We start from the raw sequence: 57,671 nt of genomic DNA, 5'->3' as shown, positions 1-57,671 counted from the left end.
TATTGAAAATGCAGATGAAATCACGGTTACAATAGGTGATGATACAACTGAGTTTAATGGTAAATTAATTGGTCGAGATGCAGATAGTGATATGGCTGTTATTAAAATTGAAACAGAAAAAACATTAACTCCAATTAAAATAGGAGATTCAAATACTTTAAAAGTAGGAGATCTTATTTTTGCTATTGGAAATCCTTTTGGTATTGGAAGTACAGTTACTCAAGGTATTATTTCAGCACTTAATAAAAATAAAGTTGGAATAAATAGATATGAAAACTATATTCAAACTGATGCTTCTATAAATCCTGGAAATTCAGGTGGTGCTTTAGTTGATAGTCGTGGTGCTTTGATTGGTATTAATACTGCTATCATCTCTAAATCTGGAGGAAACAATGGTATTGGATTTGCAATTCCAATTGCTATGGTACAAGATGTTGTTACAAAATTAGTTGCCGATGGTAAAGTTACAAGAGGTTACTTAGGTGTTGTTATTGGTGATGTTGATAATGAGCTTGCAAAAGTTTATAAAAGAAAAGAAGGTGCCTTGATTTTAGATATATCAGCAGATACTCCAGCTTCTAAATATGGCTTAAAAAGAGGTGACTTAATTTATGCAATAAATGGTAAAAATGTAAAAGATAGAACGTCTTTACAAAATACAATTGCTTCATTTAAACCTGAAGAAAAAATTGTACTTCAAGTTGAAAGAGATAAAAAAGATATTGATATAAATATTGTATTAGGTGATAGAACTTCTAGTTTAGCAGAAGTTCAAACAGATAGTTCAATACCTGTTCTTGGTGGATTAAAACTTAGTGTTATAGATGCTGAAAATCAAAAGAAATTTAGATTGCCAAGTGAAATAAGTGGAATTCTAATTTCAGATGTTGAGCCTAAATCACAAGCTGAAAAATCAGGTTTTCAATCAGGAGATGTTATTATTCAAATTGAAGATATTGAAATTAAGACTTTTGCAAATATTGATGCAGCATTAAAAAAATATAACAACAAATATAAAAGAGTTTATGTTAATAGATATGGTCAAACTATTCTATTCGTAACGCAATAAAGGATACCCCATTACAAAAGTACTTATGATAGAAGATGATTTAGAATTAGCTCAAATCATCTCAGATTATTTAAAATCATTTGATATAGAAGTTACAAACACAGATAGTCCATACAATGGATTATCCATGTTGAATGTACATAAAGACTATCAACTTATTATCTTAGATTTGACTCTTCCTGAAATAGATGGATTAGAATTAATTCCTAAAATTAGAGAAAAATCAAATATACCTATTATTATCAGTTCTGCTAGGGATGATATTCTTGACAAAGTTATGGGCTTAGAAAGAGGTGCGGATGATTACCTTCCAAAACCTTATAATCCAAGAGAACTTCAAGCTAGAATTAAAACAATTCTAAAACGAGTTGAGACAAAAAATGAAGTAAAAAAAGTTGAAATAAACTCAATGTTTCAGATAAAAGAAAGTGATATGCAAATATTATTTAAAGATGTTCCATTAACTCTAACTCTTGCAGAATATGATATTTTGAAATTACTTATTCAAAGAAATCATGGAGTAGTCGCACGTGAAGATTTTATTTATGCAAGTGATAATATTGAAGATGATTCATCTTTAAAAAATATCGATGTTATTATTTCAAGAATTAGAACAAAATTAGCAAAAATAGATGAAAACAATACACATATTAAATCAGTAAGAGGTATTGGATATCAGTTAATATGATTAGAAACGTTTCTATATCGACTTTTATAAATATCATTTTTTCACTTGCCCTTGTATGTATTTTTATAACTTTTGCTATGTTTATCAGCCATGATAAACAAAAGCATGAGATTAGTTTACAAAATAGATATGAGTTAATCGCAGAAAATTTTTTAAGTTCATTTCAAAATCAACCAACTGTTGAGTCTTTACTAGCTTTATATAAAAAATTTAAAGTAATGCCTATTGAAGATAGAGATAGAAAACTAAAGATTATTAAAAATGCTCAAGAATTAACAATAACTCAAAATTATCTAGGAACATATCGAGTATATAAATATTCTGATAAATACTATATTTATGTACAACAGTATGGTTATAATTTAATGCTAAAAGATACAGATGACAATAATTATAGTATGGCCTTTATTATTTTTGGATTTATTATATCTTTACTTACATTTTTATTCTTATATGAAGTTCTGAAAAGAAAACTAAAACCTTTAAAAATATTAAATAAACAAATTATTGAGTTTTCAAATGGAAATAAAGACATAAAATTGAATTATACAAGTACAGATGAAATAGGTACTATTGCAAAAAGTTTTAATGAAGCCATAACTATCATAAACAATCAATCTAAATCAAAAGATTTATTTATGAGAAATATGATGCATGAGCTTAAAACTCCTATTACGAAAGCTATGTTTATCGCAGAAACTCTAAATGATGATAATAAGAGAGAAACTCTACAACGTGCATTTAAAAGAATGGATGATATTATTAAAGAGTTAGCAACAGTAGAAAAACTAACTTCTAAAAATACCATGATTTATAAAGAAGAAACATCTTTTTTCAAAATCTATACAAGAACTTTAGAAATTATGATGATAAATCCTGAAAATATAGATACCAAAATAAGAGATTTCAAATTTGAAGTTGATGTCTCTATGATGTCAATTGCATTAAAAAATTTAATTGATAATGCCATTAAGTTTTCTCCAAATAAAAAAGCAATTATAAATGCGAATAAAGAAAAAATAGAAATAATTTCTTTAGGTGAACCTCTAAATAATGAATTAGCATACTATACAGAAGCTTTTTCACAAGAAGAAAAAAGAAGTGATGGATTTGGGCTTGGACTTTATATTGTAAAAACTATTGTATGTTTACATGGATATAAACTTGAATATAAATATGAGGGAGGAAGAAACTTTTTCATCATAAATATGATGAAATAGATTCTTCTTTTTTATTTTTTCTACAATTAAGGCTTTGGCCTTACATCTTTCATTACTTCAAACCAATTTCTATTAAAATGTTTTTTAATATATTTAGCTCTATGAGGCACTATACAGCCTGAACAATTCTGATGAATATAATCCTCTCCTATATACTGAGAACCATCCCTAGACTTAATATTACAAACTGAGAAAAGAGTTTTTCCATCATCTGTTTGTTCAAAACCTTCCATTTTATATCTAAAATTTGGACAAGCACATAAATAGCAATTTAAATCTTCCATATCATGACACTTTTTATTGTCTTTATAAAGTGGACAGAAGTCTGGTTCATTTTTAACCATATTTTCAAATTTGAAATACTCTATTACCTCATCAACTGATTTATCTGTTAATTTTTTCATTACATTAGCGTGTAGATTACCCTGTTGAATAAACCACTCTTCATATGTCATCATAAAACTCCTAAAATTAATACAATTATTATAAATATATCCAAACGATTTCTAAGCTTTAAAGCGTGTAAAACATCACTATCTTCAATATTTATTTTTCCATCTCCAAAATAGGGTTTATTTTTTATTTTCCCAAAATATGAAGTTGGACCTCCAAGTCTAACATTAATAGCTAGTGCTAAAGCTGATATAGGTAATCCTGCATTTAAACTTTCATGTTTTTTTCCATATTTTCGAAAGTTAAATAATGCCTTTTTACTAAAAAATAATAAGGCAATTAAAATAGCTGTTATTCGTGAGGGTATAAAATTTACAACATCATCCAAACGTGCGGAAAACTTACCAAATTTTTCATACCTTTCATTTCTATATCCAACCATAGAATCAAGAGTATTAATAGCCTTATACATAAAAGCCCCAACTATTCCAAAACATAAAAGATAAAAAAGTGGAGCAATAACTCCATCACTTAAATTTTCACTATAGGTTTCAATGGCGGCTTTATTTACTCCGGTATTACTTAGATTTGACGTATCTCGGCTTACTAACATAGAGATTTTTTTTCTTTTTATTTTTATATCATCATTTGAAATTACATCTTTTATCGCATCATAAAGCATTCTAGATGAAAGAGCAAATGAAGCTAAAAATCCTTGTACAAAAATATTATCAAATAAAGAAAAGAAAAAAGATATTATGAAAACAATACTCAATAATGACAATGTTAAAAACATACCTCTAAAAATAGAATTTTTATAAAATTTTTTCTCAAACCAAGAGATATAATCTCCTATAAAAATAATAGGATGTTTTAAAAACTTCAATTCATGGAATTCACCAAAAAGTCTATCTATAATATATGCGATTAAAGCTACTTCATAATACATTGAACCTACAAATTCCCTATTTCTAAATTTTTAATTAGTGATATAATTAATTTTATGGAATATTAGCATTAGTTTAGTAAAAGGAGTCCATATTATGAAGATTTTATTAACTGGCTCAACTGGATATATAGGAAGAAGATTAAAACAAAAACTATTAGAAGATAAAGATATAGAATTAAAACTTCTAGTTAGAAATAAAAAAAGTGTATGTGAATTATCAAAAAAAGTAGAAATAATTGAAGGTGATACATTTAATAAAGATGCTCTAAAAATTGCGCTTCAAGATGTAGATACTGCATATTATCTAATACACTCTTTAAGTAACGAAAACTATAAAGATCTAGATAAAATCTCAGCTCAAAACTTTTTAGATGTAGCAGTTGAATGTGGTGTAAAAAGAATAATCTACTTAGGCGGGCTTGGAGTTAAAAATGATAATACAAGTGAACACTTGCTTTCTCGTATTGAAACAGGCGAAATACTAAGCTCAAATAAAAATATACAAACTATATGGTTTAGAGCAGGAATAATAATAGGTTCAGGAAGTGCTAGTTTTGAGATTATTAGAAATCTAACTGAAAAACTTCCAATAATGACCACACCAAAATGGGTGGATACAATGGCTCAACCTATTTGTATAAAAGATGTTTTATCATATTTACAAGAAGCTATCAAACTAGAATATAAAGAAAATCTAATAGTAGATATCGGAAGTAAGGCACTTAGCTACAAAGAGATGATGATAAAAACAGCCACTGCATTAGGACTAAAAAGAGTTATTATTCCTCTTCCTTTTATGAGTATTAATATCTCATCATATTGGCTAAACCTTTTTACTCCCGTTCCTTTTAGTGTGGCAAAAGCTTTAATTGAAGGGCTTAAATCAGAAGTAACCATACAAAATGACAATGCAAAAAAATACTTTGCAAATATAATCCCTATTTCCTATGAAGATTCAGTAAAAAATGCAATTAAAGAGATAGAGCAAAACCAAGTAATAAGTAGATGGAATGACACAACAGACGGTGTTTGGGAAAAAAATAGTTCAAACGAAATCTCACAAGCTTTATATATTGATAGAAAAGAAGAGAATATCTCAAATTTAGAAGCTAAAAAAGTATATGAATCTTTTACTTCAATTGGAGGAGAGAATGGTTGGTTTGCTTTTGATTTCCTTTGGGAAATAAGAGGGTTTATTGATAAAATGATTGGTGGAGTTGGTCTTAAACGTGGACGAAGAAGTCAATGTGATTTAAGAATTAGCGATTGTTTGGACTTTTGGAAAGTTGTTGATTTAAAAGAAAACGAAAGACTTTTATTATATGCACAAATGAAACTTCCAGGAGAAGCATGGCTTGAGTTTAAAATCAAAGATAATAAACTAATCCAATCAGCCTACTTCTATCCAAAAGGTGTTTTTGGAAGACTTTATTGGTATAGTTTAGTTCCCTTGCACTATTTCATATTTAAAAATATGATAAAAAGTATTATCAAAAAAGCATCAACTCTTTAGCTGATGTTTTTTAGTATATACTCTACATCTAGTTTTGCTTTTAGAGTAGAGATAAAATTATCTATAGTTTGTTTTTTATACTCTTGAAAATCAAAACCATGATAATCAGATTTTATAGATTTGAAGTATTTTGTTCTGAATTCATTATTATCAAAAATTCCATGAACAAAAGTACCTTTGAAATTTTCCTTTTCAAAAGATAGTGGATACTTTTCACACATACCATGGTGTATTTCAAAACCATCAATTTTTTCTCCAAATAAATCATAAGTTTTTTTCTCTAAAACCTTCTCTTTTTCAAAAACTATAATATCATCAATAAGACCAAAGCCCTGCTCTTTAGAGGGATTTTCATTTTCAAGTGCATACTTATCATCAAGAAAATTAAACATCATTTCATAACCACCACAAATTGTACAAATATCTTTTTTGTAGTTTTGTATTTGCTCAAAAAGTCCAGTTTCTTTTAACCATTTTAAGTCTTTGATTACAAGTTTGCTTCCTGGAAGTATCACTAAATCAAACTTTTCTAGTGAAATATTTGAACACACAAACTCTACAAAAACTTCTTCGTCTGCGATTAGTGGTTCAAAGTCATTGTAATTACTCATGTGTGCATAAGATATAACTGCAATATCAAGTTTTTTATTTCTTGGATGTTGTACAAAGTTTTTCAAAGATGCACTATCTTCAAATCCTAAATTAAAAGGAAGATATGGCAATACTCCCAAAACTGGAATTTTAAAATCCTCTTGTATAATTCTAATTCCCTCATCAAAAAGTGATAAGTCACCTCTAAATTTATTTACAATAACACCTATTACATTTTTTCGTAAGTTTTCTGGAAGTAAATTATAAACTCCCCAAATAGAAGCAAAAACTCCACCTTTTTCTATATCTGCTACTAAAATGATTTTAGTATTATATTCAGTTGCTATAAAGATATTTGATAAATCCTTATCCATAAGATTTAATTCTACTGGGCTTCCAGCACCCTCACAAACAACACAATCGTACTTGGCATCCAAATAATCAAAACATCTCTTTAGTGCAGGTTTAAGCAAGTCTAAATCACGGTAATACTCTAATACATCTTTATTACTCACAACCTTCCCCTCAACAATAAGAGAAGCCGAACTTCCACGACCTGATTTTAATAAAATAGGATTTAGATGATAAGAAGTTTCAACTCCCAAAACCTCAGATTGAAAATACTGAGCAATTGCTATCTCACTTCCATCATCACAAACATGAGAGTTATTTGATACATTTTGTGCTTTAAAGGGAGCAACACTGTAGCCTAAATCTTGAAGTATTTTTGCTATTACAAAAGTTATTGTTGATTTTCCAGCATCACTACTTGTGCCGAAAATTGATATGTTATTCATTTATTTACTATCCTTATAATCTGATATACCATTATTTGCAATGCTCTCAATAATTAATTTATCAAAAGGTTTTTTTAAAATCTCTATAGAAAAATTATTCAACTTATTTTCTGAGAATTCTACTATTCTTAATAATTCATCCGAATAATAAACTTCATCTAAATCTTCAAACCAAAGAATAAAATGAGCAAAAATTCTTAATTCCATTTCTTCAATAAATGATTTTTCTGTAGGACAAATTTCTTCTATTAAATATTCCACTATATAATATAAATATAGAAGAATATAAGGTATCCTACTATATAGATATGCCCATTGGGTTAGTTTTGAATTATAATCTGAGAAAATAAAATTTATATTCAACTTATCAGTTTTTATTGCATCATGTTCTGTAAATAAGTGCATTGCATGATTGCAAATTCCATCAAAATTATCTTCACTTCTTTTGTTATATCTTAAATTTGCAAGATATGAAGCAGAAAATAAACTAGATAATCCAAGTTTATCAAGAACAATATTTATTCTTTTTGTATGTCCTTCAATTCCACCTGCATTACTTGGTCTTAATTTCAAAGGATTTTCAGACATACTTTTCTCAAACTCAGTTTCATCAATAATCATAGACTCTAATAAATATAAACTTTCTTGAATTGGTTTTCTTATTAACATATATGAAATATTTAATTTGCCTTTTTTTGATGAAATAAGTGCTTCATAAATACAATGTAAACTATCAGATAAAACTGCAGGTAAAATAATTGTTTTTAATACTTTATTTCTATGTTCATATAATTTATTTTCTTGAAGAAACAAAAAGATATCTTCATCATTTTCAAGATTATTAGCAGTTATTTCTTCTAAACTAAACTCATAATTAAATATTTCTTGATTTTCTCCACTTACTAAAGTATTAGCTAATAGGTCATGTATAAAAAAACATAATTCATGCCCTGTAATAAACTCTTTTGGTAAAAAACTATTCTTCATTTGATTTTCTCATTATAAATTTCTATACATAAATCATCTTCTTAGTCATTCCACCATCTATTACAAAATCACTTCCTGTTATAAAACCTCTATTTTTTAATAAAAACTTCACAGTATCAACTATATCATTAGGAATTCCCACTCTTCCACTTGGATGTTGAGCCATATCTATTTTTGTTGGAAGATACTCTTCATTTGTATTTATCCATCCAGGGCTTATTGAGTTTACTTTTACATCGGGACTCAAAGTTATAGCTAAGGCATGAGTTAAAGAGCTGATTCCTCCTTTTGAGGCACTATAAGCTTCAGTTCTACTTTCACTCATTGAAGCTCTTGTTGAAGAGATATTTATAATATGACCTTTTGATTGTTTTAACATAAGTGCAAACTCTTTTGACAGAATATTCTGATAAATCACACTTATAGAAATCTACTTTATCCATCTTATTTTCAATTATATCAATATTTATAATATGATATTTTTTACTAAGTTTTTTTGCTATTGCTCTACCAATACCATTTGATGCACCTGTTATTATGATATTTTGCATTTTTACTCCCAAGGTTTATTTATATTCTAAATTTTTAACAATTAATTTTTTATTTACAAAAGGATCTACGATTGCAGATATTTCATCAAATTTATATTTTAAATTAAATCCTATTTTAGAGCCTGTGGCTGTACTTTCTAGGATATAAAAAGCTTTATCATTTACATATAAAGCTCTTTTGTTTACTAATTCTTTTTCCATATTTACTATTACAAAAATATGTTTTGGCACCAAGACAAAATATGCTTCATATCCACGCACTTTCAAAAGTGAAATTAAAAGATTTGATTTATCATCACAATCTCCAAAGTTTTGAGTAACCACTTGTTTTGAACTTCGGGCAACGCTTTCATTTATTTTATAGGGAATTGCAGTTACAAAATCTAGCATTGATTGAACTTCACAAATTTTTTCACCATTGCAATTTTTTGTTAAATAAGCTGCAAGTTTTATAGTGTAATCATCAGTTCTTACTTGATTTACATAAGTTGAATCACCAATATCAATGAACTGATTTTTTACTATAAAAAATGATGTAATTATCATATAAATCACATAAGCTATAAATATTGCTGATAAGAAAAAAGAGAAATATTTTATAAATCTATTTTTGATTAACATATCTGTTTTAAGGCCTCACTCAAAGCTTCATTTGCATTTGATGATTTTACAGCCACTCGAACATATCTATCATCTAAACAATCAAAGTTTGAACAATCTCGCACCATTATTTTATATGGTTTTAATTTTTTTTGAAACTCTTTTGCTTTTAAATTCTGCAGTTTTACTAGTAAATAGTTTGCGCTACTTTCTAAGACTTCATCTATCAAACTTGAACTTTTTAAAATATTTTCTAACTCTATTTTATTTTTTACATTTATAGCTTTTGAAATAGATTTAAAAAGTTTATCATCTAAAGCAGATTGAAGATAGTTTGAGTCAAATTGAGATAGTTTCCACATGGGTTCAAATCTTTTTAGTTTTTCAATATTCTCTTTTGTAGATACTATTGTTCCAACTCTTATTCCTGCACTTGAGTAAAACTTTGTCATTGATTTTAAGATATATAATTTATCATAAAATTTTAAATATTTAATAGCTGATGGTTTATCACAAAAGTCTAAGAAACTCTCATCAATCAAAATAGTACAAGATTTTTCAATCCATTTTTTCATCAACTCTTCAAGCTCATAATATTTTCCATCAGGAGTTGAAGGATTTACAAAAATCACAAATGATCCCTCTTTTACAGGCGCTGTGATATCATCAAACCTATTTATAATATCAAGCTCATAGCCAAAATTTAAAGAGGCTTTTTTATACTCTAAATATGCAGGTGAATAAATAGTGCAAGATTTTAAATCAAGATGTTTAAATAGGGTGAAAATTGCAGAACTTCCACCATTAAACAGCTCTATTTCTTCACTTCTAACAGCATAATTATCTGCAATTTTCTTATATAATTTATCATAAGTTGGATATGAAGAGATATCTAAAGTGTTAAAATCGATATTTATTTGTGGTTTCACAAAATTTATATTTGATGATAAATCAATTATTTCACTAATATTGCATCCTAAATCAGATGCGAATTTTTCTATTTGTCCACCATGTTCAAAAGTTTTCATAGTATTATCATAAGTCCTATATTTAAAAGTACAAGTTCAGTATGTTCAAGTGTAAAACCTAAACAATCACCATTTACAAAGCCGAATTTCTTATCCAAAACTTTTAGTATAAAATAGAAACTAAGAAGTGATAAAATAAATAAAATCAAAACATTTGAGCCAACAATTAGTGCAAGTGCAATATAACTCAAAGAAAGAATCTTTAAACCAAATACACCACCATTAACAAATGCCAAAGATAAAAAACTATCTTTACTAAATTTAAAATATTCAAGTAAATAAATCAAATTTAATCTTGAAAAAACACAAACTATCAAAAAAAGCATATACTGTTTTTCATATAAAACATAAGTAATAATTCCCACTTTTAATAAAACGAAAGAAAAACCATATAAAGCCCCAATAGCTCCAATAGTTGATTCTTTCATAATCTTATAAGCATCTTTTCCACTATATGCAGCAAACCATCCATCAACCACGTCAATTATAGCTTCTGTATGAATAAATCCATAAAGTGCTAGATAAACAACAGCACATACAAAAGAGGCATAAATAGGATTAAAAAACTCTAATAAAAAAAGATTTAAACCTATTACCATGGAAGCAAGTATTGCACCCACAAGTGGAAACAAAGCTAAAGTATATTTATAAGTATCATTGTTGATTTCCATATTTTTTACAAATACAGGAATAATAGAAAAGTATGAAAGAGCAAAATAAAATGCGTTTAAAATTTGTTTCATTTTAATTTTTTCTCAATTCCATATTTCACTTCATAAACTTCATCACAGAGTTTTGCCAACTCTTGCCCAATTATTCCTGAAAAATCTACAAATCTTCTTGACTCTTTATCAAATGGAATTACACCACAAGAAACGTCATTTAAAATAAAAATGATATTTGCATCTATTTTAAAAAGCTCTTTTAACTGCTCTTTTAAAACTTCTTCTTTTTCTTCTAAATTATTTAAAATCCACATAGAAACACAATCAACTAAATAAGTCTTTTTAGATTCTATTACTTTTCTTAAATCTTTTGGCTCTTCAATAGTAATAAAATCTTCTTTTCTCTCAATTATGTGTTTATCAATTCTCTCACCCATAGAAGAATCACCATAAGAGTTATCATAAGTAGCCACATAATATGGTTTTTCATCTTTTGATAACTCTAAGGCTTTTTTAATTCCTGCTTTTGTTTTACCTGATTTTTGTCCACCAAAATAAAATATCTTTTTCATACTGTTAAATATCCTTAAGTGATAGAAGTTTATATTCTATTTCATACTCTTTGTATTCTTTCACTAAATTTTGAGCTTTTATTACTAAATCATTATGACTTAGCTTTTTTTCATTTAATTTTACTTCACAAATAAGAAGTTTTTTATCTATATCATCTATTGCTACTATATCTATTTCATTTTGATTATTACGTTCCCAGTAAGAACCTATATTTGTAAAAGTCTGTTTTTCTTTTAGAAGTTCTATAAATAGTTTTTCTAAAAACCTTCCTTTAAAAGTACAAATATCTCTTTTAATAATCTCTTTTAATCTATCAAAACTTTCAGCTTCTATTAGTGATTGATATTTAAAAATAAATCTAAACCAAAAAGCTAAGAAATTATCAATTATCTCGTATTTCTGTACTTTTGAGTTTGGTTTTGCATTTATTGGCTTTATTGATTTTATAATACTATAGTCATTTTCAAGCCTTGAAAGATGTCCTGAGATATTTCTTTCTAGAATAGACTCTATTTCACTTCTTGATGTTTTTGAACTAGCTATTAGTGAAAGTATAGAAAAATATGTTCCATACTCTTTTCCAAACTCTTCAATAAGTCTATTTCTTCCCTCATCTAAAAATATTGAGTTAGGTTCAATAATAGTATCTATCATAGAATTTAAGTCAAAACTTTTATGCAAGGAAAATAGTTCTATATATTTTGCAACTCCACCTGTAAGAAGATAAAAATCTAAAAGGTTTTCATTTGAATAGGAGTTATTATCCTTTAATATCTCTTTTAATACAGATACTTTAAATGGTTTTAAATCTATTTTAAAATCACATCTTCCAAAAAGTGGCTCATTTTTATCTTCATATATTTTTTTCATAAGCGAATAAACAGAACCACAAGTTATAAAATGTATATTTGTTTTATTTTTATTTAAATCCCAAAGTTTTTGAATAGATGAATAAATAGATTCATTTATTTTGAAAAACTCTTGAAACTCATCTATGATTAAAGTAAAAGTTTTTGTTTTACCTAATTCTAAAATATATTCAAAAAGTTCTTCAAATTTTGTAAGTTTGCCAAACAGTTTTATTTCAAGTTTATTTGTCAACTCTTCAACAAACTCTTCACAAAGAAGTTGTTCACTTTTCTTTGAAACAAAAAAATAAAGAACTTTATCTTTTGAAAAACTTTGAAGTGCAAGTGTTGTTTTTCCGATTCTTCTTCTACCTATTAACATAGTCATTATTGATTTTTCAGATTTAAGTTTATCTGCTTTTGTTAATATTTCTAATTCATTTTCTCTATTGTAAAACTTCATTATAAAAACCCTTGTTATGATAACCTGTGTTATTATAACATAAATAAAAAATTACCTTCATCAAATTTCCAAAAAGTTTTTAATACCAGTAAACACGATTTGTGCAGATAGTGCTGCTAAAAATAAACCTGTGATTTTTGAAATAACTAAAAGACCTTGTTTTCCTATCAGTTTTTCAAAAATTGAAGAAGTATAAAGCATTATTCCCACTACTAAAACAGCACAAACCAAAGCAAAACTTCCCATTAACATAGAAGAAGTATCTTCAAAAGTGGCACCCATTACAAGTAAAATACCAATAGTTCCAGGGCCAATAGTCACAGGAATAGCAAGAGGAACAACTGCTAATTGTAAGATATCTTTATCCCCTACTTTTGCAGTATCTTTATTTCCTCGAACTAATTCAACTGCTGTTAAAAAGAGTAATGCACCAGCCCCTATTCTAAAAGCATCTAATGTTATACCAAAAATATTAAAAATATGTTTTCCAAAAAACAATAATACTAAACTCATAACAATCACTGAAGTGGTAACTTTAATAGCTAATGCTTTTCTCTCCTTTGAAGTAGCATCTTGAGTAACCGTTAAAAAAACTGACAATACAAAAAATGGTGTCATAATAAAAAACATTTTTAAAAATGTTGAAATAAAAATATCCATAAAAATCCTAAATTATATTATATTTATTAAGTAGCTTTTATTTTATCTACTATACTTAAAATTGCAATTAAAAGTATTTTTTAATCTCTTGTGCCCAAAGTTTATAAGCAGCCCCATTTAAGTGTAAATCATCAAAAGTAAACTCTTTTTTTAGTATTTTATTTGGTGCAAAAATTGGATTTAGGTTTATAAAAGTTATGTTATTTTCTTTTGTAAAAGTTTCTAGTTTTTTATTTAGCTCTTCAATTTTTGGATTAAAATTTCCAGCTCTTTTTTCACCTATAAATAGTGTTGATTGAATATATACTTTGATATTTTTATCTTGAAAGAATTTTATGATTTTTAAGTAGTTTAAATAAACTTCAGCAGTTTCTTTACCTCTCATAATATCATTTACACCAATCATTATGAAAACTTGTTTTATACTTTTATTTGTACTATCAAGTCTTTGCAAAACACCCTGCGTTGTGTCGCCACTTATTCCTCTATTTTGAACAAGGGGATTATCTAATAATTCATCCCATTGTCCTTCATCTGTGATTGAATCACCTAACATTACTGTTGTATATTTTGTATTTTGTGATAACATTTGGAATTGACTCTTTTTGTGTTTATAATAGGGATCATTTTGAATTGTCCATTCTTCTATTTGTTTTGGTTGTTTTACATTGCATCCACTTAATAAAAGTGCACATAAAAATCCTAGTAATATTTTTTCCAATTAATTATCCTTTTCTATGCTAAAAAGCTCTCTACTTTTTTTGTAACTTGATCTTTTGTTAAGCCATTAATAGAAGCATAACATAAAGCACCACCACATCCAACACCCTCTTTTGCTTCACCTTGGTCATAAAGTTTAAGTGCAGGATGATTTGAAAGTTCAAAATCAAAATCACTTGCATAGACATTTATAGGAAAATCAAGTTGCTCTAAAAGTGCTTTTATGTTTGAATTTTCATCTTTATTTATCCATTTTGTGGTACAAAGTGCAATATTTGAAGAATCAATTTGCCCATCCATACTTCTTAATATTGAGTTCACCACAAGTAAAACAGCAGCCATTTGAGTTCCACCTGCAAGAATCACTTTTAGATTATTAGCTCTGCTTCCAAGTATAAATCCAGCATTAAAAATAATCATATTATCACTTACTGAAGATAATTTTTCAAAAAGCTCATCTTCTGAATTTATTCTATTTAAAGCTTTTTCTATAACTATTTTTTTTATATCACTTGGATTATTTTTATAAGAACTTGAAAAATATCCTTCACAAGCATATTCTAAAGCAAGTGCTGTTGCATTTGCTGTTGTAGTTCCTGCTGGTATTGACTCTGCTAAAATTACATAATCATCATTTGTTTTAAAAGTTTGCGCAAATTCTAAACCTTTTTGAAAAATTTCCATTGCATTAATTTTCGCACCATCATCAATTCTATTACTTGGTTTTATAGCAAAATTATGTATTTTAAAATAGTTTATTTCAGGAATTACTTCTAAACCTAGATTTAAAATCTCAATATTTGAAAAAGCACTTAATTCATGGATTGCTCTTGTGATTAATGCAGGTGTTGGCACACCTGTCGGAGTTTGTGCAATTTGTGGCATTGAGTGAACTTGTTTTGTACATAAAAATTCTGCATCTAAAGTGGGTGTTAAATGTAAATGCCCAGGAATTCCCGCTTGTGAGATATTTGGAATTTCACAAGTTTTTGTAACACTTGCACTTAGTAAAAATGTAGCTTTTTTACCTCTTAAAAATTCTAAAAATTCTACTTTTCCTAAAATTGTTTCAAAGTTCATCTAAACCCTTTTTAATTTTTTGTGAAGTATAACAAATCTTATATAAAGCCCTAGTTTCTAATTTTTTTATTAATTAAATTTTCTAACTATATTTAAGATGTATCCCATTCCACCTTGAGAAAGAATGGTATCATCTGGTAATTTCTTTCTAAGCCTTTTTATTAATGCTCTTATATTTTCATTTGTAGTTAAATCACCTTCCCAAACATACTGTTCTATTTGTTCAAAGGTGATAATTTTTTCTAAATTCTTTGCAAAAAGATTAAATACTAATATCTCTTTTTTTGCAAGTTTAATCTCTTCTTTTTTATCATCAAAAAGTTTTTCTAAATCTAAATTATAAGCATATCCATTTGGCAAATTAATATCTTTTGATACTTTTTTACAAAGCTTATCAATTCTAGTTTCAAGTTCATAAATATAAAAAGGTTTTTTGATATATTCATCACAACCTTTTACATAAGCATCCTTTATTGTTTCTAATTCTACATTTGCGCTTATTATAATAGCAGGTGTAGTTTCATCCATAATTCTAAGCTCTTTTAATAAATTCAAACCATCAATTCCAGGAACATTTATATCCAAAACAAAACAATCATATCCGTTATAAATAGATTCTAAAGCAGCTTTTCCATCTTCAAACCAATCTACTTTATAACCTTTTTCTTCCAAGGCTTCAATAATCAAATTTGAAAGCCGCTTATTATCTTCTAATAATAATATCTTCATATATTTACCTATTTTTATATATTTTTATTAAGAGCAATCAAAATATTAGCTCCATCTTTTTGCTCTACTGCTTTTATACTTCCATCCATTTTATCTTCAATAATTAACTTCACCATATAAAGACCAAATCCATCACCATTTATTTTATCAGTAAAAAATGGTTCAAATATTTTTTCTAAATTTTCTTTTTTTATTCCTATTCCATTATCTTTTATACTTATATAAATATTATCATTTTCATAAAATGTATCTATTATAATTTTTCCTTGAAAATTTTCTTTTTCTCTTTTCTTCAAAATACTATCTCTTGCATTATTTATAATACTCAAAATTGCTTGTTTAAATTCGTTTGGATAGCCACTTATTATATATTTTTTATTCTCTTGAAAATTAACCTCAACCTCTATATAGTTATATTTAATATTATGCTCAATAATTCTTAGCAATTCTTCAATAGCTTCCCTTATTTCAAAGTTACTTTTAGATATAGATGGTTTTATAAAAGATCTAAAGTCATCAATTGTTTTTGTCATATACTGAACTTGCGTCATTATTTCATCCACAAACTCTTTACTATCTTCTTTTGATAACTCTTTTTTACTTCTTTTATAAAGTAACTCTTGGGCAATTGTTGAAATCTCTATTAATGGTGTTTTCCATTGGTGAGCAATAGATGTCATTATCTCACCTATTTCTGATAACTTTGATCTTTGTATAATAAACTGCTCATCTTTTTTTCTTTGATTCTGAAGTTTTTTGATATCTGTCATATCATTTATAATAGTTACAATTCCTGCTTCTTGATTTTTTTTATTAAAATATTTTTTTCTTCTGATTAAAACTTCCATAGAAATATTTTTAAAAATTAATGTAGTTTCTAATTCTTTTACAAAATTTACATTATCTTTAAATTTTTCACATAAACTTGGAAGAATTTCTTCTATTTTTTTTCCTATTATCTCTTTTTTTTTCATATTTAAAAATAAACATAAAGCATCATTACATCCTAAAAGCGTACCATCATTGGATTTCCAATATATAATACTTTTAATATTATTAAGTAATACATTATCTAGTTTACTTTGTTCAACTAATTTTATTTCTAAATTTATTCTTTTTGTTATATTTACAATCAATCCAATTATTAACAAAAATAATAATGGTAATAAAATAAAAGTACCATCAATAAATTGTCTATTTTTTTCAAAAAAACTTTTTGGTTCATTAAGCATAGTTGATAACATAGGTATTTTTGAATTATTTAAACTAAATTTTTCTAATACCTCATAATCAAAATAATACTTAGACGTAGGAATATTAATATCTAAAGAAAAAGCTTCCTTACCTTGCATAATTTCTACTGTTTTTTTTGCTGCAATATTTCCTTGCTCTATTGCATTTACCATAACACCACCAATAACTCCTTCACCTAAATGAATCTTATTAAGTGCAAAGATTGGATATTTTGATGACTTAAAAAAATCTCTTAATTGTGTAGAAGTAATATATTTTCCATTAATATCTCTATATAAACTAGAAAATAAAACAGCACTATTCTTAGGTAAATGATTTACTTTACTTAATATTGTATTTATATCAATTTGATTATCAAAAACTATTTTGATATCTTTTTTAAAATCATTAGAATCACTTATTATTTGATCTTTTATCACTAATGAAGAAAAAGTATCATCACTAATAATATACAAAATATTTAAATCTGTAATTATTTTTTTTATCAATTCTATATTTTTTTTTATATCTTTATATTCAACAACACCTGTAACATATCTCTTCAAATCAAAAGGAATAGAATTATTATTAAAATTTTCAATCCCTGTAAAAACAATAGAAGATTTATCAAATAGTTTACTATGATTTTTTAAAACAAACTCATATGCATAATTATCAGCAGCAATAACAACTGCATATTGCCTATTTAAAAATTTCTTTTCATATAAACTCATCAGAATATTAAAATACTCCTCACTATCTATTTTTTTACTATCCATATATTCTATTGTAAGTTCATACTGTGGATATTTATCTAAGATTTCTTTAACGCCCTGTGTTATTCCATCTGTCCATTTTAAACCATTATTATATGAATGTAAAAGTAAAATTTCTTTTGAAGAGTTTGCGAGAATTGTAGTAATTGTTAAAAAAAAGAGAATTAAAAATTTCATATTATTTTACTTTATTTGATTTATTTGATTTGATTTTATCAAAAAAGTCCTATTTTTATCCCTTTTATCTTCTATACTTACAGTATATAAAAACTTAAAAAGGAGACATTATGTCAAGTCAAACGATTAAATTGATTCTTCCTATTGCTGTTTTACTAATATTTTGGTTTATACCAGCACCAGAAGGTCTAAGTGCTAATGCATGGCACTTTATGGCAATATTTTTTGCTGTGGTTGTAGGGTTAATTGTAGAGCCAGTTCCAGCAGCACTTGTAGGTTTTGCAGGGGTATCACTAGTTGCTACTTTAGGATTAGTTGGAAATTCAAAAGATAGTATCACATGGGCATTATCTGGATTTTCGAATAGTGTTATTTGGTTAATTTTCGCAGCATTTATGTTTGCTCTTGGTTACAAAAAAACAGGTCTTGGAAAAAGAGTATCATTAATTATGATTAAATATATGGGTAAAAGTTCACTTGGTCTTGGATATGCAGTTGCATTCTCAGATTTAATTTTATCTCCATTTATGCCATCAAATACAGCAAGAAGTGCAGGAACTATTTATCCAGTTGCTTCAAATATTCCTTTGATTTTTGATTCAACTCCTGAACATGAGCCAAGAAAACTTGGAGCTTATATTTCATGGGTTGCTATTGCAACTACTTGTGTAACAAGTTCTATGTTCCTAACAGCACTTGCACCAAATTTACTTGCTGTTGATTTAATCAATAAAGGTACAGGACACTTGATTTCATGGGGAGCATGGGCTTCAATTATGTTACCACTTATGATTCCATTATTTTTACTAACTCCATGGTTAGTTTATGTTGTATATCCTCCAACTCAAAAAACTTCTCCTGAAGCTCCAGCTTGGGCTGCTGAAGAATTAAAAAAATTAGGTGGAATTACTTCAAAAGAACTTCTAATGGCAGGTCTTGCTATTGTTGCTCTTGCACTTTGGATATTTAGTACAGAGTTAAATATTGATTCTACAACTACTGCGATTTCAGTTGTATCTATCATGGTTTTAGCAAATGTAATTACATGGGATGATGTTATTTCAAATAAAGCAGCATTTAACGTATTTATTTGGTTTGCTTCTCTTGTTGCAATGGCAGCAGGACTTAAAAAAGTTGGTGTTTTAGATTGGATTGGAAGTAGTACAGAAGTTTATCTTTCAGGAATGAGTCCAACTATGCTTATACTTTCAATGCTAGTGTTATTCTTCATATTACACTATTTCTTTGCAAGTACAACAGCACACACAACTGCATTAATGCCAATATTCTTAGCAATTGCAGTAAAACTTATGACTCCTGAACAGTTAATACCTTTTAGTATTTTACTTGCAGGTAGCCTTGGGGTTATGGGTATTATAACACCATATGCAACTGGACCTTCACCTATTTGGTATGGAGCAGGATATATTTCTCAAGGAAAATGGTGGGCGCTAGGAGCTATCTTTGGAGCCTTATATTTAGCAGCTATTATCATAGGTGCTTTAATATTTATTTAAAAGAGGGAAGCCTCTTTTAAATAGTTTGATAAACTAAAAAAGACGCAATTACAAATAAAACAATTTTTATAACTTTCTTATAAACTTCTTGAGGAATCTTATCTTTTACCTTTAATCCTACAAACATAGCAATAAAGACTAGTAATAAACTAGAAAATGAAATCATTAATAGCTCTTGATTAAATGAACCATGTATTGTAAATAATACTATCTGAATAATTTTTCCAAACAGAAAACACAAATTTGTTGATTGAATAATTTCTTTTTTTGTATGTTTAGACTCAAGTGAATAAATAATCAAAATTGATGCCATTACATTTGTTAAACCACCAATGATACCTGCAATGAATCCAAAGACAACTGTTGATAATCTTTTTTTCTTTTCAATCCAATGCATTTGTATTTTAAATTTTTGAATAAAAAGATATAAAAATATTGAAAGAGCTAGTAAAAGTTTAAAAAAATCTGTACTGCTATAAATAAGTATTTGCGTACCTATTGCACTTCCTATCATTCCCATTAATGCTAATGGATAAAAATTTTTTACAGCTTGAAAAAAATTGCCTTCATTATAAATACTAATTAGATTAATCAAAAGTGTGGGAATTGCTATATATAAAATAGCTGTTTTCATATCTGTTATCATTGCTAGAAGTGGTGTTGCAATCATTGGAAAACCAAAACCTATGCTTCCATGAACTAAAGAAGAAATAAAAATTATAAAAGAGAAGATGATTAAAAAATCAGTATTTAAATCCATAATAAATCCTAAAAAATTTATTATAGGAAAATATTATTAAAAAAGAGAGTTAAAAGAGGAAATTTCCTCTTTTAAAAATTTTTGTTTACTATTTGTAAGAAATCTGTAGGATTTTTATATCCAACTATTTTTGAAGAGCTAACTTCTTTTTTATCTTTATCCCAAAATATTAAACCAGGAGGTCCAACAATACCATATAGTTTTTGTAAAGCTTTATCATCATCATTATTTTCTGTAACATCTGCTTTTAAAAGAGTAAATCCTTGAAGTTTTTTTATAACTTCTTCATCTTTAAATGTAATTTCTTCTAACTCTTTACAAGCTACACACCATGAAGCCCAAAAGTCTAACATCACAGGTTTACTTGAATTTTTTATAGCTAAGTTTAACTCATCAATATTTTTTATTTTTGTGAAAACTAGCTTCTCGCTAGTTAATTGAACACCTTTTGAAGAAGTGAATTTATCAAATGGTTTAAGTGGATTTGTAGATCCACTTATTGCTCCAATAAGTAAGCTAGTCCCTAAAATAAAAATTACAACAGTTAAAGTTTGAGCTAAAATATTTTTATAAATTTTTAAATAAACAGCTGTTCCTATTAATAATAAAGCCCATAAATACATAAGTAAAGTAGCATCTAAAACTCTATCTAATAACCAAATAGCAACACCTAACATTACAATTCCAAAGATTCTAGTGATTCCTTCCATCCAACCACCTGGTTTTGGCATAAATCTTCCAGCTCCAAGTCCTATAAGCAATAACGGAACACCCATTCCTAAACTCATTACAAATAAAGCCATACCACCAAGAAGTGCATCACCTGTTTGTCCAATATAAACTAAAGCACCTGCAAGAGGAGGAGCAACACAAGGTCCGACTATTAAAGCTGATAAGAATCCCATAATAGCAATTCCAGCAACTCCTTGCTTTTCTTTTCCATCTGTAGTTTTATTTAATTTTGTCTGAATTGACTCAGGTAATCTAATCTCAAAATAACCAAACATAGAAAAAGCAAGTGCCACAAAAATAAGTGCAAACACAACTAAAACATAAGGATTTTGAAGAGCTACTTGTAAATTAGCTCCAAATACTCCTGCAATTACTCCTGCAATTGTATAAGCAACACTCATAGATAAAACATAAACTAAAGATAAAAAGAATCCTTTACTAGCTGTCATTTTTTCTTTTTGAGAAGCTCCTACAATAATTGAAGATAAAATAGGAATCATAGGAAATACACAAGGAGTTAAAGAAAGTAATAATCCAAATCCAAAAAAAGTTGCAAGTATTAATAAAATATTTCCATCTTTTAAACTATTTGCAATAGTATCAGTTTCATTTAAATCTGTATTTTCTGGAGCTACAATTTCTTTAGTTTCTTTAGTTTTTGAACTATTTTCAGCTATTTTTGTCTCTTTAATAACTATTCCATCAAGATTTAAAGTATATTTTTCACCCATTGGCGCATAACAAAGACCTGCTTTTGAGCAACCTTGAAATTTGATTTCAATTTCTACTTCATTTGAATCAACTTTTGATTTAAGTAAAGAAAATGGAATATCAATATTTTGATTGACAAAATGAACAATAAACTCTTCATAAGCTACAGGATCAGCAATATTTAGATCTTCTGTTATATCTATATTTACTGGTTTTGTAATGATAACTTTTAGTTTATCATCGTATAAATATATATCTTTACCTAAGTCTAATTTGAAGTTTAGACTATCTTCATTTTTTGTAAAACTTGTTTTAAAAGCTTCTTCTGGTTCTAAAAATTCTTGTCTAAATTCTAAAGAAAATGAGTAAACAAAAACTAAAAGAAGTAATAATATTTTTTTCATTTATTTATCTTTAATTAAAATTTTCTTTTGATGTTTGTGTTAATTCTTCAACACTTAGTATTCCAACATAATCATTCACAGGTTTTCCATTTTTAAAATAAACTAAAGTAGGAAGTTTTGAAACTCCATATTTTTTTGCCAATACCATTTGATCATCAATATTTACCTTAAAAACTTCTACATTATCTGGCTTAACCACATCAAAATCTTCTAAATTTGATGCAAGTATTTTACAAGGAGGACACCAAACTGCATAAAAATCAATGATAACATTTTTATCTTTTATTTTTTCATCAAAATTATCAACTGTTAACTCTTCGTATGCAAAAAGAGAAGCAATGCTAAAAAACATTAGCAGAATTATTTTTTTCATTAATATACCTTATATTTTTTTGTATTATATATTATCTTTGTAAAGAGTTTGTTTACACAATATTTATAACAAAAAAATTATATATTACTATAAGTTTTTATTATATGTTTTATGTTAATATTACTTTTTTATTTAAAGGAATTTAATGAGTGACTTAGTTGATTTACAACCAAGAATAGTAGAAAAAATGATAGATGATAATATAGTTATGATAGATGTTAGAAGAGCAGATGAATGGCAACGAACTGGAGTTATAAAAAATGCTCACCTTATGACTTTTTTTGATGAATATGGAAATCATGATGTAGATAATTGGATGAAAGAGTTTGAAAAATTAGTAATATCAAAAGATCAAACTTTTATACTTATTTGTGCCCATGCAAACAGAACAAGAACTATTGGAAACTTTTTAATTGATCAAGGATATAAAAATACTGCTCATCTTTTTGGTGGCATGGCTTTATGGAAACAAGAATTAAGAGAGACTATTAAGTATTAATTTTTAATACTCTCTTTTAAATTAAATGATATATTATCTTTACTAACATCCACAATAAAATCTTGAGCTAAAATATCTCTACCTAATAAAAAAGGATAACTCATAGAACTTCTATCATTTAGTGATAATTCAGAAATATAGGTTTTACCCAAGATTATAATTTCAGTTTTTATAAAAAATCTATTTTGAGAAATTCCATTTGAGCTTTTTACTTCTTTTATTTTAGAGATTTCTTTTATAAAATTTTCTTTTCCTAAAACATTACATTTAACAAATTTATCATTGATTTTTTCAATATTAGTACAATGTAAAGATGAGTTTGTAGCACCTGTATCAATTCTTGTTTCTACATTCTCAAGATTGAAAGCAGGGAAATCCAACTTATCAATAGAGCCTATAATATCCTTTGAATATAAATTAAAAGTTAAAAAAAGACAAAAGATTATTCTCACTTATTCAATAATCTCTTCATTATTAAGTTCATGAAATTCACTTTCATCCATTGCAGAATCATTAAAATATTCTAACTTACTTTCTGCACTTTCTAAATCTTTTAGTTTTGCAATATGAAAAATTGCATCACCTTCTTGAACAAGTGGAATTTCAGATTTTCCAATAATAACACCATCAAAAGTAGCTTTTATTTCATACACATCATCATCTAATGGCTCATCTATATATGCAATAACTTCATCTTTTTTTACAATATCACCAAGAGCTTTTATAGTTCTGAGCATTCCACTTTCATTTGAACGAATCCAGTTACTATTTTTTGTAATAATTGGAGATTTACTTGCTTTCTTTTTTAATACAGAGGGAAGCATTTGCATTTCTCTAAGAACATTTATAATTCCTGTTACTCCAATTCGTATAGAAGTTTCATCAAATCTTAACGCCTCTCCTGCTTCATAAAGTAAAATAGGAACTCCACTGTCTTGTGCTGTACCTCTTAATGAACCATCTCTTAATTCAGAGTGTAATACAACAGGAGCACCAAAAGACTTTGCTAATTTAAATGTATATTCATTATCAATATTTGTCCGAACTTGCGGAAGATTTGACTTATGAATTGAGGCTGTGTGTAAATCAATTCCTAGATCACATCTTAAAACCACTTCATCAAAAAATGTTTTTGCTACTCGACTAGCAAGTGATCCTTTTATGCTTCCTGGAAAACTTCTATTTAAATCTCTTCTATCTGGTAAATATCTTGAAAGATTCATTATTCCATAAACATTAACTATAGGAACTAGGATTAGAGTTCCTTTTAGTTTATTAAGAATACTTAATTTTCTTAATCTTCTAATTATTTCAATACCATTTAATTCATCCCCATGAATTGCAGCACTTACAAAAACTATTGGTCCATCTTTTTTACCTCTTATTACTCTAATAGGAAGATTTGTTGGAGTATTATAAAGCTTTGGAAGTTCTAAGTTTATAGTAACTCTTGTTCCACGTAAAATCTCAGTATCTGCAATTATTAATTTTGAATTTGGCATATTAGTTATTAAGCTCCAATACTATCTTTTTTGATTTTTCTTTTTTGTGGATTTTCTGAGTCTGTTGGTTTTAAACTTTTTTCAATAAAATCCATAATTTTTTCTGCAATATTAATATTCGTAGATTTTTCAATTCCTTCTAGTCCTGGACTTGAATTAACTTCCATTACAAGAGGACCTCTAGCCGATGGAATCATATCAACACCACAAACACCAAGTCCCATTGCCTTTGCTGCTGCAATTGCAGTTGCTTTTTCTTTTCTATTTAATTTATATAATTTTGCGCTTCCACCTTGGTGTAAGTTTGATCTAAAATCACCCTCAGCTCCTTGTCTTCTCATTGCACCAACAACTTCACCATTTACAACGAATGCTCGAATATCAGCTCCACCTGCTTCTTCAATATATTCTTGAATTAGTAAGTTAACATCCATTCCATAAAATGCATCAAGAACCGATTTTGCTGCTTTCTCACTATCAACAAGAACAACTCCAACACCTTGAGTACCTTCTAATATTTTAAGAACTAATGGTGCACCGCCACTTAATTCAATAACATCTTTTGCATTTGATTTATTTGAAGCAAATACAGTTCTTGGCATATCAACATCATTTCTTGATAGAACTTGTAAGCTTCTTAATTTATCTCTACTTCTAGCAATAGCTAAGTTCCCTGATGTACTAAATACTTCCATCATTTCAAAGTGCCGTACCATTGCAGTTCCATAAAAAGTTCTACTTGCTCCAATTCTTGGAATTATAGCATCAGGTGTAGGTAATACCTTTCCTTGATAATTAACAACTAGCTCACCTTTCATAATTTCAATAGTACATCTTAAATAATCAATTACTCTTACTTCCCAACCTTTATTTTTAGCTTCTTCAACTAATCTTTTTGTAGAATATAATTCTTTATTTCTTGATAACACATAAACTAACATTTTAATCCTTTTTATATTGTTTTTGTAAGATATTCTTTTGAAACATCAACTAAAAAACGGTTTGTCAAAAATTTTCTTCCTATTAACATTGGATATTTCATATCAGAACGATCCGCTAAGCTAATAATTGTTTTATACTTTTTCCCAAAAAAGGATACTGTAACTTGAACAGAAGCTCTTAATTGCACTGTCCCATTTGAACTTTTAATTTTTTTTAATTTATATAGCGGCATTTTAATTTTTTTGCCATGATAAGCAGCGTGAACTTCATCTAATAATGTGAAATGAACAAATTTCTCACCATCAACATAAATATCATCGCAATGTAACGAGTTTGAATCAGCACCAGTATCTATTTTAGCATCTAAATCAAATAGTTCTAAATCTAAAATAGATATTATTTCTCTTCTACCTATAATCTTTTTTTGTGACATAACAAATCCTCTTTAAAAGAATATTATATCACAAAATTATTTTATAAATTTAAGGAATTTATTTTTTTGCATCCAATGCTTTTTGTAAAATAGTAATTACATCTTCTAAATTCTCATAAGGAATATGAGATTTCCATTGAACATCTTGTCCATTTAAAGAAATACCAATACTTACAATATCAGGAGTATCTTTTCCATAAGGCTCAGTTACATTAGAGATAGATATTTTACCTTTTTTAGTTCCCGATAATGCTAAATTTCCTAATTCAGTAATTGTAGACATATTAATCCTTTTTTATTTATATTTATCCAATATTTTACAACAAAAAGCTTTTAGTTTAGTAAAATTATTCAATTTTCTTATTAGGTTCTGCTAAATAAAAACCTTGAAATTCATCTACACCTAAATCCAAAACTGTTTTATACACTTCAGCAGAATGAACAAACTCTGCAATTACCTTTATATTTAAAGCTTTTGAAAAATCAATAATTGATTTAACAAGCTCATATGAACTTTTTTCTGTATTAATATTTTTTATTAGTGAACCATCAATTTTAATATAATTTGGTCTTATTTTTAAAATGTGAGCGAAATTTGAATAACCAGTTCCAAAATCATCAATAGCAATTTGGATACCTTGATCTCGATATTTTATTATGAATTCTTCTAATAAAGTATAATCTGTAATATAATCACTTTCTAATATCTCAAAAACTATTTGTTGTTTTTTTTCATTATCAATTTTATCTAAGTTTTTATCCAAAGATTGTACGAAATCCAAATCTAAAATATCTTTAAAACTAAGATTCAATGAAACTTGTTTTTCTGTCTTTGATAAATCAGCAAAAGCTTTTGAAATAACTTGATTTGAAAGTTGTAAATATTGTTTTGTTTTCACTGAGATATCAAGGAATAGATATGGGCTTAAATAAATTGTTTCACCCTCATCATTTTTATCTCTTAATCTCATTAAGGTTTCATATTTTACAATTACTTTCTCTCTATTAAAAATTGGTTGATAAAATGGCGTTACTAAATCTTCTTCAATTGCCAATTTGATTTTTTCTCGCCAATACATAGATTTTTTTATTACTTCTTTTGTATCTATTTCATTATTATATACAAAGAATTTCATATTTGCTTTTTTTGCTTTTTTAAGAGCAATTCCTGCTGTTTTAACAGGTTCTTCTTGAGCTATTGAAATACCAAGTGTTATATTTATAAAAATATCTAAAGATAATTCTTCTATATGAATTGCTCTATTTTTGAAAAGCTTACATAATTCAGTTATAAATTCATCATATCTTGAGAATCCCATCATCTTTTTATCTGCAAGACAATAAACATTTCCATAGAATCTATAAACATGCACATTATATTTTGTTGCAAATTCATTTAAAACTTTTGCAACTTCAATTAAAACTAAATTTCCAGTAGAAAATCCATAAAGTTCATTTATATCATCAAAAGAATCAATATCAATTAAAGCAATAGATACAAAATCATCATCTTTAATATCATCTTCAAGTGCTGTTCTATTTTTTAGATTTGTTAATTCATCAATATATAGTTTATTCTGTATCTCTTTTGTTTTTTGCTGAACATGTTCATCTAAAGTTTTTCTATTATTTTCAACTTGATCAAGTAATGTGTTAAATTGAGAAGCTAAAAAACCTATTTCATCTTTAGATTTAACCCCATTTTCAAACTCATTTTTTGTTGAACTAACTTTTTGAACTTCTGAAAACATTTTATTTATAGGAACAATAACTTTTATTGCAATAAAAATACCAATTACAGCCAATACTCCAAATAAAAGCATAGAAATATTTAAAATTAAAGAATTAACTCCTTCAATAAAAGAAGAAAAATCTTCTTTATAAATTGAAGAGACAATATACCAATCTAACTTTTGATTATATTCAACCCAAGAAATTTTTTGATAGCTATGATTGTAAGGATCATAAACTCTACTCCATACATACTCAAAAACAACTCTTTTACTATACGCATTTTTTAATTCTTCGAATAATAAATTATTATTAGCACTTGGAAGAGGAATAGTTGAAAAATCTTTTGATTCAAATTCTCCACTTGGATCAAAAATTATTTTTCCATTGCTATCAAAAATATAAATATATCCAGTTTTGCCCAAAGTAGTACTATTAAGAAGTAACTGAACTTCATTTAGCAATTTTTCTTTATCTTCAATAGTTCTTGATTTGCTATTAATTATTGAAACTATTTTACTAAATTGAACTTTTGAATTATTAATTTCATTTTCACTTAAATAAGTATTTATTTTAGGTGATAAAAAAAATACTACAAAAAATAGATAAGCTAAAAGTCCAAGTATAAATAACCAACCAATTTTTAAAAATATTTTATTATTCATATTACTACTTTGTTATTGAATTTTTCAAATTATAAAATTTTAGCAATCTTTTGTCCAAATCTTACATCTTTATTTAATAGATTATCTATTTCTACTGAATCTTTTTCCCAAATCATAACTACTGTTGAACCCATTTTAAAATAACCTAGACATTCACCTTTTGTTATCTCAATATTTTCATATTCATAAACTTTCATCTCTTTTGCGTCTGTATTTGTTTCAACTCTTTGCTCAAATTCAAATACCATTTGACCTACATTTAAAGCTCCAACAAAAACCATATAAAAAACTTTTCCATTATTTTCACACTCTAAAATAACTCTTTCATTTTGAACAAAAAGTTCAAATTCTTTATTTAGATATTTTAAATTAACTGGATAAAGTTTTCCAGGAACGTGAATTAATTTTTTTAGTTTAAAATCACATGGAGAATGGTATCTATGATAATCTTTTGGTGAAAGATAAAAATTCATAAATGAACCATTTTTTACTTTTTCAAAATTTGAAGTACAGTAATAAGTAAGTAATTCCTCGACACTATACTTCATACCTTTTATCTGTAATGCTATATCATCATCTAATCTTCCACACTCTGTAATCAAACTATCTGTTGGTGAAATAATTACATCATTTGATTCATCTATTTCTCTTTTTATTACTAATTCTCTTGTAAATAAAGCATTTAAAGATTTATAATATTTTGCATTTTTAAACTCACTCATATTTAATTTCATTAATTTAACATATGAATCATTTATTATTTTTTGGAAAAAAAATGGGAACTCTTTTTTTGCAAATTTTCCAAAATATTGAGAAATTAAATTTGTTATGTGCATTACTTTCCTTTTAAAGTTATCTTTTTTATTATTCTATCCATATTTTCTTCTTAAATTCCTTTAATAAAAATTTAGATACCCTACGAATAATAATCAATTAAAATTTATAAGGGTTTATATGTATAAAATAGTTGTAGCAAATCAATGTTCATGCTTTAAAAATAGTAATTTAAAAAATAATTTAACTTTTGAATCAAAAGATGAAGCATTATTAAAAGCAATAGAAATGAAAAATTATATGAATAGTGATTTTTGTAAAAAACATAATTTTGAATTACAAGAAATGTTTAATAACTTTGTAATTTCATTTTATAGTGATGCAAGAGATAATTGTTGTGGAAATGGTTGTTGTATGTAAACAACAACTATTTTTTAGGCATTAAGATATACATTTTGCCCTTTTCTTTCATTCTTCCTGCATAATCAAAAGCATCTTCTCCAAATCCCCAAAAAAAATCTGCTCTAATTTCACCTTTAATTGCGCCTCCAACGTCAGCAGCAACCATAAGTTGATTTATTGATTCTTTCGTTACTGGATTTTTTGTATTTAAGAAAACTGGCATTCCAAGAGGTATAAATTGCGTATCTACAGCTAAATTTCTTTGTGCAGTTAAAACACTGCCTAGACTTCCAGAGGCACCCTCTTTTGAAATTCTAAAAAAGATATAACTATCATTTATGTTTAAAACTTCATCTATTTTTAATGGATTTTTTATAAAAAAGTTTTTAATTCCTTGAATTGACATTTCATTTTTATTAACATAGCCTTTTTCAAGCATATAATTTCCAATACCAGTAAATGGCCACCCATTTTGTTGTCCATATCCCACATTTATTATTGTTCCATTTTCTAATTGTATCCTACCTGACCCTTGAACATGCAATGAAAATAGATCATATTTATCATCAACATATGCAATTACTTCTAGATTTGGATTATTTGGATTTGCTTCTATTTGTTTTCTTGTATCATAAGGAACAATCTTGTTATCCACAATTTTTCCTCTTAACTTATAATCTTTTAATTTTGGATCATCAGAAACAATTAAATTTTTTGGAATCTTATAAACTGGATATTTATATCTTTTAGTTTTTGTTAAACTTCCATATAAAAGAGGTTCATAGTATCCAGTGATTATTCCTTCATCACTTGATTTACTATCATAAAGTTTGTATGGTTGAAAATTTACAATAAAAAACTTTCTTCCATCGGTTTCAAATTGTGCTTTGTGACAAATATCTTTAAAAAGGTCATATCTTTTAGATCTCTTACAATCCTTTTTAAAAACATCTAAAGCATAATCTAAATCATCTTCAAAAAATCCTTCGATTGCATAGAAATTTGTCTGTTCTAATCTATTTGAAGCTTCAATTTCTTCAAAATCAATTTCTTCAATAACTTCAGTTTTCTTGATTTCATTTTTACTTGAACATCCTACAATAAAAAAAATAGAAAATAAAATGATTAAAATTGAATTTTTCATATACCACAATTTGATGATGAGTTAATAGAATGTACTTCTTTTAATCCACAATTTTTACAAGAATATTCTACTTCTATAACACCGGAACAACCATGATTTTTTAAAACTCTACTTGTGATTACTTCTTGAGTAAAAGTAGTGTTTGTGTTTTTATCAAAAAAAGTTTTTTTTGTTTCTTTGCAAGTTGGGCATTCTCCACTATTTAAGGAATTTACTCTACCTTTTTTAGTTTTGAAATACAAAAGCACTGAGAATATTGAGATGAGGAATAATATTAATATTATGAAAAGTGTTTGCATGAAGTAGAGATTTACTCTACTTCAGCGTCGATAACGTCATCGTCATCTTTTTTAGCTTTTGGATTTGGTTGAGCACCTGCTTGATCTCCACCCTCTTTTTTATACATAGCTTCTGCTAATTTATGAGATTTTTCAGTTAAAGTTTTAACTTTTGCTTCAATCTCCTCTTTAGTAGCACTATCATTTTTTAGCACTTCTTCAAGTTCAGCAGCTGCATCAATAATTGCTTTTTTCTCATCTTCAGAAACTGCATCTTCATTTTCTTCTAAAGTTTTTTTAGTTGAATGTAAAAGTCCATCAGCTTGATTTCTAACTTCAATCACTGCTTTTCTTTTTGCATCTGTTTCTTTGTTAGCTTCTGCTTCTTGTACCATTTTTTCAATTTCATCATCACTTAATCCAGATGAACCTGAAATAGTAATTTTGTTTTCTTTTCCAGTACCTTTATCTTTAGCACTTACATTTAATACACCATTTGCATCAATATCAAAAGTTACTTCAATTTGAGGTACGCCTCTTCTTGCAGCTGGAATATCTGAAAGTTCAAACATACCTAAAGATTTATTATCTCTTGCAAACTCTCTTTCTCCTTGTGATACGTGAATAGAAACAGCAGGTTGATTATCTTCAGCTGTACTAAATACTTGAGATTTTTTAACAGGAATTGTTGTACCTTTTTCGATTAATTTAGTCATAACCCCACCTAAAGTTTCAATTCCAAGTGATAAAGGAGTAACATCTAGTAATAATACATCTTTAACATCACCTTTTAAAACTCCAGCTTGCACTGCAGCTCCCGCAGCTACAACTTCATCAGGATTTACACCTTTATTTAACTCTTTACCAAAAAATTCTTTTACAACTTTATTTGCTTTTGGTAATCTTGTTGATCCACCAACCATAATAATTTCTTGAATTTCATCTTTATTTAATCCTGCATCTTTAAGTGCAGTTTTGATATGGGCTAAAGTTTCATTAATTAAATCTTCAGTCATAGATTCAAATTTTGCTCTTGTTAATGATTTTACTAAGTGAACAGGACCTGCACTTCCCATTGAAATAAATGGCAAGTTGATTTCTGTTGATTCAGCTGATGATAACTCTTTTTTAGCATTTTCAGCAGCATCTTTTAATCTTTGTAATGCCATTTTGTCATTTTTAACATCAAAACCATTTTCGTCTTTGAACTCTTTCGCTAACCAATCAATAATTCTATTATCAAAATCATCTCCACCTAGGAATGCATTTCCATCAGTTGAAAGAACTTCAAATGTACCATCTCCAATTTCAAGTACAGTAACGTCAAATGTTCCTCCCCCTAAATCATAAACTAAAACTTTTTCTTCACCTTTTTTCTCTAAACCATAAGCTAAAGATGCAGCTGTTGGCTCATTAATGATTCTTAATACATTAAGACCAGCAATTGTTCCAGCTTCTTGAGTCGCTTTTCTTTGTGCATCATTGAAATATGCAGGAACTGTAATAACAGCATCATTAACAGCTGTTCCTAAATATTCTTCTGCATCAGCTTTTAATTTTCCTAAAATTTTTGCTGAAATTTCTTGAGGAGTATAAACTTTTCCAGCAATTTCAACAGCTGCTGCTCCACTTCTATCCACGATTTTATATCCAACTTTTGATTGAGCTTCCTTAGCATTTGGCTCATCCATCATTAACCCCATAATTCTTTTAATAGAATAAATAGTTTTTTCTGGATTTGTAATCGCCTGTCTTTTTGCAGGATCACCTACTAAAACTTCACCTTTATCAGTAAATGCAACAATTGAAGGAGTAGTATTTTTTCCTTCTTTATTAGGGATAATCTTAGCTTCCCCACCTTCATAAACTGCTATACAAGAGTTTGTTGTTCCTAAATCTATACCAATTACTTTACTCATTTTTTATCCTTATCAAGTTTTATTTTTTATTTAATTTATATCTTTTCAAATCTATCTAGTTTTATGACATTACGGTCAGTTTTTTAGTTTGCTATACTAACCATTGATGGTCTTAAAAGTCTATCTTTTAATAAATAACCTTTTTGTAATTCACTAACTATTTGCCCTGTTTCATGACCATCACTATCTACTTTCATTACTGCATTATGTAAATTTGGATCAAATTCTCCATCTGTTTCAATTTTTGAAATATTATGTTTTTCAAAAGTTGTATTAAAATTTTTAATTGTAAGTTCAATTCCCTCTTTTAATTTTGTTAATAAGTCTGCTGCATCTAATTGTGCATTTGCAGATTGTAATGCCATTTCTAAAGAATCAATTGGACCTAATAAATCTTTAGCAAATTTTTCACTTGCAAAATCAATAGCTTGATATTTTTCTTTTTCTAATCTTTTTTTGATATTTTCAAAATCAGCATGAACTCTATAATATTTATCTTCACTATCTTTTAATTGTTGCTCTAATCTTGCAACTTTTTCTTCTAAGCTTTCTTCTTTTTCAACAGTTTCATCTACTACTTCACAAGTTGTTTCTTCTTGCTTTATTTCTTCTTCTATAATTTGTTCTTTTGTTTCTTCACTCACGTTATCTCCTAAAAAGTTGTAATTTTTTCATAAAAGTATTCATAATCTTTTGGTAATTCACCAATAACCAACATTTTCACATCTTCATTATTTATCTTGCAATAATTACATATTCCAATATAGTTTGAAGGTAAAAGCTTTTCAAAATACAAGCCTTCTTTCAACTCATCTAAAACTTGTCCTTTTAAAAAATTATTTATTGTGTATTCATCAAAATTATAATTTAAAGCCAAATTTAAAAACTCTTTATAATTAAAAATTTGAAAATCTGAATTTTGTAAAGTTTGATTTATTGATTCATAAACCTCATATGCACCTACATCTTTTGAAATTCTTGTAATATCTTTTAATTGTAAACCTATCATATCATTCAAAAATCTATAAAGTGCATCTGAATATTTAACACTTATGGCAAATGAAGAAAATTCTAATATCATATATCTATTTTCAACATTTAAAATATCTTTTAAAACATCAGATTTTTCTTTTTTTATAAAAACAGACAGCCCTATATTTGAAGCAAAATACTCTAATGCTCGTAAATTTATTCCTGCTAGTTTAAAATTAAGTTTTGTTTCCCAATACTGTTTTAAAGCTTCTGTAGTTGGAGTTCTTCCACTACTTATATGCTCTTGTGCAAGATAACCCTCATCACCTAACTTTTTAAAGTAACCTCTAATGGTTGCTGGTGAATAAGTAATATCATACATAGATTTTAATTGAGTTGAACCAATAGGTTCTAGATGCTCAATATAAGCTCTAATAATAGATTGTAATAAAAACTCTTTTTTATCTATCATAATACGACCACTTTCATAAATTAGCACTCACTATCTCAAACTGCTAAAGAATTATAACCTATTGAGTCATTATTTGTCAAGTCTTTTTATTTTATTTTCTTAAAAATATTTTTTATATTCGTTTAAGTTAAAATACATTTTAGATATGTTAAATTACAAATAACTGTAATTAATATACGATTTACATATAATTTATTATTTTTATCACATTTGTTTTGTAATTAAAATAGTGTTATAATAATCTAATGTGCTAAGTCAAAACTTTTTACATAACTACAACTAAGGAGAAAAAATGAAAAAAATTGTTACAGCTACACTAGTAGGAATGTTATCAATTCCAGCATTTGCTGCTGAATTTGTTACTATAGGAACAGGTGGAGTTACTGGAACATATTATCCAACAGGTGGAGCTATTTGTAGATTAGTTAATCAATACAAAAAAGAAACAAAAATCAGATGTTCTGTTGAATCAACAGGTGGTTCTGTTTATAATGTTAATACTATTAAAAATGGTGAATTAGATTTTGGTATCGTACAGTCAGATGTTGTATACCAAGCAAGTAAAGGGCAAGGTTCTTTCGAAGGTGCTGCTATTCCTAAATTAAAGTCAGTAATGGCTATTTATCCAGAACTTTTAACATTAGTTACAAGAAAAGATGCAAACATCAACTCTTTAATGGATGTAAAAGGTAAAAGAATTAACCTTGGAAATCCAGGATCTGGAAATGAAGCAACTGCTTTAACTCTATTTGATGCAAGTGGAATCAAAAAAGAGGACCTAGCATTTGCTGGAGCATTAAAAGCTTCTGAAATGCCAGATGCATTAAGAGATAATAAAATTGATGGATATTTTTACATGGTAGGACATCCAACTGCAAATATTAAAGATGCATCAACTTCAGTTGATGTAAAAATTACTCCAATTGCTGGAGCAAATGTTGATTCTTTAATTAAAAAATATCCATACTTTGCTAAAGCTGATGTTCCTGGAGGATTATACACTGGTAATGATGAACCAACTCCTACTTTTGGAGTTAAAGCTGTATTAGTTACAAGTGACGATGTAAGTGTTAATGCTGTTTATACAGTTGTTAAAGCTATCTTAGAAAATTTTGATGAATTTAAAAAATTACACCCTGCATATGCAGACATTACAAAAGAATCTTTACTTGAAGGATTAGCTGCTCCTTTACATGAAGGTGCAAAAAAATATTTCCAAGAAGCTGGATTATTAGAAGCTAAATAATTACTACTTATCTAAGGATTTAAAATCCTTAGATAAACCTCTTTTTCATACTTCATTTAATAAAAAGTTTAAATGAAGTATGAAAACAAAATCTCATCTATTTTAAAAGGATTAATCATGGCTATTTATGAAGAAAAACCTCATAATATTTCCCAGTTAGAAGAAGAACAAGAGCATGAGACTGAAGCCATTTTACATGAGCTAGAAGGACAAAGAGTTTTTGGTTCACAACATTATGAATTTTGGCTTATTTCAGTAATTGCCCTTGCATGGTCTATGTTTCAATTATATATTGTTATTGAACCTGTAAACTCAACAATTTCGAGATCAATTCACTTATCATTCGGTATGGTACTTGCATTTTTAATTTACCCAATGATGAGAAAACCTTACTTTTTAACAAAAATTAGATGGTTTGGATATACATTTGCTGCTATTGGTTTAGGAACAGCTTCATATATTGCACTTTTTTATAATGAAATCTCTCTAAGACCAGGAGATTATACAAGTGCTGATATTTTTATTGCAGTAGTTGCCATTGTTATATTATTAGAAGCAGGAAGAAGAGTCCTAGGATTAGCATTAAGTATAATTGCAATTGTATTTTTAGCTTACTCTTACTTAGGTCCATATATGCCTGAGTTAATTATACATAAGGGAGCTAGTTTAAATAAACTTGCAGGACATATGTACTTAACAACAGAGGGTGTATTTGGTGTTCCACTTGGAGTTTCAGCTGGATTTGTATTTTTATTCGTTCTTTTTGGTTCTCTTTTAGATAAAGCAGGGGCTGGTGAATATTTTATTAATTTAGCTTATGCACTACTTGGAAAATTTAGAGGAGGTCCAGCAAAAGCTGCTGTTGTTGCATCTGGATTTACAGGTATTATGAGTGGAAGTTCAATTGCAAATACTGTAACAACTGGAACATTTACAATTCCTTTAATGAAAAAAACAGGATTTAAACCAGAACAAGCAGGAGCAGTAGAAACTTCAGCTTCAACAATGGGTCAATTAATGCCACCAATTATGGGAGCTGCTGCTTTTATTATGGCAGAGTTTTTAGGAATGGCCTACAGTGATGTTGTAATTGCTGCATTTATTCCAGCATTTGTTGCATATTTTGCACTAATTTATATTGTTCATCTAGAAGCATTAAAATTAGGACTAAAAGGAATGAATCCGGAAGATCTTCCAAAAAAATGGAAAACGTTCGTTACAGGAATTCATTATTTGATTCCAATTTTCTTCTTACTTTACACTTTAATTGTATTAAGACAAAGTGCTGCAAGTGCTGCATTTAATGCAATTATGCTATTAATGGTTCTAATGGTTGTTCAACATCCATTTAGAGCTTTATTAGCAAAAGAAAAGATTACAAAAGAGATAATGCTAAGTGGTTTTGTAGATATTTTAGCAGGTATGATAAGTGGTGCTAAAAATATGGTTCCTATTGCAATTGCAACTGCACTTGCTGGTATCGTTGTAGGAACTATTACATTAACTGGTCTTGGACAAGTTTTACTTGATGTTGTTGAAACTTTAGCAGATGGAAATATTTTTGCTATCTTAGCGTTAGCTGCTTTAATCTCTATTATTTTAGGGATGGGATTACCAACAACTGCAAACTATATTGTAATGGCATCATTAACAGCTCCTGTTATTTTAACACTTGCTGCTGATAATGGATTCTTAGTTCCTGCAATTGCTGCACACTTATTTGTTTTCTATTTTGGTATTTTAGCTGATGTTACACCACCTGTTGGACTTGCAGCTTACGCAGCAGCTGGTATTGCAAAAGCAGATCCTATGAAAACAGGAGTTATTGGATTCATTTATAATATAAGAACTGCATTATTACCATTTATGTTTTTCTTTAACCCTGAGCTACTATTAATTTCAGGAATAGATGCTTCAAATCCATCTGATCCTATTGGCTGGGTATGGATAACGAATCCTTTAGATATAGCTGTAATTTTTATTACTGCATTTGCGGGAATGATTGCATTTTCTTGTGCTACAATGGGTTATTTTATAACTAAGACAAATATATTAGAAAGAATCTTATTTATAAGTATTGTTCCATTTATGTTCTTACCAAGAATTATGGAAGCAAAACTAGGATTAGGTGATCATCATGTATCATATTTAATTGGTTTTGGAGTTTTTATAGCTTTATACTTAATGCAAAAAGCAAAAATGAGAAAAGAAACAATAACTGCTTAGAATAAATAAAAGAGCTTAGCTCTTTTATTTACTTAATACTTTTTCAATTATATATCCATAGCCTTTATGAGATATTATAAAATCATCATCTTTTATTTTATCTTTTAATCTTTTCATGACCGTTCTAAATGAAGAATCGTTTATATTAATATCATCCCAAACTATTTCTTTAAATTTATCAACAGAAATCAACTCACCTATATTTTTAATAAGAACATCTAGGATTTCTGATTCCTTTTTAGATAGCTTAACTATTATATTTTTATGATAAAGTTTATTTGCTGATAAATCAAAAGTATAGCTATTATTTAAAGGTATTAATGCTTTATTTTCTACTTCTTTTGGTTGCTTGTCTTTAATAACTTCTTCTTTAGCTTTTTGTAGCATTTCCATCATATTATCAATATTTAATGGTTTAACAAAATATCCACAAACCCTTAAGTTAATAAGCTTAAGTAAATCTTCTTCATTCTTATGGGCACTTACGATTATAAATCTTTGATTAGGGATTAACTCTAAAATCTCATCAATCATTTGCATACCATTTACATTTGGCATATTAAGATCTGTTAATACTAAGTCAAAATTATCATTCTTTTCAAAATTTTCTTCTATTAACTTAAGACCTTCTGCACCATCTTTAGCAAGAACAACTTCATCAAAAATTGTATTTAAATAAAAAGATAAAGTTTTTCTAGCTAAATCTTCATCTTCAACTAATAAAACTCTTGTTTTTAAAATTTGCATTTTTACTCTCTTAAATTTTGTAATACTTAGATTATATCTAAATTATTTTAAGCAGATAGTTTTATAATAAATTCAACCCCATCATTTAAGTTTTTAGCTTCTATTTTACCCTTCATATTCTTTTCTATAATAACTTTTGTCATATAAAGACCTATTCCTGTTCCTTGATTTTCAAACTTTGTTGTAAAATATGGTTCAAAAATTCGCTCAATTATTTTTTCATCAATATTTCCACAATTATTAAAAATAGAAATTATAATATTCTTATCATCATTATAAATATTAATATCAATTTTTGCATCAAATTTAATTGTTTTATTTTTTACTATTTTTGCATCAATTGCATTATTTAATATATTCACAATTACCTGTTCAAATTCATTTTCAAAACTATCAATTTGAAGTGATTTACCAGATATATTTAGTTTTATTGCATTTTTCTCTAAAGAGGAATGTACAATTTTTGAACTTTGTAAAATAGAATCTTTTATATCAAATATCTTTCTTTCTTTTGATGGTTTATAAAAATTCCTAAAATCATCAATAGTTTGTGACATATAATCAATTTGTAATTTTGCATCTTTTATAACTTCATTTAATTCAGTTTGTGAAATCTTACCGTAAGAATCTCTAATAAAATAAATTAGTAAATTGATATTATTTAAAGGCTGCCTCCATTGATGAGCTATATTTCCTAACATTTCACCCATTGATGCAAGTTTATTTTGCTGAACTAGTAATCTATCTTTTTCTAAATTTTTTTCTAATTGAAGTTTTACTTTTTCTTTTAATTCAGCTTCATTCATTTTTAATTTTGTAATATCATTTAAATATCCATAAAATTCTATTACATTTCCATTATCATCTTTTATTATAATTGTTCTATTATAAACCCATTTTATATTATTGTCTTTGTCTATAACCCTATGAATTGAAGTAAATGAATCTGCATCATTATATATTGATTTCTTTATTACAGTAAGTAGTTGATTCACATCATCTTTATAAATAAAATCAAAGAATTTTATATTTTTTTCAAAATCTTTAGCTTCATAACCATAAGATTTAATACTTTGTGAGACAAATTTAACGCTTAAATTTTCATCATTTCCCCATCTAAAAATTACAATTCTTCCAAATTTAGTTAATAACTCAACATCTCTTAACTCTTTTGATAATCTCATTCTTTCATCTATATTCATTGACATCATAAGCATTCTGTTTGAGTTAAATTCTTTTCCTCTTTCTAAAATCCATTTATAGTTCCCGTCTTTACCTTTTAACCTATATTCGCAAACAAAATGTTCACTTTGCTTATTAATATGTTTTTCATACTCAAATAGAACTTTTTCTTTATCTTCATTATGGATTAAAGCTATCCATTGTTCAAAATCTTGAATGTCGTTTCTTACATAACCAAACATATCTAACCATTTATTTGAAAAGAAAATTTTTCTTGATTTCAAATCCATATCCCATAAACCATCATTAGATGCGATGATAGCTAACTCATATCTTTCTTTCCACTTTTTAAATAAAAGATTCTTTTGTTCCAATCTTCTATTATATCTATTAAAAATAGTATTAATAAATCTTCCAAAAATATTTGCAGCTGTTATTAATAATAAAGCAATAAATACAACTAATAAAAAACTCATAACAATTTTTGTTTGATATTGTTCTTCAATATCTTTTTTTTCTTTATTAACAGGACCATCTTTTATAAAAATTTTGTATTGATATTTAGGAAATGTATATGATAAATCTTTTTTGCTTTCATCTTCAAAATTTTTAATTTCTGTTACATCTTTTAACTCATTATTCATATAATAATTTAAGACTTTTTTTTCATTTAAATCATAAAAATAAAAATGTGAATTACTTAAAGTTTTACTTTTAGTATAAATTGAATCTAAAATTACATCTTTTGTAAGAAGTTTCATATCATCTATTTTTGAATATGCACCTAAAAACATATTTAAAAATTCGATATTTTTTAAATAACTTAATTGAATACTTCTTTTTTGATTATCTATACTATACATTAAATTATTGTCACCAATATATTTAATATTTCTTAGCATATACTTTTTAAATTTATCTGTTTTATTTTCTGAATTTGTGAGTTCTATAAGATTTTCTAAAATTTCATCACCAAATAAAACCGTATACTCTTTTGTATCAAAAAGTAAAAATTTTATTTTATTTGTTGCTTCTATTTGTTTTAAATGAGGTTTTAATAATTCTATATCAAATTCATTATTACTAGTCATTTTAGCTTTTATGAAACCTATTATTTCATATATATAATTACCCAAATCACTTTCAATATTATCAAAGCTCGTACTTGTATTATATTTTATACTTGCAATATAACTTTTTAGAACATCATTTTTGTAAAAATTTTCATTTTGAATTAGATTATTAATTTTGTTTTTTTTCTCATATTCAAAAAAGAAATATATAGAAAAAAAGGCAATTATTGAAAGTAAAAAGATAAATATTAAAGGCGTAAAAACTATTTGATTTTTTATATCTAAAAGAGTATAAAATTTCTTTTTCTTGAAAAACATTTAAAACCTTTAATATTTTATTTTTGCTAAATAAAGCCCATTTGCCTTTACTGGATGTTTAAATAAGTGTGCTTCTAACCTTAATTGTTTTCTTAAATTATCAATAGTTTGTTTTTTATCATTTATAGCTAATAAAAATCCAACCATTAACCTAATTTGAGAGCGTAAATAAGAATTTGCTGTAAATTTAAATACATATATATCTTTATATTTATAAAAAACTGTATCAAAGATCTCTCTTTTTGTTAATTCTTTATCACTTCCTGTTTTGTGAAAATATTTAAAATCATAAACTCCAATAAACTCTTTAATTGCAATTTTTAAAAGCTCTTCATCAACTTTTTGCACATGAGTTATAAATTTATCATTAAAAGGATTTGTAGCTTTTGTAGTAATTATATACCTATATACTCTTTTTTTTGCATGAAATCTTGAATGAAAATCATCACTAACTTTTGAAATTTTATTTATTTTTATAGAACTTGGAAGATTTCTGTTTAAAATTTCTTTCAATTTAAAAAAATCTGTCCAGAAATCAGGAACTATGCAATTGAATACTTGGCCTGTTGCATGAACTTCTTTATCAGTACGTCCACTTAAAACTATTTTTGTTTCTATATTTATTTCTTTAAATGCTTTTAAAAGTTTATTTTCAACAGTTAAACCATTTAATTGCTTTTGACTTCCTTGAAATAGACTTCCATCATAAGCAATTACAAATTTTAAATTCATGGAAGTTAATACTCTTTTTTTATGGTTTTAGAATATAAGATATAAGTTCCAATAAGCCATACTATTGGAATTAAATATAAAGCATGTAATAAGATTTTATCTCCTATTATTTTTATTAAAACATAATATAAAACTACTGCAATTAAAGAAAAAAACACCGCTCTATTTTTCTCATATCTTGGATTAAAATATCCAAAAGTAATTACTAAAAAAAGTGAAAACAAAGGAAATAGTGAAGTTAAAATAAAAAACGTCAAATCATCAATATCAACATTTTTTTGGATATTATTCTTCCAATAAGTGTAAGTATCTGTAAATACTCCTATTTTACTATCTGCAATAGAATCATTTATATACATTGATTCATAATCAATTTGATTTAACTCTTTTTCATCAATAATAAAGGCTTTTCCATCTACTAATTTAAAGCTTAGATTCCCTTTATCATTATCTAAAACAGCAGTTTTACTAATAATAAATTGATCTTTTTTCTCTTCTGTTTTAAATAACTTTACATCACTATAAGTTTTTTGATCTTTATCATTTATATAAATTAACCAATCACCAAATTTTTGTCCAAATTCACTAGCTTTTATATTAAAATTTGCTTCTTTTTTCTTTGTTTCTAAAAATTGCTTAGTAAGAAATTTCGTTTTAGGAATCAATCCTACTGAAACCACTAATAATAAAGCTGATAAAAGCAAGGTCAGAGGCAAAAATATTTTTAAAATATTTACAGGATTTAAACCAAATGAAGTAATAACTGTTAACTCATACTCACTTGCTAATTTAGCAAGAGTAATAACCAAAGATATAAAAAATGAAATTGGCATAGTATAAAATATAATCTGTGGAACTACATATGCAAAAAGTCTAAATAATTCAAAGAAATCTATTGTAATAATTGAAGTTAATGAAGCGATTTTTACTAAAAAAACAATTGATGTAATAAAAAATAATCCTAAAAAAATGGGGAAAAATGTAATTGCTAATTGGGAATATAAATAATGATTTAATTTCAATAAAAGGCCTTTGTAAATGTTTCTAAATTAAAAAAATATTCCACATAAAATCCTAAAACTAAATAAGGAATGAATGGTGTTTGCATATCTTTTTTTACTATATTTGAATAAATTGAAGGTATTATAGCAAAAAAAGCAGCCAAAAATATAGCAAATACACCAGAGCTTAAACCAAGGATGACTCCCATCATAGCAATAATAGGAATATCACCCTCACCTAAAGCTTCTTGTGTTTTTAAAGATTCATCTTTTAACACTCTTGCTTTTATATTTTGAATATAAAAAGTTATTACAAAATTTAGTAAAACTAATGCTCCTGCAAATAAAAATGCATTTTTAAAGGCATCTAAAAGGTTAAAATTTGTTGCAAAAAAAGATAAAAACAAAGCTATTAAAAGTAAGTAATCAGGAGCTGCTTTATATTTTAAATCAATAAAAGATAAAACTATTAATACATAAGATAATAAACACATAAAAATAAACTCTTGACTTAAACCTATTTTTAAAAACAAAAATAGTGTAACCAATGCACTTATAATTTCCACTAAAAAGTATTGAAAAGAAATTTTAACCCCACAATAAGAACATTTTGCTTTTAAAAATAGATATGAAATAAGAGGAATATTATGATACCAATAAATTAAATGTCCACAAGATGGACATTTACTTCTTTTATTTGATAACAATGATTTATAAAAAGGAAGTTTTAGTATTAATACATTTAAAAAAGAACCAATACACGCTCCAAAGATAAAACTAAACAGCTCCAAATCTTCTCTCTCTTCTTGAGAAATCACTTATAATATCATCAAACTCTCCTTGGGTAAAATCAGGCCAATATGTTTGAGTGAAAAACATTTCAGAATAAGCATTTTGCCATAATAAATAGTTTGAAAGACGTACTTCTCCGCTTGTTCTTATCATAATATCAACAGGAGGAATTCCTGATGTATCAAGACAAGACTCTATATTTTCTTCTGTAACTTCAAGCCCTCTTTCATTTAACTTTTTTACTGCTCTTACTATTTCATCTTTTGAGCCATAATTTAATGCTAAAACTTGTGTAAGTCCAGTGCAAGAAGAAGTTACTTCTTGAGTTTTTATAATTCTATTTTGTAGTGTTTTTGAGAACTTTGATAAATCTCCAATTGCTCTAAATTTAATATTATTTTCTAAATAAACTTTTAATTCCTCTTTTAAATATTTATCTAAAAGTTTCATAAGATACTCAACTTCAAGCTTTGGTCTTTTCCAGTTTTCAGTTGAGAAAGCATATAATGTTAGATATTTTATTCCAATTTTTGCACAATATGTAGTTATTTCACGTACAACCTCAGCACCTTTTTTATGCCCAGCTGTTCTTTTAAGACCTCTTTCTTTTGCCCATCTTCCATTTCCATCCATAATCATAGCTACATGAATAGGAATTCTTAAATCATTCATATTCTTTAAACTCTACTTTCAGTTTTGCTAAAATATCTAATGAAATATCTAATTTTGAACCTTTAAATTCATAAGAGTTATTTTTTAAAATAAGTTCTATGCTGTTATTTTCACTTCCAAAATTATTCTCTTCATTTATAATATTTAAACAAACACCATCCAAATTTTTCTTTTCAAGCATTGAGGTAGCATTCGAAGAAGCAACATTTTCATCCATTTCAGCCTTGAATCCAATAGAGATTAATCCATCTTTATCAAGTGAATTTAAAATATCCATATTTTGCTTTAACTCTAAACTCCATGAAGTTCCAATCATCTCTTTTTTTAGTTTTCCCTCTTGTGGAAAAGATGGAACATAATCACTAATAGCAGCCACCATAAATAAATATGGTTTTTTAAGTATCAATGTTGGACTTGAACTATCCATTAAAGTGGGTTTAGTCAAAATTCCTTTTTTGGCAACTCTTAGAGAATCAACCAAATATTCATACATTTCAGATGAACTTTGAACTTTTATTAAATGAATATTTGCAGGTAAATTCTCATAACCTCTAGTGCTTACTAAACAAACATCCGCACCCTTATAATATAAAGCTTTTGCTAATGATGAGGCCATTTTCCCTGATGAAAAGTTTGATAAATATCTAACATCATCAATTTTTTCAATAGTTCCACCACCACTTAATACTACTTTTCTATTTACCCAATACTCTTCTTTTAAAAGCTCTTTACAAGTTGCATCAAAAATATCTTGTGGTTCTGCCATAGCTCCATCACCCACATCTTTACAAACTAACTCTTTTGTTTGTGATGAAACTATTTCATAATTACAAAGTTTTAGCATTTTAAGACTTGCTTGTGTAATTGGATTTTTTAGCATATTTGTATTTGCAGCAGGTGCTATTAATTTCATTCTAGGATATGCTAAAGCTGTTTGAAGAAGTAAGTTATTTCCTAAACCATTTGCCAATGCATTTATAGTGTTTGCGCTAGCAGGTGCTATTACAAAAATATCAGACCATTTACCAATATCAATATGATTATAATCTTGGCTTTTATCCCAATTTTCACTATCTTCACATAATACTTTGTTTTGAGATATTGCTTCGAATGTTATTGGATTTATAAATTTTTTTGCACCATCTGTCATTATCACTCTTACAATTGCACCTGCTTTTATATAAAGTCTTATTAATTCTAAGGCTTTATAAATAGCAATTGAGCCAGTTACTCCTACTAATATCTTTTTATTTTTTAGTAACATATTTTTCTACTTTTTTTTACTTGAAAAATGTTTGTAAAAGTAACCATCAATAGTTTTTGCTTTTGCTCTTGTTAAATACAATTCACCTTTTTTTACATTTCCAGTTACCGTTGAACCAGCTCCTATTAATACATCATCCTCAATATTTACAGGGGCTACAAACTGAGTATCACTTCCAACAAATACATTTTTACCAATAATTGTTTGATGTTTATTAACTCCATCATAATTACAAGTTATTGTTCCACAACCTATGTTTGTTCCTTCATCTATTGTACAATCGCCTAGATATGAAAGATGTCCAGCTTTTACACCATTTAAAATAGCTTTTTTTGTCTCTACAAAGTTTCCAATATGTGTTTTGTTTAAATCACTTCCAGGTCTTATTCGTCCCATTGGTCCAACATCGCTATCTCTTACAATTGAGTCTTCAACAACAGAGTTTGTTTTGATATGTGAATTTATGATTTTAGAGTTTCCAAGCAGACTTACACCATTTTCAATAATACTTTCCCCTTCAATTTGCACACCCTCTTCTATATAAATAGTATCAGGTAATCTCATAATAACACCAGCTTTTAGGAACTCTTTTTTGATTCTCTTTTGGTGAATTACCTCAGCATCCGCTAGTTCTACTTTTGAATTTACACCTTTGAAGTTTTCTTCATTTACAGCAAGTGGTTTTAAAACCTTTCCTTGTTCTATTGCCATTTCTATTAAATCTGTAATGTAATACTCTTTTTGAGCATTGTTATTATTTAATTTTACTAAGTTTTCAAGTAAGAATTTTGTTTCAAACTGATAAATTCCTGCATTTGCTGTTGTAACTTTTAATTCTTCTTCATTTGCATCTTTTTGCTCAACTATTTTTTTAACATTTCCATTTTCAACAATAACTCTTCCGTATCCATCAGCACTTTTCAGTTCTAAAACAGACATAACAATAGTTGCATCGATGTCAAATTTTTCCAATTCACTTGATTGAATTAAAGGCATATCTCCATTTAAAACTAAAACTTTAGGATATTTTGGAGTGATATTCATAACAGCTCCACCTGTTCCTGGATAATTAGTATGATCTTGAATAACAAAATTTATATTAGAAAAATACTTTTCCATTTCAGCTTGAACACGAGCTGCTTGATGAAATAAAACTACTGTTATATCATCACTTAATTTCAAAGCCTCTTTTATTGAATAATATAACATTGGTTTTCCAGAAATTTTATGCAATACTTTTGGAGTATCAGATTTCATTCTTGTTCCTGCACCTGCTGCTAAAACTATAATTGATTTATTAAACATATTTTTTATCCTCTTCATATTGTTTATATTAGTACTTCGTTAATTTCTTTTTTTAAATTTTCTACAACTTCTTCTAACGCTTTTTGCATTTTTGAATCATTTGTATTTGTATTTAATAATTTATCTAAATTTTTTTCTCTATCTTTAAAAAATTGTGCTACTTTTTTATTTTTTGGATTCTTATTATACATTAGTACTCCTGATGCAACCAATGCAATAACAAGTCTTGCATGACCAAAAATAGCTGCATAATTCAATAATGTAAATCCACTATTATCTAACTGATTCATATCAGCACCAGCTGCAATTAACCACCTAGCAATTTTATAATTTCCATGCCATTGAGTGTGATGAAGAGCAGTTCTACCATGAATATCAGTAATTGTTAAATCAGCTTTTTTTGTTAAAAGCTTTTCTACAACTGTTAAATCATTTGCAATTACAGCTTTGTGAAGAACTGTTCTTCCATCTAGGTCTTGAATATCAACACTAACTCTATATTTTAAAAAGTAAACCAATCTTTCAATAAAAGATTCCCTTTCTTTTTTATCTTTTATTTTTAAGCCCTCTTCAACCATATACATCAAAGGAGTTGACCCTCTTTTGTCTTTGATATTTAGGTTTACACCATAATTTATAATAGTTTTTAAAGTATCAAAATCATTGTATAAAACTAAATCAAATAAAATATTTTTACCATCTAATCTTTGAGCCTCAATATTTGGTCTATATGTTAATATTTTTTTTAAAAGAACATCATATTTCTCATTCTCTTTTGTAAAAGCTGCTAAAGCTGGATTTACTCTTTTGAATCCTTTTGAAATAGCTATTATTTCAACAATATCATCAAAAATTGTTTTCTCATCTAAGTCTTTAGCTTCTAAATTAGCACCTTTTGAAACTAAGAAATCTATCATTTGATAGTTAGAATAACCTTTTAAAATTTCTTTATAAATTATATTCTTATCATTTTCATCAGAAACATTTATATCAGCTCCACAATTAACCAAAAACTCTACATTTGCAAAGTTTTTATTTTCAATTTCAAATTGAAGAGTTGTTTTCCCATCTTCATGAATTTTATCGATATCTAAGCCATTGTTTATAAACATTAAAGCTAAAGGTAAATACTCTTTTTCAGGTGTAATTAGTTTGTATTTACCATCTAATTCTTTTGATGTATTTTTTTGTAAATCATGAACAAATAAAAGCTCATCTAAAATATTTTTATTATTGTTATCAACAATATTCATATTAATATTTTTTTTCATAAGAAGTTCTATAATAGGAATATTTTTTGAACCTTGTAAAATAGTATTAAAAAGTACGTTTTGACCATCTCTATCTAAAAAATTTACATTTATTCCATTAAGAATCAATAATTTTGATATTTCAATGTTATCTTTTAAAACTGCTTTAAAAAGTGCTGTTTGATAGTTTTCATCTAAAATATTTAAACTATCAATATTATTTACCACATCTTTTAAAATATAAATATTTTCACCCTCAACTGCATCAAATAATACAGTTTTTCCATAGCTATCTTTTATATTAAAATCGGGTCGATAATTCATTAAAACTTGAAATATCTTATAATCACCTTCTAATGCTACATCTTGAAAAATCGTTCTTCCACTACTGTTTTTGCGATTAATATCAAAACCATTATCAAGAAAAAACCTAAGCATTATTCCATCTGATCGTAAGGCAGCTTCATCTAAAACTGTTCTTCCATATCTATCTTCTAAATTTATATTAACATTGTGTTTCAATAAAATTCTTATTGCATCAATTTTTCTTTTTGCACTAAGCATAAAAAGGATACTTCTGCCCTTTTCATCTTTTTTATTTATATCAATACCTTTTTCAATGTATTTTTGGATTTTATTAATATCAATATCATCTGATAGTAGCTCTTTGTAAAAAAGATCTTCACTAACTTTAAAAAATCCAAACACTATTGATATTCCTTTTATATTTCTTTATTTAAGTTTTACATTTTAGCTAATTTTTTATTAAATTGCTTTTCTTCTTCGTGATTTATAACTTTTTTTATCATTTTTTTCTCTTCTATCATCTGCATGAGGTTTTCTTGAAAAAGTTTTTTTAGGAATTTCTTCTTGAATCAAATTTCCTCTTAAAGATTTTTCAATAAATGAATTAAAAGAATTTCTTAAAATATATGCTTTATCATGATCAGGGAAAAGTTCTGGAAATTTATATGATAACCATAAATACAATGATATTTTTTTAACCTCATCTTCAACTAGCAATAAATCCCTTTGAGTTATAGCTTTTTTAGGCAGGGTAATAGAGGGTTTATAGTGACAAACTCTTTTTTTAATAACACTTGCAATATATGCATCATAAGCTTGAATGATGATATTTGATTTTGCAGTTATTGGCGCTTGTGCTAAAAGATATTTTTCTTCAAGTTTTAGATTTATTTTTGTATCAACTATTTTTGCAGCTTCAATCATAGATGAAATATTTGCAGCAACAAAAGGACCTGAAAAATACATATTATCAGCAAAAAACTTTAATACTTTTGTTAAGGAATTTGTTTTAATATGAGCAGCTAATGCTTCTAATTGGTTATTATTTATTTTTACTTTAAAAGGTGGTTTGATTGTTTTAATAGGAGAGTCAAACTCTTCTTTTATATGATCTAAGACATCTCTTCTTGTAGCACCTAAAAATCCTGCTTCAAAAATACCATAACGCCCTGCTCGTCCTGCTATTTGAGTGATTTCATTTACAGTAATTTTTCTTTTACTAACACCATCAAACTTTGTATCAGTTGTAAATAAAATAGTTTTTATAGGAAGGTTTAATCCCATAGCTATAGCATCTGTTGCTATTAGAATCTGGCTTTTCTTTTCTCTAAATCTTTGAGCTTCATCACGTCTTACTTCAGGTGATAAGTTCCCATAGATAACAGATACTGTATAGTTTTTTTGAAGTCTATGTTTTAGTTTTAAAACATCTGCTCTTGAAAAGGCAATTAATGCAGTTCCCTCTTCTAACTTGTCTAATGCAGTCCATTTTGGTAAAACTTTTAATTCATTTTTTCTTTGATGTTTTACAATTTCTAAATCTTCATCTAAATATGCTGCGATTCTTTTAACAGCGTCAAGTGCATTTACACTTCCTGTCATAATGATTTTTTTAGCAGGACATCCAATGATTGCATTTACCCATGCCCAACCTCTATCAATATCATCAAGCATTTGAACTTCATCAATAACAGCCACATCAACATCTAAATCAAAATCTAACATTTCAATAGTCGAGCAAACATGAGCTGCATCTTCATTTAACATTTGTTCTTCACCTGTTATTAGTGAAGCTTCCAAGTTCGAAGCTTTTAAGTCTTCATAACCTTCAAGTGCTAAAAGTCGCAATGGTGCTAAATAAAGTCCAGAGTTCGCCTCTTTTAATTTTTGCATTGCATTATATGTTTTACCACTATTTGTAGGTCCCACATAAAACTCTAGCTTTCTATTTAAACTTCTAGCTAATGGATATAAGGTTTTTAAATCACAGTTTAATAGTGATTGTAGTTGTTGTTGCCAATTTTCTTTCATTTATTAATAACTTTCTTTTCTATGTAAAATTCTACCTATAATTATAATATTTTCTTCAACATCAAAAAGAACTCTATAATCACCAATTCTAAGTCTATATGCTGGTTCAAAATTTGTAAGTTTTTTTATATTTTGTAGATTTGGAAATTTTTTAAGTTCTAAAATTTTATTGTGTATTTTTGTTTTAAAAGGTTCTGAAATCTGTTTTAAGTCTTTTATTGCACTTTTTCTAATTTCAATTTGCATTTTTTAAATAATCTTCAAAATTGATTTTTTCATCATTTCTTGTTTCTTTTAACAATTTTAAATCTTCCATATCTTCTTTTAAAACGACTTCTACTCCATCATTTTTAAAGTGATCTAGTAACCAAAGGACTTTATCAACTAAATTATCATCTTGAATATTTACGACTATTGATTTCATTTTCGACTCCTTAAAAAAATATAAATTGATTATATCCAAAAGCCAGAAATTTTATCTTTAAAGAAATAAATACCATCAATTGAATATAATTATAAATAATAAAAAGATAAGCTCCCACAAAACAGAGAGTAAAGCTAAAGGAATTTAATGAATTGTAAATATTTTGGAAAATGTGCTTCTTGTACACTACATGATAAATCATATGAAGAACAATTAGACTTCAAAGTACAAAGAGAAAAAGAAAGATTTTCAAACTTTACATCTATGGATTTTGACATAATCAAAAGTAACGATAAAAACTTCAGAAATAGAGCTGAGTTTAGAATCTGGTGGGATAAAGATGAAAACGATAATCACACTATTTCATATGCAATGAATGATTTTGATAAAAATATCTTAGAAATAGACTCATGTCAAATAGTAAGTCCTCATATTCAAGAAATCATGCCAAAACTTTTAGACTTAGTGAAAAAAGAAAAAGAGCTTGAAAATAAACTTTTTGCAGTTGAATTTTTAGGAAGTACTACAAATGATTTACTTGTTACTTTAATCTATCATAGAAAACTAGATGATTCATGGAATGAACTTGCAAAAAAACTTGAACTTGAATTAAATATCAAAATCATAGGAAGAAGCAGAAAACAAAAAGTTATATTAACAAATGATTTAATATCTGAAACTTTAAATATAAACAATCAAGACTTCAAATTTGAATACCAAGAAGGTGGCTTCACTCAACCAAATACAAATGTAAATATCCAAATGATTGAATGGGTTTTAAATAATATCAATTCATCAGACAAAGATTTATGCGAGTTGTACTGTGGGGGAGGAAACTTCACTATTCCACTTTCAACAAAGTTTTCAAAAGTATTAGCAACAGAAATTTCAAAAACATCTATAAAATCTGCACTTAGAAACTGTGCATTAAATGATGTTTCTAATATACAATTTATTAGAATGAGTGCTGAAGAGTTTGTACAAGGACTTCAAGGAGTGCGAACTTTTGAAAGATTAAAAGATGTAAACTTAAAAGATTATAACTTCGATACTATCTTTATGGACCCTCCAAGAGCAGGACTTGATGATGTTACAAGAGCTTTAGCAAAAGATTTTGAACAAATAATTTATATATCATGTAACCCAGAAACTTTACATAGAGATTTACAAGAGCTCACAAAGACCCATAAAATAGTAAAAGAAGCATTGTTTGATCAGTTTGCTTACACAAATCATATTGAAGCTGGAATAATTCTAAAGAAGAAATAATAAATTTAATCTAATTTTAAGAAATGGTATGTCATAATTCTTCATATACAAATTAGGGATCAATGGATTCCGAAGAGAAGAAAAGCTTTCCTCTCTATGCTTGCTGATACAAGAAGGTTTTTGAGGTGAATTTATTCACAATGTCGTCATAACTAAAAAGGATTTATTATGATTATCAATACAAACGTTTCATCACTTACTGCTCAAGAAGCATCAAAAAACACTAACAATAGTATTTCAAGTTCATTAGAAAAACTTTCTACTGGTCTTAAAATCAATAAAGCGTCTGATGATGCATCTGGTTTAGCGATTGCTGATAAACTTAGAACTCAACAAACATCAATTAATCAAGGTGTTTCAAATGGTAATTCAGCTGTATCTTTATTACAAATTGCTGATAAATCAATGTCTGAACAATCAAGTATTCTTGATACAGTTAAAGCTAAATTAATTCAAGCTAATACTGATACTACATCTGATGATGGTAGAGAAGCTATTAGAAAAGATATTAGTAAATTACTTGAGCAATTAGACAATATTGCTAAACAAACGAATTATAATGGTACAACGTTACTTCAAGCTGGTACAAGTGATAACTTAGCATCAGGTGGATTAAATTTTCAAGTTGGTGAAAAACAAACTGACACTATTTCAAATACTTCTATTCAATCAAATACATTAGGTCTTGCAGGTGCTAAAGAAGCCCTTTCTGCTGGTGTAAATGATGAAATCAAAAATGGAGCAGCTGAACTAGTTACAACAGTAGCAGGTACAGCTACAACATTTACAGGTGCTACATCATCTGATGTTACAGTAAGTGGTAAAATTGGGACACTTTTAGCAGCTGGTAATTTAACAATATCAAATGCAAATGCTGCTGATACAGCAAAATTAAAAGAATTAGTTTCTGCTGATTTTGTTGATAATTCTGACGGTACTTTTACATTAACTAGTGGTAAATCTATAGATTTTGGAACTTTTAATGTTAATTCTATTGCTCTTAAAGATGCAGGAAATGGAGCTATTTCTATTACAACAACAGCTATAGAAGAAATCACTGTAACAAATAACAATAAATCAACTGCCGCAGAAGATTTAATGACAATTGGTGGAGCTAGTGATGTAGGTGCATCATTACAAACACTAAAAAATTTAGATTCTGGAGAGTTAACAAAAGCAAAAGCTAGTATATTCCAAGGTGTTATTGATGAATCAATTACGACACTGAATGGATATAGAGGAGACATAGGTTCGACTCAAAACCAAGTAGAATCTGCTGTTAGAAACTTAATGACTCAGTCTACAAACGTAGCTGCGGCTGAATCTATTATTAGAGATGTTGATTATGCACAAGAATCTGCAAACTTCAACAAACAAAACATTATTTCTCAAGCTGGTTCATATGCAATCAGTCAAGCAAATACTGTTCAACAAAATGTTTTAAAATTATTACAATAATCTTTGTAAATATATTTTTAAAACTTCTAAAAACCTAAGTCTTTTTGACTTAGGTTTTTTTATTTACTTTAATATTTATTTAAATACAATTTCATTGTAAAAGGATTAAAATGAAAAAATACTATATAAATGAAGAAAAAAAAATATCAAAATTATTAAAAAATAAATCTTTAAATACCTCTAATAAAGTAATTAAATATATGTATGAAGATTTAAAACTCCTATCAACTCATATTAATGAAACTACAAAACAAAATATTGCTTGTTCAAAAGGATGTTCACACTGTTGTAACACAAGAGTTGAAATTACAGAACCTGAAGCCGTCTTTATTTACTCATACATCAAAGACAACTTAAATCAAGAACAACAAAATGCCATATTTAGTAAAATCAAAGAAATTACAAATATTACTTCACAAATGCAAACTACTGATGATCACATAAAATTACAAATACCCTGTATTTTTCTTAATAATCAAATTTGTAGTATATACGAGATAAGACCATTTATATGTAGAGAGTTTCATTCCGTTGACTTGGAAAGTTGCTTAAACTGTTACAATAAACTTGAAAAAAATGCAGGTGCATTAGAATCTAATAAAATAAAAGATTCATACTATAGAATATTTAGAAAATATATGCATATTTATAGAGAAAATAAGCTACAAATAAGTGGGAATGAATTTTTATCATCATTATTAAAGATACATGAAACTCCAAATTATATAAAAAATTATTTTTCAAATTTAAAGTAAATAAGTATGTAAATAATTAAAGTTATTTAGATTAGATTTTATTATTTACTTTAATCATTATTTAAATATAATTAAAGAAAAATAGGTTTATCATGCAAAACAACTCAATCCCCCAAGACATCATAAAAATACAAAAAAAACTATCTTTATTTGAAAAAGATTCAAGAAATTATAAAAAGTATACAAAAATTCTTGCAAAGCATATAAAAACTTATACTATGAAAAAAAGAGTAAATGCACATATTAAGACTATTGAGAGTATTGAAAAGATATCTCAAGAAGAAAGTAAATAAAAATATTGCAAATTGTAATATAAATCTACCCTTCATAAAAAAGCTGCTAGAATTCCCTCATAAAAATAAGAAATAAAATCAACATAGGAAATATTATGGATGACAATCAAAGAAAATCATTAGACTTAGCAATTAAACAAATAGACAAAACATTTGGTAAAGGTACACTTATCAGACTTGGAGACAAGGTTGTTGTTCCAACTGAAACAATTAGTACAGGTTCTTTAGGACTTGATTTAGCACTTGGTGTTGGTGGTCTTCCAAAAGGAAGAGTTATTGAGATTTATGGACCTGAATCTTCTGGTAAAACTACTTTAACTTTACATGCAATTGCAGAGTGTCAAAAAGCTGGTGGTGTATGTGCCTTTATTGATGCGGAACATGCACTTGATGTAGGATATGCTAAAAACTTAGGTGTTGATACAGATAACTTACTTGTTTCACAACCTGATTTTGGTGAACAAGCTTTAGAAATACTTGAAACTGTTATTAGATCTGGTGCTGTAAATTTAGTAGTTGTGGATTCTGTTGCCGCACTTACTCCAAAAGTAGAGATTGATGGTGATATGGATGATCAACAAGTTGGTGTTCAAGCAAGACTTATGTCTAAAGCTCTTAGAAAAATTACTGGTTTATTAAATAAAATGAACTGTACAGTAATTTTCATTAATCAAATAAGAATGAAAATCGGAATGACAGGTTATGGAAGTCCAGAAACAACAACAGGTGGAAATGCACTTAAATTTTACTCATCAGTAAGACTTGATATCAGAAGAATTGCAACACTTAAACAAGGTGAAAATTCAATTGGAAATAGAGTAAAAGTAAAAGTTGTAAAAAATAAAGTAGCTGCTCCATTCAAACAAGCTGAATTTGATATTATGTTTGGTGAAGGTATTTCTAAAACTGGAGAATTAGTTGATTATGGTGTTAAGCTTGATATAGTTGACAAAGCAGGTGCTTGGTTCTCATATGGTGATTCTAAAATTGGTCAAGGAAGAGAAAACTCAAAAGTATTCTTAAAAGATAACCCAGAAATTGCAAAAGAGATTGAAAATAAAATTCTTGAGTCAATGGGAATAAATGATTCTATTATTACAGGTTCTAGTGATGATGAAGATTCATCTGAAATTGACGAATAAAAAATAAAAAAATAAAGGGAATTTTATTCCCTTTCTTCTTAAAAAAATCTACAAAAAACACTCAACAAAATCTACAAAAGCAAATAACAAATTTATTTTAGCTATAATCATTAAAATTATGAATATTAGGAGACTTAAGTGGTATTTATCGATAATGTATACGCTGATGAAGTATTAGATTCAAGAGGAAACCCAACTGTAAGAGCTACAGTTATATTAAGTGATGGTACAAAAGGAAGCGCTATTGTACCAAGTGGTGCAAGTACTGGAAAAAGAGAAGCCTTAGAATTAAGAGATGGAGATAGTCGATTTTTAGGAAAAGGTGTTCTTAAAGCTGTTGAAAATGTAAACACTACTATTGCAAATGAATTAATAGGTTTAAGTCCATTTAATCAAGCTGAAGTTGATGCAACAATGAAAGATATTGATGGAACTCACAACTATTCAAATCTTGGAGCAAATGCTGTATTAGGTGTATCAATGGCAACTGCACGAGCTGCTGCTAACTCATTACAAATTCCATTATATAGATATTTAGGTGGAGCAAATGCAATGACTATGCCAGTTCCTATGTTTAATATTATTAATGGTGGAGAGCATGCTAATAACTCTGTTGATTTTCAAGAGTATATGATTATGCCTGTTGGATTTGAAAACTTTAACGAAGGTTTAAGAGCAACTGCAGAAATCTATCAACACTTAAAAAAAGTTATTGACTCTATGGGTGAAAGTACAGCAGTTGGTGATGAGGGTGGATTTGCTCCAAACTTAAAATCAAACGAAGAACCAATTCAAGTTATTATGACTGCTATTGAAAAAGCTGGATATAAAGCTGGTGAACAAGTTGCTATTGCTCTTGACGTTGCTGCATCTGAACTTATAAATGAAAAAGGTTTATATGTATTAAAATCAGAAAACAGAGAGCTAACTTCTGCTGAATTAGTTGCTTATTATGCGGATTTATGTTCAAAATATCCAATCGTATCAATTGAAGATGGATTAAGTGAAGATGACTGGGATGGATGGAAAATATTAACTGATGTTTTAGGTTCAAAAGTTCAATTAGTTGGAGATGATTTATTTGTAACAAATGCTTCAATTTTAAGCGAAGGAATTAAAAAGGGAATTGCAAACTCTATTTTAATTAAACCTAATCAAATTGGTTCAGTTTCTGAGACTATGCAAACAATTAGACTTGCACAAAGAAACAACTATAACTGTGTAATGTCACATCGATCAGGTGAAAGTGAAGATGCATTTATTGCTGATTTTGCTGTTGCTTTAAATTGTGGGCAAATCAAAACAGGAAGTACAGCTAGAAGTGATAGAATTGCAAAGTATAATAGACTTCTTGAAATTGGTGCAGAAGTTGGTTATGCTGAATATTTAGGAAAAGAACCTTTTAAAAAATAATAAGAGTAGATGAAACAATTGACTGCATATAAAAAATTCATATTAATAGTATTTATATCATTAATTATTACAATATTTTTCTCTTATCATGCAGTTAATGTTCTCTTTGGAGATAACTCTTTACAAGTTTATAATTCATTGAAATATAAAAAAGAGTATCTTGAAGGAGAAATTCTACGATTACAAAGAGAAAATGCTTATTTACAAAAAGAGTATTTTGAATTAAAAAACT

57 protein-coding genes (2 of these 57 cut by a window edge) are annotated in these 57,671 nt (G+C 27.2%); 16 read left to right on the top strand and 41 right to left on the bottom strand.

Features of this window, described 5'->3' with window-relative positions; all coding sequences use genetic code 11:
• The 3 genes in view from ABVS04_RS09055 to ABVS04_RS09045 are tightly spaced (at most 10 nt apart) and all read left to right on the top strand, a layout consistent with a single transcriptional unit that may run on beyond the window.
• A protein-coding gene (locus ABVS04_RS09055; protein WP_368030380.1) for a Do family serine endopeptidase crosses the window boundary here: on the top strand, positions 1–1,069 show its 3' portion. It extends 365 nt beyond the left edge of the window; only the last 1,069 of its 1,434 coding nucleotides appear in the window; its start codon lies beyond the left edge, outside the window; it ends in the stop codon at positions 1,067–1,069.
• Between the two features lie 10 nt (positions 1,070–1,079).
• Positions 1,080–1,757, top strand: coding sequence for a response regulator transcription factor (locus ABVS04_RS09050; protein ID WP_368030385.1), 678 nt, complete (start codon positions 1,080–1,082; stop codon positions 1,755–1,757).
• On the top strand, positions 1,754–2,977 hold the full coding sequence (locus ABVS04_RS09045; protein ID WP_368030379.1) for an ArsS family sensor histidine kinase: 1,224 nt from the start codon (positions 1,754–1,756) through the stop codon (positions 2,975–2,977). The genes ABVS04_RS09050 and ABVS04_RS09045 overlap by 4 nt, the downstream gene beginning before the upstream one ends.
• A gap of 26 nt (positions 2,978–3,003) precedes the next feature.
• Here the strand turns inward: ABVS04_RS09045 and ABVS04_RS09040 are convergent, their stop codons facing one another.
• Both ABVS04_RS09040 and cbiB read right to left on the bottom strand, forming a co-directional pair.
• Positions 3,004–3,432, bottom strand: coding sequence for a hypothetical protein (locus ABVS04_RS09040; RefSeq protein WP_368030384.1), 429 nt, complete (start codon positions 3,430–3,432; stop codon positions 3,004–3,006).
• Positions 3,432–4,319 carry an adenosylcobinamide-phosphate synthase CbiB gene (gene cbiB / locus ABVS04_RS09035; protein WP_368030378.1) on the bottom strand — a complete coding sequence of 296 codons (888 nt, stop codon included), beginning with the start codon at positions 4,317–4,319 and terminating at the stop codon, positions 3,432–3,434. The genes ABVS04_RS09040 and cbiB overlap by 1 nt, the downstream gene beginning before the upstream one ends.
• Before the next feature lie 94 nt (positions 4,320–4,413).
• Between cbiB and ABVS04_RS09030 the strand changes: the two genes are divergently transcribed.
• Positions 4,414–5,832 carry an SDR family oxidoreductase gene (locus tag ABVS04_RS09030; RefSeq protein WP_368030377.1) on the top strand — a complete coding sequence of 473 codons (1,419 nt, stop codon included), beginning with the start codon at positions 4,414–4,416 and terminating at the stop codon, positions 5,830–5,832.
• Here the strand turns inward: ABVS04_RS09030 and ABVS04_RS09025 are convergent.
• The 13 genes from ABVS04_RS09025 to ABVS04_RS08965 all read right to left on the bottom strand — a co-directional run bounded on the left by ABVS04_RS09025 (position 5,829) and on the right by ABVS04_RS08965 (position 18,310).
• Positions 5,829–7,220 (bottom strand): cobyric acid synthase, encoded by a 1,392-nt coding sequence (locus ABVS04_RS09025; protein ID WP_368030376.1) that lies wholly within the window; start codon positions 7,218–7,220, stop codon positions 5,829–5,831. The genes ABVS04_RS09030 and ABVS04_RS09025 overlap by 4 nt on opposite strands.
• Positions 7,221–8,207: a hypothetical protein gene (locus ABVS04_RS09020; protein ID WP_368030375.1), complete on the bottom strand. Its 987-nt coding sequence runs from the start codon at positions 8,205–8,207 to the stop codon at positions 7,221–7,223. It lies immediately after the preceding gene.
• A gap of 22 nt (positions 8,208–8,229) precedes the next feature.
• The gene (locus tag ABVS04_RS09015) at positions 8,230–8,625 is read right to left on the bottom strand and encodes an SDR family oxidoreductase (RefSeq protein WP_368030374.1); all 396 of its coding nucleotides are present in this window, start codon (positions 8,623–8,625) and stop codon (positions 8,230–8,232) included.
• 148 nt (positions 8,626–8,773) lie between these two features.
• Positions 8,774–9,379: a hypothetical protein gene (locus tag ABVS04_RS09010; RefSeq protein ID WP_368030373.1), complete on the bottom strand. Its 606-nt coding sequence runs from the start codon at positions 9,377–9,379 to the stop codon at positions 8,774–8,776.
• On the bottom strand, positions 9,373–10,386 hold the full coding sequence (locus tag ABVS04_RS09005; protein ID WP_368030372.1) for an aminotransferase class I/II-fold pyridoxal phosphate-dependent enzyme: 1,014 nt from the start codon (positions 10,384–10,386) through the stop codon (positions 9,373–9,375). Before ABVS04_RS09005 ends, ABVS04_RS09010 begins: the two co-directional genes overlap by 7 nt.
• Positions 10,383–11,129: an adenosylcobinamide-GDP ribazoletransferase gene (locus ABVS04_RS09000; protein ID WP_368030370.1), complete on the bottom strand. Its 747-nt coding sequence runs from the start codon at positions 11,127–11,129 to the stop codon at positions 10,383–10,385. Before ABVS04_RS09000 ends, ABVS04_RS09005 begins: the two co-directional genes overlap by 4 nt.
• Positions 11,126–11,623, bottom strand: coding sequence for a bifunctional adenosylcobinamide kinase/adenosylcobinamide-phosphate guanylyltransferase (locus ABVS04_RS08995; protein WP_368030369.1), 498 nt, complete (start codon positions 11,621–11,623; stop codon positions 11,126–11,128). The genes ABVS04_RS09000 and ABVS04_RS08995 overlap by 4 nt, the downstream gene beginning before the upstream one ends.
• Before the next feature lie 4 nt (positions 11,624–11,627).
• Complete coding sequence (locus tag ABVS04_RS08990; RefSeq protein WP_368030368.1) at positions 11,628–12,935, bottom strand: ATP-binding protein; 1,308 nt, start codon at positions 12,933–12,935, stop codon at positions 11,628–11,630.
• Between the two features lie 60 nt (positions 12,936–12,995).
• A complete protein-coding gene (locus ABVS04_RS08985) occupies positions 12,996–13,595 on the bottom strand; it encodes a MarC family protein (RefSeq protein WP_368030367.1) in 600 nt (199 codons plus the stop codon).
• Between the two features lie 67 nt (positions 13,596–13,662).
• Complete coding sequence (locus ABVS04_RS08980) at positions 13,663–14,316, bottom strand: GDSL-type esterase/lipase family protein (protein ID WP_368030366.1); 654 nt, start codon at positions 14,314–14,316, stop codon at positions 13,663–13,665.
• 14 nt (positions 14,317–14,330) lie between these two features.
• Positions 14,331–15,395 (bottom strand): nicotinate mononucleotide-dependent phosphoribosyltransferase CobT, encoded by a 1,065-nt coding sequence (cobT, locus tag ABVS04_RS08975; RefSeq protein WP_368030365.1) that lies wholly within the window; start codon positions 15,393–15,395, stop codon positions 14,331–14,333.
• Between the two features lie 69 nt (positions 15,396–15,464).
• Positions 15,465–16,124: a response regulator transcription factor gene (locus ABVS04_RS08970; RefSeq protein WP_368030364.1), complete on the bottom strand. Its 660-nt coding sequence runs from the start codon at positions 16,122–16,124 to the stop codon at positions 15,465–15,467.
• A gap of 14 nt (positions 16,125–16,138) precedes the next feature.
• Positions 16,139–18,310: an ABC transporter substrate binding protein gene (locus tag ABVS04_RS08965; RefSeq protein ID WP_368030363.1), complete on the bottom strand. Its 2,172-nt coding sequence runs from the start codon at positions 18,308–18,310 to the stop codon at positions 16,139–16,141.
• A gap of 110 nt (positions 18,311–18,420) precedes the next feature.
• Here ABVS04_RS08965 and ABVS04_RS08960 point away from each other — a divergent pair, with 110 nt between their 5' ends.
• A complete protein-coding gene (locus ABVS04_RS08960) occupies positions 18,421–19,827 on the top strand; it encodes a DASS family sodium-coupled anion symporter (protein ID WP_368030362.1) in 1,407 nt (468 codons plus the stop codon).
• Between the two features lie 16 nt (positions 19,828–19,843).
• Here ABVS04_RS08960 and ABVS04_RS08955 read toward each other — a convergent pair whose 3' ends face one another.
• The 3 genes from ABVS04_RS08955 to ABVS04_RS08945 all read right to left on the bottom strand — a co-directional run bounded on the left by ABVS04_RS08955 (position 19,844) and on the right by ABVS04_RS08945 (position 22,807).
• Positions 19,844–20,587 (bottom strand): sulfite exporter TauE/SafE family protein, encoded by a 744-nt coding sequence (locus ABVS04_RS08955; RefSeq protein WP_368030360.1) that lies wholly within the window; start codon positions 20,585–20,587, stop codon positions 19,844–19,846.
• A gap of 71 nt (positions 20,588–20,658) precedes the next feature.
• Positions 20,659–22,434, bottom strand: coding sequence for a protein-disulfide reductase DsbD (gene dsbD, locus ABVS04_RS08950; protein WP_368030359.1), 1,776 nt, complete (start codon positions 22,432–22,434; stop codon positions 20,659–20,661).
• 10 nt (positions 22,435–22,444) lie between these two features.
• The gene (locus ABVS04_RS08945) at positions 22,445–22,807 is read right to left on the bottom strand and encodes a thioredoxin family protein (protein ID WP_368030358.1); all 363 of its coding nucleotides are present in this window, start codon (positions 22,805–22,807) and stop codon (positions 22,445–22,447) included.
• 145 nt (positions 22,808–22,952) lie between these two features.
• Between ABVS04_RS08945 and ABVS04_RS08940 the strand changes: the two genes are divergently transcribed.
• Complete coding sequence (locus ABVS04_RS08940) at positions 22,953–23,306, top strand: rhodanese-like domain-containing protein (RefSeq protein WP_368030357.1); 354 nt, start codon at positions 22,953–22,955, stop codon at positions 23,304–23,306.
• On the opposite strand, the gene ABVS04_RS08935 is transcribed toward ABVS04_RS08940, so the two are convergent.
• The 7 genes from ABVS04_RS08935 to ABVS04_RS08905 all read right to left on the bottom strand — a co-directional run bounded on the left by ABVS04_RS08935 (position 23,303) and on the right by ABVS04_RS08905 (position 29,415).
• Complete coding sequence (locus ABVS04_RS08935) at positions 23,303–23,758, bottom strand: ATP-dependent zinc protease (RefSeq protein WP_368030356.1); 456 nt, start codon at positions 23,756–23,758, stop codon at positions 23,303–23,305. The two genes, ABVS04_RS08940 and ABVS04_RS08935, sit on opposite strands and share 4 nt — an antisense overlap.
• Complete coding sequence (locus tag ABVS04_RS08930) at positions 23,759–24,808, bottom strand: succinylglutamate desuccinylase/aspartoacylase family protein (protein WP_368030355.1); 1,050 nt, start codon at positions 24,806–24,808, stop codon at positions 23,759–23,761. It abuts the gene before it with no gap.
• Positions 24,809–24,816: 8 nt separating this feature from the next.
• A complete protein-coding gene (gene rimK, locus ABVS04_RS08925) occupies positions 24,817–25,749 on the bottom strand; it encodes a 30S ribosomal protein S6--L-glutamate ligase (RefSeq protein ID WP_368030354.1) in 933 nt (310 codons plus the stop codon).
• Between the two features lie 11 nt (positions 25,750–25,760).
• Positions 25,761–26,183, bottom strand: a complete 423-nt coding sequence (locus ABVS04_RS08920) for an ATP-dependent zinc protease (protein ID WP_368030353.1) — start codon at positions 26,181–26,183, stop codon at positions 25,761–25,763.
• 58 nt (positions 26,184–26,241) lie between these two features.
• The gene (locus ABVS04_RS08915) at positions 26,242–26,466 is read right to left on the bottom strand and encodes a hypothetical protein (RefSeq protein WP_368030352.1); all 225 of its coding nucleotides are present in this window, start codon (positions 26,464–26,466) and stop codon (positions 26,242–26,244) included.
• Positions 26,467–26,530: 64 nt separating this feature from the next.
• Positions 26,531–28,579, bottom strand: coding sequence for an EAL domain-containing protein (locus ABVS04_RS08910; RefSeq protein ID WP_368030351.1), 2,049 nt, complete (start codon positions 28,577–28,579; stop codon positions 26,531–26,533).
• A 29-nt stretch (positions 28,580–28,608) separates the two neighbouring features.
• Positions 28,609–29,415: a phosphatidylserine decarboxylase gene (locus tag ABVS04_RS08905; protein ID WP_368030350.1), complete on the bottom strand. Its 807-nt coding sequence runs from the start codon at positions 29,413–29,415 to the stop codon at positions 28,609–28,611.
• A 118-nt stretch (positions 29,416–29,533) separates the two neighbouring features.
• Here ABVS04_RS08905 and ABVS04_RS08900 point away from each other — a divergent pair, with 118 nt between their 5' ends.
• Positions 29,534–29,773: a hypothetical protein gene (locus tag ABVS04_RS08900; RefSeq protein ID WP_368030349.1), complete on the top strand. Its 240-nt coding sequence runs from the start codon at positions 29,534–29,536 to the stop codon at positions 29,771–29,773.
• 7 nt (positions 29,774–29,780) lie between these two features.
• Here ABVS04_RS08900 and ABVS04_RS08895 read toward each other — a convergent pair whose 3' ends face one another.
• From ABVS04_RS08895 to ABVS04_RS08880, 4 genes are all read right to left on the bottom strand, one after another.
• On the bottom strand, positions 29,781–30,899 hold the full coding sequence (locus tag ABVS04_RS08895) for a murein transglycosylase A (protein ID WP_368030348.1): 1,119 nt from the start codon (positions 30,897–30,899) through the stop codon (positions 29,781–29,783).
• 310 nt (positions 30,900–31,209) lie between these two features.
• Complete coding sequence (gene dnaK / locus ABVS04_RS08890; protein WP_368030347.1) at positions 31,210–33,096, bottom strand: molecular chaperone DnaK; 1,887 nt, start codon at positions 33,094–33,096, stop codon at positions 31,210–31,212.
• An 83-nt stretch (positions 33,097–33,179) separates the two neighbouring features.
• On the bottom strand, positions 33,180–33,740 hold the full coding sequence (gene grpE / locus ABVS04_RS08885; RefSeq protein WP_368030346.1) for a nucleotide exchange factor GrpE: 561 nt from the start codon (positions 33,738–33,740) through the stop codon (positions 33,180–33,182).
• 8 nt (positions 33,741–33,748) lie between these two features.
• Positions 33,749–34,540 carry a heat-shock protein gene (locus ABVS04_RS08880; RefSeq protein WP_368030345.1) on the bottom strand — a complete coding sequence of 264 codons (792 nt, stop codon included), beginning with the start codon at positions 34,538–34,540 and terminating at the stop codon, positions 33,749–33,751.
• A 292-nt stretch (positions 34,541–34,832) separates the two neighbouring features.
• Between ABVS04_RS08880 and ABVS04_RS08875 the strand changes: the two genes are divergently transcribed.
• Positions 34,833–35,786: a TAXI family TRAP transporter solute-binding subunit gene (locus ABVS04_RS08875; protein WP_368030344.1), complete on the top strand. Its 954-nt coding sequence runs from the start codon at positions 34,833–34,835 to the stop codon at positions 35,784–35,786.
• 117 nt (positions 35,787–35,903) lie between these two features.
• Positions 35,904–38,012 (top strand): TRAP transporter permease, encoded by a 2,109-nt coding sequence (locus ABVS04_RS08870; RefSeq protein ID WP_368030342.1) that lies wholly within the window; start codon positions 35,904–35,906, stop codon positions 38,010–38,012.
• A gap of 24 nt (positions 38,013–38,036) precedes the next feature.
• On the opposite strand, the gene ABVS04_RS08865 is transcribed toward ABVS04_RS08870, so the two are convergent.
• The 12 genes from ABVS04_RS08865 to ABVS04_RS08810 are packed head-to-tail and all read right to left on the bottom strand — an operon-like array spanning position 38,037 to position 51,109.
• Positions 38,037–38,759: a response regulator transcription factor gene (locus tag ABVS04_RS08865; protein WP_368030341.1), complete on the bottom strand. Its 723-nt coding sequence runs from the start codon at positions 38,757–38,759 to the stop codon at positions 38,037–38,039.
• 47 nt (positions 38,760–38,806) lie between these two features.
• Positions 38,807–41,332, bottom strand: a complete 2,526-nt coding sequence (locus tag ABVS04_RS08860) for a PAS domain-containing protein (RefSeq protein ID WP_368030340.1) — start codon at positions 41,330–41,332, stop codon at positions 38,807–38,809.
• A gap of 9 nt (positions 41,333–41,341) precedes the next feature.
• A complete protein-coding gene (gene truA, locus ABVS04_RS08855) occupies positions 41,342–42,064 on the bottom strand; it encodes a tRNA pseudouridine(38-40) synthase TruA (RefSeq protein ID WP_368030339.1) in 723 nt (240 codons plus the stop codon).
• A gap of 5 nt (positions 42,065–42,069) precedes the next feature.
• Entirely contained in the window at positions 42,070–43,086 is a 1,017-nt protein-coding gene (locus tag ABVS04_RS08850) for an LptF/LptG family permease (RefSeq protein ID WP_368030338.1), read from the bottom strand.
• On the bottom strand, positions 43,083–43,883 hold the full coding sequence (locus tag ABVS04_RS08845; RefSeq protein ID WP_368030337.1) for an A24 family peptidase: 801 nt from the start codon (positions 43,881–43,883) through the stop codon (positions 43,083–43,085). Before ABVS04_RS08845 ends, ABVS04_RS08850 begins: the two co-directional genes overlap by 4 nt.
• Positions 43,843–44,529: a di-trans,poly-cis-decaprenylcistransferase gene (locus ABVS04_RS08840; RefSeq protein ID WP_368030336.1), complete on the bottom strand. Its 687-nt coding sequence runs from the start codon at positions 44,527–44,529 to the stop codon at positions 43,843–43,845. Before ABVS04_RS08840 ends, ABVS04_RS08845 begins: the two co-directional genes overlap by 41 nt.
• A complete protein-coding gene (coaBC, locus tag ABVS04_RS08835; RefSeq protein ID WP_368030335.1) occupies positions 44,522–45,793 on the bottom strand; it encodes a bifunctional phosphopantothenoylcysteine decarboxylase/phosphopantothenate--cysteine ligase CoaBC in 1,272 nt (423 codons plus the stop codon). Before coaBC ends, ABVS04_RS08840 begins: the two co-directional genes overlap by 8 nt.
• 6 nt (positions 45,794–45,799) lie before the next feature.
• Positions 45,800–47,098, bottom strand: coding sequence for a bifunctional UDP-N-acetylglucosamine diphosphorylase/glucosamine-1-phosphate N-acetyltransferase GlmU (gene glmU / locus ABVS04_RS08830; protein ID WP_368030334.1), 1,299 nt, complete (start codon positions 47,096–47,098; stop codon positions 45,800–45,802).
• A 23-nt stretch (positions 47,099–47,121) separates the two neighbouring features.
• Entirely contained in the window at positions 47,122–49,056 is a 1,935-nt protein-coding gene (locus ABVS04_RS08825; RefSeq protein WP_368030333.1) for an ankyrin repeat domain-containing protein, read from the bottom strand.
• Between the two features lie 57 nt (positions 49,057–49,113).
• The gene (locus ABVS04_RS08820) at positions 49,114–50,685 is read right to left on the bottom strand and encodes a helicase-related protein (protein WP_368030332.1); all 1,572 of its coding nucleotides are present in this window, start codon (positions 50,683–50,685) and stop codon (positions 49,114–49,116) included.
• A 3-nt stretch (positions 50,686–50,688) separates the two neighbouring features.
• Complete coding sequence (locus ABVS04_RS08815) at positions 50,689–50,931, bottom strand: type II toxin-antitoxin system RelE/ParE family toxin (RefSeq protein WP_368030331.1); 243 nt, start codon at positions 50,929–50,931, stop codon at positions 50,689–50,691.
• Positions 50,921–51,109 carry a hypothetical protein gene (locus ABVS04_RS08810; protein ID WP_368030330.1) on the bottom strand — a complete coding sequence of 63 codons (189 nt, stop codon included), beginning with the start codon at positions 51,107–51,109 and terminating at the stop codon, positions 50,921–50,923. The genes ABVS04_RS08815 and ABVS04_RS08810 overlap by 11 nt, the downstream gene beginning before the upstream one ends.
• A gap of 147 nt (positions 51,110–51,256) precedes the next feature.
• On the opposite strand from ABVS04_RS08810, the gene trmA reads away from it, so the two are divergent.
• From trmA to ABVS04_RS08775, 7 genes are all read left to right on the top strand, one after another.
• Positions 51,257–52,378, top strand: a complete 1,122-nt coding sequence (trmA, locus tag ABVS04_RS08805) for a tRNA (uridine(54)-C5)-methyltransferase TrmA (protein WP_368030329.1) — start codon at positions 51,257–51,259, stop codon at positions 52,376–52,378.
• Positions 52,379–52,546: 168 nt separating this feature from the next.
• Positions 52,547–53,836: a flagellin gene (locus ABVS04_RS08800; protein ID WP_368030327.1), complete on the top strand. Its 1,290-nt coding sequence runs from the start codon at positions 52,547–52,549 to the stop codon at positions 53,834–53,836.
• Between the two features lie 110 nt (positions 53,837–53,946).
• Complete coding sequence (locus ABVS04_RS08795) at positions 53,947–54,591, top strand: YkgJ family cysteine cluster protein (RefSeq protein WP_368030326.1); 645 nt, start codon at positions 53,947–53,949, stop codon at positions 54,589–54,591.
• 92 nt (positions 54,592–54,683) lie between these two features.
• Positions 54,684–54,884, top strand: coding sequence for a hypothetical protein (locus tag ABVS04_RS08790; RefSeq protein ID WP_368030325.1), 201 nt, complete (start codon positions 54,684–54,686; stop codon positions 54,882–54,884).
• 95 nt (positions 54,885–54,979) lie between these two features.
• A complete protein-coding gene (recA, locus tag ABVS04_RS08785) occupies positions 54,980–56,026 on the top strand; it encodes a recombinase RecA (protein ID WP_368030324.1) in 1,047 nt (348 codons plus the stop codon).
• A gap of 138 nt (positions 56,027–56,164) precedes the next feature.
• Entirely contained in the window at positions 56,165–57,439 is a 1,275-nt protein-coding gene (gene eno / locus ABVS04_RS08780) for a phosphopyruvate hydratase (protein WP_368030323.1), read from the top strand.
• 9 nt (positions 57,440–57,448) lie between these two features.
• A protein-coding gene (locus ABVS04_RS08775) for a septum formation initiator (RefSeq protein ID WP_368030322.1) crosses the window boundary here: on the top strand, positions 57,449–57,671 show its 5' portion. It continues 20 nt past the right edge of the window; the window shows 223 of its 243 coding nt (coding positions 1–223); its start codon is at positions 57,449–57,451; its stop codon lies beyond the right edge, outside the window.

The sequence above is a fragment of the Arcobacter sp. s6 genome (assembly GCF_040884245.1).
Taxonomy (GTDB): Bacteria; Campylobacterota; Campylobacteria; order Campylobacterales; family Arcobacteraceae; genus Aliarcobacter.
The sequence above is the reverse complement of the archived record's forward strand: the minus strand, read 5'-3'. Positions and strand labels throughout refer to the sequence as shown.

Excerpts from the sequence above, each read along its gene's own strand:
- ABVS04_RS09045 (WP_368030379.1), top strand. The coding sequence starts at position 1,754 with ATGATTAGAAACGTTTCTATATCGACTTTTATAAATATCATTTTTTCA.
- ABVS04_RS09040 (WP_368030384.1), bottom strand. The coding sequence starts at position 3,432 with ATGACATATGAAGAGTGGTTTATTCAACAGGGTAATCTACACGCTAAT.
- cbiB (WP_368030378.1), bottom strand. The coding sequence starts at position 4,319 with ATGTATTATGAAGTAGCTTTAATCGCATATATTATAGATAGACTTTTT.
- ABVS04_RS09030 (WP_368030377.1), top strand. The coding sequence starts at position 4,414 with ATGAAGATTTTATTAACTGGCTCAACTGGATATATAGGAAGAAGATTA.
- ABVS04_RS09025 (WP_368030376.1), bottom strand. The coding sequence starts at position 7,220 with ATGAATAACATATCAATTTTCGGCACAAGTAGTGATGCTGGAAAATCA.
- ABVS04_RS09020 (WP_368030375.1), bottom strand. The coding sequence starts at position 8,207 with ATGAAGAATAGTTTTTTACCAAAAGAGTTTATTACAGGGCATGAATTA.
- ABVS04_RS09010 (WP_368030373.1), bottom strand. The coding sequence starts at position 9,379 with ATGTTAATCAAAAATAGATTTATAAAATATTTCTCTTTTTTCTTATCA.
- ABVS04_RS09005 (WP_368030372.1), bottom strand. The coding sequence starts at position 10,386 with ATGAAAACTTTTGAACATGGTGGACAAATAGAAAAATTCGCATCTGAT.
- ABVS04_RS09000 (WP_368030370.1), bottom strand. The coding sequence starts at position 11,129 with ATGAAACAAATTTTAAACGCATTTTATTTTGCTCTTTCATACTTTTCT.
- ABVS04_RS08995 (WP_368030369.1), bottom strand. The coding sequence starts at position 11,623 with ATGAAAAAGATATTTTATTTTGGTGGACAAAAATCAGGTAAAACAAAA.
- ABVS04_RS08990 (WP_368030368.1), bottom strand. The coding sequence starts at position 12,935 with ATGAAGTTTTACAATAGAGAAAATGAATTAGAAATATTAACAAAAGCA.
- ABVS04_RS08985 (WP_368030367.1), bottom strand. The coding sequence starts at position 13,595 with ATGGATATTTTTATTTCAACATTTTTAAAAATGTTTTTTATTATGACA.
- cobT (WP_368030365.1), bottom strand. The coding sequence starts at position 15,395 with ATGAACTTTGAAACAATTTTAGGAAAAGTAGAATTTTTAGAATTTTTA.
- ABVS04_RS08970 (WP_368030364.1), bottom strand. The coding sequence starts at position 16,124 with ATGAAGATATTATTATTAGAAGATAATAAGCGGCTTTCAAATTTGATT.
- ABVS04_RS08965 (WP_368030363.1), bottom strand. The coding sequence starts at position 18,310 with ATGAAATTTTTAATTCTCTTTTTTTTAACAATTACTACAATTCTCGCA.
- ABVS04_RS08960 (WP_368030362.1), top strand. The coding sequence starts at position 18,421 with ATGTCAAGTCAAACGATTAAATTGATTCTTCCTATTGCTGTTTTACTA.
- ABVS04_RS08955 (WP_368030360.1), bottom strand. The coding sequence starts at position 20,587 with ATGGATTTAAATACTGATTTTTTAATCATCTTCTCTTTTATAATTTTT.
- dsbD (WP_368030359.1), bottom strand. The coding sequence starts at position 22,434 with ATGAAAAAAATATTATTACTTCTTTTAGTTTTTGTTTACTCATTTTCT.
- ABVS04_RS08945 (WP_368030358.1), bottom strand. The coding sequence starts at position 22,807 with ATGAAAAAAATAATTCTGCTAATGTTTTTTAGCATTGCTTCTCTTTTT.
- ABVS04_RS08940 (WP_368030357.1), top strand. The coding sequence starts at position 22,953 with ATGAGTGACTTAGTTGATTTACAACCAAGAATAGTAGAAAAAATGATA.
- ABVS04_RS08930 (WP_368030355.1), bottom strand. The coding sequence starts at position 24,808 with ATGCCAAATTCAAAATTAATAATTGCAGATACTGAGATTTTACGTGGA.
- rimK (WP_368030354.1), bottom strand. The coding sequence starts at position 25,749 with ATGTTAGTTTATGTGTTATCAAGAAATAAAGAATTATATTCTACAAAA.
- ABVS04_RS08920 (WP_368030353.1), bottom strand. The coding sequence starts at position 26,183 with ATGTCACAAAAAAAGATTATAGGTAGAAGAGAAATAATATCTATTTTA.
- ABVS04_RS08915 (WP_368030352.1), bottom strand. The coding sequence starts at position 26,466 with ATGTCTACAATTACTGAATTAGGAAATTTAGCATTATCGGGAACTAAA.
- ABVS04_RS08910 (WP_368030351.1), bottom strand. The coding sequence starts at position 28,579 with ATGAATAATAAAATATTTTTAAAAATTGGTTGGTTATTTATACTTGGA.
- ABVS04_RS08905 (WP_368030350.1), bottom strand. The coding sequence starts at position 29,415 with ATGCACATAACAAATTTAATTTCTCAATATTTTGGAAAATTTGCAAAA.
- ABVS04_RS08900 (WP_368030349.1), top strand. The coding sequence starts at position 29,534 with ATGTATAAAATAGTTGTAGCAAATCAATGTTCATGCTTTAAAAATAGT.
- ABVS04_RS08895 (WP_368030348.1), bottom strand. The coding sequence starts at position 30,899 with ATGAAAAATTCAATTTTAATCATTTTATTTTCTATTTTTTTTATTGTA.
- dnaK (WP_368030347.1), bottom strand. The coding sequence starts at position 33,096 with ATGAGTAAAGTAATTGGTATAGATTTAGGAACAACAAACTCTTGTATA.
- ABVS04_RS08880 (WP_368030345.1), bottom strand. The coding sequence starts at position 34,540 with ATGATAGATAAAAAAGAGTTTTTATTACAATCTATTATTAGAGCTTAT.
- ABVS04_RS08875 (WP_368030344.1), top strand. The coding sequence starts at position 34,833 with ATGAAAAAAATTGTTACAGCTACACTAGTAGGAATGTTATCAATTCCA.
- ABVS04_RS08870 (WP_368030342.1), top strand. The coding sequence starts at position 35,904 with ATGGCTATTTATGAAGAAAAACCTCATAATATTTCCCAGTTAGAAGAA.
- ABVS04_RS08865 (WP_368030341.1), bottom strand. The coding sequence starts at position 38,759 with ATGCAAATTTTAAAAACAAGAGTTTTATTAGTTGAAGATGAAGATTTA.
- ABVS04_RS08860 (WP_368030340.1), bottom strand. The coding sequence starts at position 41,332 with ATGTTTTTCAAGAAAAAGAAATTTTATACTCTTTTAGATATAAAAAAT.
- truA (WP_368030339.1), bottom strand. The coding sequence starts at position 42,064 with ATGAATTTAAAATTTGTAATTGCTTATGATGGAAGTCTATTTCAAGGA.
- ABVS04_RS08840 (WP_368030336.1), bottom strand. The coding sequence starts at position 44,529 with ATGAATGATTTAAGAATTCCTATTCATGTAGCTATGATTATGGATGGA.
- coaBC (WP_368030335.1), bottom strand. The coding sequence starts at position 45,793 with ATGTTACTAAAAAATAAAAAGATATTAGTAGGAGTAACTGGCTCAATT.
- glmU (WP_368030334.1), bottom strand. The coding sequence starts at position 47,098 with ATGTTTAATAAATCAATTATAGTTTTAGCAGCAGGTGCAGGAACAAGA.
- ABVS04_RS08820 (WP_368030332.1), bottom strand. The coding sequence starts at position 50,685 with ATGAAAGAAAATTGGCAACAACAACTACAATCACTATTAAACTGTGAT.
- ABVS04_RS08815 (WP_368030331.1), bottom strand. The coding sequence starts at position 50,931 with ATGCAAATTGAAATTAGAAAAAGTGCAATAAAAGACTTAAAACAGATT.
- ABVS04_RS08810 (WP_368030330.1), bottom strand. The coding sequence starts at position 51,109 with ATGAAATCAATAGTCGTAAATATTCAAGATGATAATTTAGTTGATAAA.
- trmA (WP_368030329.1), top strand. The coding sequence starts at position 51,257 with ATGAATTGTAAATATTTTGGAAAATGTGCTTCTTGTACACTACATGAT.
- ABVS04_RS08800 (WP_368030327.1), top strand. The coding sequence starts at position 52,547 with ATGATTATCAATACAAACGTTTCATCACTTACTGCTCAAGAAGCATCA.
- ABVS04_RS08795 (WP_368030326.1), top strand. The coding sequence starts at position 53,947 with ATGAAAAAATACTATATAAATGAAGAAAAAAAAATATCAAAATTATTA.
- ABVS04_RS08790 (WP_368030325.1), top strand. The coding sequence starts at position 54,684 with ATGCAAAACAACTCAATCCCCCAAGACATCATAAAAATACAAAAAAAA.
- recA (WP_368030324.1), top strand. The coding sequence starts at position 54,980 with ATGGATGACAATCAAAGAAAATCATTAGACTTAGCAATTAAACAAATA.